This window comes from Flavobacterium nitrogenifigens (assembly GCF_003254565.1).
Lineage (GTDB): Bacteria > Bacteroidota > Bacteroidia > Flavobacteriales > Flavobacteriaceae > Flavobacterium > Flavobacterium nitrogenifigens.
The window spans coordinates 1-57,671 of record NZ_QJRI01000174.1; the positions used below are offsets into that span (position 1 = coordinate 1).

The 57,671-nt window shown below is 34.7% G+C and carries 41 protein-coding genes and 1 pseudogene (1 of these 42 running past the window's edge); 12 read left to right on the plus strand and 30 right to left on the minus strand.

Features of this window, described 5'->3' with window-relative positions; all coding sequences use genetic code 11:
* The 3 genes from DM397_RS11100 to DM397_RS11110 form a co-directional block, all read right to left on the minus strand.
* Window positions 1–1,704, minus strand: a 1,704-nt coding sequence (locus DM397_RS11100) for a glycine-rich domain-containing protein (protein ID WP_111377605.1), incomplete at its 3' end; no start/stop codon positions are given.
* 431 nt (window positions 1,705–2,135) lie between these two features.
* Window positions 2,136–5,987, minus strand: coding sequence for a T9SS sorting signal type C domain-containing protein (locus DM397_RS11105; RefSeq protein WP_111377606.1), 3,852 nt, complete (start codon window positions 5,985–5,987; stop codon window positions 2,136–2,138).
* A gap of 158 nt (window positions 5,988–6,145) precedes the next feature.
* Window positions 6,146–11,014 (minus strand): T9SS sorting signal type C domain-containing protein, encoded by a 4,869-nt coding sequence (locus DM397_RS11110; protein ID WP_162615482.1) that lies wholly within the window; start codon window positions 11,012–11,014, stop codon window positions 6,146–6,148.
* 283 nt (window positions 11,015–11,297) lie between these two features.
* On the opposite strand from DM397_RS11110, the gene DM397_RS11115 reads away from it, so the two are divergent.
* Together DM397_RS11115 and DM397_RS11120 are read left to right on the plus strand one after the other, a co-directional pair.
* Window positions 11,298–11,780 carry a regulatory protein RecX gene (locus DM397_RS11115; RefSeq protein WP_111377608.1) on the plus strand — a complete coding sequence of 161 codons (483 nt, stop codon included), beginning with the start codon at window positions 11,298–11,300 and terminating at the stop codon, window positions 11,778–11,780.
* Window positions 11,781–12,190: 410 nt separating this feature from the next.
* Entirely contained in the window at window positions 12,191–16,465 is a 4,275-nt protein-coding gene (locus tag DM397_RS11120) for an Ig-like domain-containing protein (RefSeq protein WP_111377609.1), read from the plus strand.
* 148 nt (window positions 16,466–16,613) lie between these two features.
* Here the strand turns inward: DM397_RS11120 and DM397_RS11125 are convergent, their stop codons facing one another.
* The 10 genes from DM397_RS11125 to DM397_RS11170 all read right to left on the minus strand — a co-directional run bounded on the left by DM397_RS11125 (window position 16,614) and on the right by DM397_RS11170 (window position 30,395).
* The gene (locus DM397_RS11125; protein ID WP_111377610.1) at window positions 16,614–17,750 is read right to left on the minus strand and encodes an aminotransferase class I/II-fold pyridoxal phosphate-dependent enzyme; all 1,137 of its coding nucleotides are present in this window, start codon (window positions 17,748–17,750) and stop codon (window positions 16,614–16,616) included.
* A gap of 72 nt (window positions 17,751–17,822) precedes the next feature.
* Entirely contained in the window at window positions 17,823–18,461 is a 639-nt protein-coding gene (locus DM397_RS11130; RefSeq protein ID WP_111377611.1) for an NAD(P)-dependent oxidoreductase, read from the minus strand.
* 169 nt (window positions 18,462–18,630) lie between these two features.
* Entirely contained in the window at window positions 18,631–19,161 is a 531-nt protein-coding gene (locus tag DM397_RS11135; protein ID WP_111377612.1) for a hypothetical protein, read from the minus strand.
* Window positions 19,162–19,224: 63 nt separating this feature from the next.
* Window positions 19,225–19,506, minus strand: coding sequence for a FoF1 ATP synthase subunit delta/epsilon (locus tag DM397_RS11140; RefSeq protein WP_111368086.1), 282 nt, complete (start codon window positions 19,504–19,506; stop codon window positions 19,225–19,227).
* 96 nt (window positions 19,507–19,602) lie between these two features.
* A complete protein-coding gene (gene atpD / locus DM397_RS11145; RefSeq protein WP_111377613.1) occupies window positions 19,603–21,114 on the minus strand; it encodes a F0F1 ATP synthase subunit beta in 1,512 nt (503 codons plus the stop codon).
* 241 nt (window positions 21,115–21,355) lie between these two features.
* A complete protein-coding gene (locus DM397_RS11150) occupies window positions 21,356–22,834 on the minus strand; it encodes an SGNH/GDSL hydrolase family protein (protein WP_111377614.1) in 1,479 nt (492 codons plus the stop codon).
* An 83-nt stretch (window positions 22,835–22,917) separates the two neighbouring features.
* Window positions 22,918–25,746 carry a TonB-dependent receptor domain-containing protein gene (locus DM397_RS11155; RefSeq protein ID WP_111377615.1) on the minus strand — a complete coding sequence of 943 codons (2,829 nt, stop codon included), beginning with the start codon at window positions 25,744–25,746 and terminating at the stop codon, window positions 22,918–22,920.
* A 308-nt stretch (window positions 25,747–26,054) separates the two neighbouring features.
* Window positions 26,055–27,905, minus strand: coding sequence for a glutamine--fructose-6-phosphate transaminase (isomerizing) (gene glmS, locus DM397_RS11160; protein ID WP_111377616.1), 1,851 nt, complete (start codon window positions 27,903–27,905; stop codon window positions 26,055–26,057).
* A 9-nt stretch (window positions 27,906–27,914) separates the two neighbouring features.
* Complete coding sequence (locus DM397_RS11165; RefSeq protein ID WP_111377617.1) at window positions 27,915–29,567, minus strand: DUF4270 domain-containing protein; 1,653 nt, start codon at window positions 29,565–29,567, stop codon at window positions 27,915–27,917.
* Between the two features lie 21 nt (window positions 29,568–29,588).
* Complete coding sequence (locus DM397_RS11170) at window positions 29,589–30,395, minus strand: glycogen/starch synthase (protein WP_111377618.1); 807 nt, start codon at window positions 30,393–30,395, stop codon at window positions 29,589–29,591.
* 106 nt (window positions 30,396–30,501) lie between these two features.
* On the opposite strand from DM397_RS11170, the gene panC reads away from it, so the two are divergent.
* From panC to DM397_RS11195, 5 genes are all read left to right on the plus strand, one after another.
* Entirely contained in the window at window positions 30,502–31,350 is an 849-nt protein-coding gene (gene panC / locus DM397_RS11175) for a pantoate--beta-alanine ligase (protein ID WP_111377619.1), read from the plus strand.
* Window positions 31,351–31,364: 14 nt separating this feature from the next.
* Window positions 31,365–31,715 carry an aspartate 1-decarboxylase gene (panD, locus tag DM397_RS11180; RefSeq protein WP_008465481.1) on the plus strand — a complete coding sequence of 117 codons (351 nt, stop codon included), beginning with the start codon at window positions 31,365–31,367 and terminating at the stop codon, window positions 31,713–31,715.
* Between the two features lie 203 nt (window positions 31,716–31,918).
* A complete protein-coding gene (locus DM397_RS11185; RefSeq protein WP_111377620.1) occupies window positions 31,919–33,073 on the plus strand; it encodes an alpha/beta hydrolase in 1,155 nt (384 codons plus the stop codon).
* Entirely contained in the window at window positions 33,073–34,434 is a 1,362-nt protein-coding gene (radA, locus tag DM397_RS11190) for a DNA repair protein RadA (protein WP_111377621.1), read from the plus strand. Before DM397_RS11185 ends, radA begins: the two co-directional genes overlap by 1 nt.
* 165 nt (window positions 34,435–34,599) lie before the next feature.
* Window positions 34,600–36,564 carry a transglycosylase domain-containing protein gene (locus DM397_RS11195; protein ID WP_111377622.1) on the plus strand — a complete coding sequence of 655 codons (1,965 nt, stop codon included), beginning with the start codon at window positions 34,600–34,602 and terminating at the stop codon, window positions 36,562–36,564.
* Between the two features lie 288 nt (window positions 36,565–36,852).
* Here DM397_RS11195 and DM397_RS11200 read toward each other — a convergent pair whose 3' ends face one another.
* The 3 genes from DM397_RS11200 to DM397_RS11210 all read right to left on the minus strand — a co-directional run bounded on the left by DM397_RS11200 (window position 36,853) and on the right by DM397_RS11210 (window position 39,965).
* A complete protein-coding gene (locus DM397_RS11200; RefSeq protein WP_111377623.1) occupies window positions 36,853–37,890 on the minus strand; it encodes an aldo/keto reductase in 1,038 nt (345 codons plus the stop codon).
* A 258-nt stretch (window positions 37,891–38,148) separates the two neighbouring features.
* Window positions 38,149–39,093 (minus strand): OmpA family protein, encoded by a 945-nt coding sequence (locus tag DM397_RS11205; RefSeq protein WP_111377624.1) that lies wholly within the window; start codon window positions 39,091–39,093, stop codon window positions 38,149–38,151.
* A 110-nt stretch (window positions 39,094–39,203) separates the two neighbouring features.
* Window positions 39,204–39,965, minus strand: a complete 762-nt coding sequence (locus tag DM397_RS11210) for an exodeoxyribonuclease III (protein WP_008465497.1) — start codon at window positions 39,963–39,965, stop codon at window positions 39,204–39,206.
* Window positions 39,966–40,083: 118 nt separating this feature from the next.
* Between DM397_RS11210 and DM397_RS11215 the strand changes: the two genes are divergently transcribed.
* Window positions 40,084–41,886, plus strand: a complete 1,803-nt coding sequence (locus DM397_RS11215) for a GNAT family N-acyltransferase (protein WP_111377625.1) — start codon at window positions 40,084–40,086, stop codon at window positions 41,884–41,886.
* A gap of 72 nt (window positions 41,887–41,958) precedes the next feature.
* On the opposite strand, the gene DM397_RS11220 is transcribed toward DM397_RS11215, so the two are convergent.
* The 4 genes from DM397_RS11220 to DM397_RS11235 form a co-directional block, all read right to left on the minus strand.
* Window positions 41,959–42,231: a TM2 domain-containing protein gene (locus DM397_RS11220; RefSeq protein WP_111377626.1), complete on the minus strand. Its 273-nt coding sequence runs from the start codon at window positions 42,229–42,231 to the stop codon at window positions 41,959–41,961.
* A 79-nt stretch (window positions 42,232–42,310) separates the two neighbouring features.
* Window positions 42,311–42,775 carry a DUF2752 domain-containing protein gene (locus DM397_RS11225; RefSeq protein WP_111377627.1) on the minus strand — a complete coding sequence of 155 codons (465 nt, stop codon included), beginning with the start codon at window positions 42,773–42,775 and terminating at the stop codon, window positions 42,311–42,313.
* Entirely contained in the window at window positions 42,750–43,127 is a 378-nt protein-coding gene (locus tag DM397_RS11230) for a DUF4234 domain-containing protein (protein WP_111377628.1), read from the minus strand. Before DM397_RS11230 ends, DM397_RS11225 begins: the two co-directional genes overlap by 26 nt.
* 191 nt (window positions 43,128–43,318) lie before the next feature.
* A complete protein-coding gene (locus DM397_RS11235) occupies window positions 43,319–44,269 on the minus strand; it encodes a 2-hydroxyacid dehydrogenase (RefSeq protein WP_111377629.1) in 951 nt (316 codons plus the stop codon).
* Between the two features lie 209 nt (window positions 44,270–44,478).
* On the opposite strand from DM397_RS11235, the gene nhaA reads away from it, so the two are divergent.
* The gene (nhaA, locus tag DM397_RS11240; RefSeq protein WP_111377630.1) at window positions 44,479–45,621 is read left to right on the plus strand and encodes a Na+/H+ antiporter NhaA; all 1,143 of its coding nucleotides are present in this window, start codon (window positions 44,479–44,481) and stop codon (window positions 45,619–45,621) included.
* A gap of 262 nt (window positions 45,622–45,883) precedes the next feature.
* A pseudogene (locus tag DM397_RS24025) lies at window positions 45,884–46,141 on the plus strand (c-type cytochrome); the annotation flags it as partial.
* 78 nt (window positions 46,142–46,219) lie between these two features.
* Here DM397_RS24025 and proC read toward each other — a convergent pair.
* From proC to DM397_RS11290, 9 genes are all read right to left on the minus strand, one after another.
* On the minus strand, window positions 46,220–46,996 hold the full coding sequence (gene proC, locus DM397_RS11250; protein WP_111377631.1) for a pyrroline-5-carboxylate reductase: 777 nt from the start codon (window positions 46,994–46,996) through the stop codon (window positions 46,220–46,222).
* Between the two features lie 111 nt (window positions 46,997–47,107).
* Window positions 47,108–48,457 (minus strand): magnesium transporter, encoded by a 1,350-nt coding sequence (mgtE, locus tag DM397_RS11255; protein ID WP_111377632.1) that lies wholly within the window; start codon window positions 48,455–48,457, stop codon window positions 47,108–47,110.
* Window positions 48,441–49,226, minus strand: a complete 786-nt coding sequence (gene rsmA / locus DM397_RS11260; protein ID WP_111377753.1) for a 16S rRNA (adenine(1518)-N(6)/adenine(1519)-N(6))-dimethyltransferase RsmA — start codon at window positions 49,224–49,226, stop codon at window positions 48,441–48,443. The genes mgtE and rsmA overlap by 17 nt, the downstream gene beginning before the upstream one ends.
* A gap of 133 nt (window positions 49,227–49,359) precedes the next feature.
* Window positions 49,360–49,671, minus strand: a complete 312-nt coding sequence (locus DM397_RS11265) for a DUF4286 family protein (protein WP_111377633.1) — start codon at window positions 49,669–49,671, stop codon at window positions 49,360–49,362.
* A 130-nt stretch (window positions 49,672–49,801) separates the two neighbouring features.
* A complete protein-coding gene (locus DM397_RS11270; protein ID WP_111377634.1) occupies window positions 49,802–51,583 on the minus strand; it encodes a tetratricopeptide repeat protein in 1,782 nt (593 codons plus the stop codon).
* A gap of 112 nt (window positions 51,584–51,695) precedes the next feature.
* Entirely contained in the window at window positions 51,696–52,529 is an 834-nt protein-coding gene (lgt, locus tag DM397_RS11275) for a prolipoprotein diacylglyceryl transferase (protein WP_111377635.1), read from the minus strand.
* Window positions 52,530–52,614: 85 nt separating this feature from the next.
* Window positions 52,615–53,886 carry a serine--tRNA ligase gene (serS, locus tag DM397_RS11280; protein ID WP_008465517.1) on the minus strand — a complete coding sequence of 424 codons (1,272 nt, stop codon included), beginning with the start codon at window positions 53,884–53,886 and terminating at the stop codon, window positions 52,615–52,617.
* 160 nt (window positions 53,887–54,046) lie between these two features.
* On the minus strand, window positions 54,047–54,970 hold the full coding sequence (locus DM397_RS11285) for a hypothetical protein (protein WP_111377636.1): 924 nt from the start codon (window positions 54,968–54,970) through the stop codon (window positions 54,047–54,049).
* Window positions 54,971–55,045: 75 nt separating this feature from the next.
* Window positions 55,046–55,585, minus strand: a complete 540-nt coding sequence (locus DM397_RS11290) for a DMP19 family protein (RefSeq protein WP_111377637.1) — start codon at window positions 55,583–55,585, stop codon at window positions 55,046–55,048.
* 318 nt (window positions 55,586–55,903) lie between these two features.
* Between DM397_RS11290 and DM397_RS11295 the strand changes: the two genes are divergently transcribed.
* Window positions 55,904–56,353, plus strand: coding sequence for a protease complex subunit PrcB family protein (locus DM397_RS11295; protein WP_111377638.1), 450 nt, complete (start codon window positions 55,904–55,906; stop codon window positions 56,351–56,353).
* Window positions 56,354–56,633: 280 nt separating this feature from the next.
* Window positions 56,634–57,536, plus strand: coding sequence for a PhzF family phenazine biosynthesis protein (locus DM397_RS11300; RefSeq protein ID WP_111377639.1), 903 nt, complete (start codon window positions 56,634–56,636; stop codon window positions 57,534–57,536).
* Window positions 57,537–57,576: 40 nt separating this feature from the next.
* On the opposite strand, the gene DM397_RS11305 is transcribed toward DM397_RS11300, so the two are convergent.
* Window positions 57,577–57,671 carry the 3' portion of a DinB family protein gene (locus tag DM397_RS11305; protein WP_111377640.1) on the minus strand. It continues 1,045 nt past the right edge of the window, so 95 of the gene's 1,140 nt are visible here — the last part of the coding sequence; the start codon falls outside the window, past its right edge; its stop codon occupies window positions 57,577–57,579.

Genomic DNA, 57,671 nt, shown 5'->3' on the forward strand with positions numbered 1-57,671 from the left:
CGGCAAAGGATTCACGGCTACTGTAAAATTGGTCGGTGCCGAAATGCACCCATTTGCATTTTTTACGGTTAGAGTTCCTGTATATGTGCCCACAGCTGTTCCCGCTGGAACTGCAATATTGATTGAGTTAGCAGGTAAGCTTGCATCTGTAATTGCTACAAAATTATTAATGGGACTAGCGCTCCAAGCAATACTATAAGTCGTTGGTACATTGGTTGGAGCTGTATAAGGTAATGTCACATTTTGCAGATTTGCACTTGCACACACTCCAGCAATACTGCCTAACGTAATTGCAGGTAGTGAATTTACAGTAACTGTAAAACTATATACTGAAGATACACATCCCGCCGTATTCGCTACTGTTAAATTTCCAGTATAAGTACCTGCTTGAGTATTAGCAGGTATTTGAATATTAATTGGACTCGCCGTTAAACCTGCATTTGTAACTGGCAAAAAACTATTTGCTGGACTTGCATTCCAAGTGATGCTATAAGTAGAAGGTGTATTGGTTGCATTGCTATACGGCAGTGTCGTGCTCTGTAAACTAGAATTTGCACATACAGCTGTCGTGGCGCCCAGTGTTAATGTTGGCTGTGCACCTACTACAATGTCCACAGAATTATTTGTAGATATTGTAGAAGTACAGTCTACAGAAGTCAAAGAAGTAACTGTAATTGTACTAGTTCCTAAAACATTTAATCCAACAGCTGTAAAATTTCCTACGCCATTGGATCCTACCGTCATCGTTGCTGTTAAACCTGTAAATGCTGGACTGCTTCTATTATAAGTCACTGTATATGTGCCAGCAGGCAATGTTGTTGATGTGCCTGTAAGCACCACTAGTGAAGTTGTACCTGTTGCTGTGCAAACATTTGGTGCTGATATTGAACTAAAACTATACGTTTTGCAAGTATAAGTAATGTTAACCTGACCTCTTGCGCCAGTTCCTCCATTTTGTAAAGTAGAAGCACTTATAGCTCCTCCTCCTCCTCCTCCGAATATACTTCCTGCACTTCCTGCATCTGTCGCTAATATTAAAGTGCTTCTTGCCGCTCCTCCCCCTCCTCCAAGTCCAGGACCAAAGTTACCAGCATTTCCTCCAGCACCAGAAGTAAGAAGTAAACCTACTGCCGCACTTCCACCAGGATCCCCATTTGAACCATTAGCAGTAGAAAGATTCCCAGTAGCTCCAGTACCTCCTGCTCCTCCAGTTGGGTTAGAATTCGTTGCAACATTTGCATTACCCCCTAGACCTCCTGGCGCATAGACAGAACCACCAGGCACTGTTACACCCGATGCTCCACCTGCGGCTCCATTACCTGTTCCTCCTGTATTAGTTGGTCCTACAACAACATTCAAATTAGATAATCCTGTTGTGGCAATTGTTCCTTTTGCATAAGCTCCACCGCCGCCGCCGCCGCCGCTCCTTCCAACTAATAATGTCACATTTGCAGCGCCTCCGGCACCTCCAGCACCCCAAGCTTCTACAGTAACAACGTCCATACCTGCAGGGAGAGGAAAAGATGAATTACTCGTTGAAATCGAATGTACTAAAGTTTGTGCTTTGGAAGTAGTATAAAAAATTGAGAAGAATAAAATTAATAGAAATCTTAATCTCCAATTGAAATTTAATGGTTTCCCAATGCAAGTTAATAAAGTTGAAAAACTGAAGAAATTCAGCGCAGTAAGTAAATCTTTTTTCATCTTGTGCTATTTTAGTAATTGAAAAATGAATTCAAACTCAAAACAAGATTAATTGCAAAATCAAGCAATATCAGGAGTAAAAGAAGCACTCTAATTTTACAATCAATGTAAGGCAGATAATTGATAGTTATTAAAACTATCCGTTTTGAAGAAAAAATTTAACCGTTAAGGCTTACAAAAACATTTAATCGATTTATTATGCTTTTAATCGATTGAAACACACTACAAGGTACGATTTTATTTACATTAAAATTAAAATTGTAATGCTAAGCCTCAATTTTAACATGTTTGCAAACAAAAACGTGAAGAATAGGAAAAAACTGTTAAAATGACATCAATACACTATAAATCAATACATTACAATATATGTCAAATAAAAAATCCTTTTGCAAAAAATTACAAAAGGATTACGGACTCATTTTATTCTATTTTTAAAAAATCACTTTTTTGGAAGTTGATTTGCCATTTTCAAAAATGACCTTTACCAGTAAAACCTGATGAGAAGAGAATAGATTCTCGATAAATATCTTTTTGGAATTAAACTTATCTTTTTTATATAGTTTATTTCCAGAAAGATCAAATATTATGACCTCTCTAATGTTTTCATTAAAAGACTCAATATTTATTATTTGATTTTTAACGTATACTAAAGTACTTTTAGAACTCCCATCAAAAACCTCATTCCCTAAAGCTTTATAAGCATAAACTATTGAAAAACGATTGCTAAAAGTTCCCACTTCTGAGTTAAAATGATATGAACTTTCAGAAAGATTATGATATTTGTTCAAAGCTTTATCTACCAAAAAAATATTGATTTCGCTAAACAAGTCATCCTGATGATCAATTTCTAGAGTTAAATTAGTTTTCATATCCGATCTATATCCCAACTTAATCGAATCATCCTCTGAAAAAGGTAGAGCCCTCCCCTGAATTATCAGTTTTTTACTTTCCAAAACGCTATAGAGATCAACTGCTTGACCCGAACCGAAGGATTCTGCATCATAACCATCTAAAGCATTAGAAGCTTCTTTAGCATAACCCAATAAAATCTGCTTAAACGCTCCATCGTTATTATAAAGATTTAGCCAGAATCGAAGTCTTTCCATTTCTGCTTTAACCTCAGAGTTTGCAGGCTTAAAGAAAATGTTATTACGAGCTTTAACTCTCATACTGTTATTAAACTCTATGGAGCCTTCGGAACTACTTTTTATAAAAAAACCTTGTCCTGAAGCTATAATTCCATCTGGTGAAGTAATATAGTTAGTCGAATTTAGAGTAGAAGTTATTCCAACACCTCCTAAAAGATTATATACAACATAATCATTTGCCGAGTATTTGCCATTTACAGGTGGTGTACCATGCGTCCAAAAATAAAGTGCTCCTTGTATTTTTGAGGAATTGGCTTTTATAAAAAGATCAGCATTTATAGCAGATGGATATGGATTTCCAATTAAATAATAGCGATCCTTCATTTTTAGTTCAGCATTAATCTTTCCGTTATTTGGAATTCCCTTAAAAACTCCTTCAAAAATCGCTCTATCTGTAATTGAATAATTCTGTGGTGCCCTAATACTATAACCCTGTCCAGGAATCATAGTCATCGTTCCGTTATAGTTTATAACCCAATGAGAAATGGGATCGTACCAATAGTATTTATCTCCAAGGGTATTGGGCGAAAAATCACTCATTTTTTGATTACCAACGGCCGAAGACCAATAGGTGATATCGTAGCGAATCACTGGACTTGTTCTTCGCGTTAAATGGATAACACCCGTATTTACCATATCATCGTCTGACTGATATAAACTTGCCGTATCTTCTAAGACCAAAGTTCCGGAACCAGTATATGCAAACTCTATTGCGAGAGTATTATTTTCTAACAAGGTAACAGTCTTACCCTCATCAATATTGCAACCACAAACGGCAGTAGTGCTTAATTGGGGAAAATTTTCTTTAAAATATACATCTTTTCCTGCTGAAGGCGGACCATTTGACCATGAAATTCCATTCCAAACCGTCGTATTCACGCAGAGTTTTAAACGGACAATTCTATGCTTTGAAATACCAGAAACCAAATTAAAATTACCTCCAATAAGCAATTTATAATCCTCCGTAAATTTCATATCAAAAAGAGTATTATTTAGAGGCGCAGTAAAAGAATTATCAATAGCACCAGAAGGCATCAATCTAATAAGTCTGGAAGCTGTGGTATTTTTATATGTACCTGAAAAGGCGCCCCCAACCAAAATTCGGTCATCTGGCTGAACTAAAATGGAGCGTACATCCCCTTTACTAAATCCTGTCCCAGATTCAAATGTTGCATCAAGACTTCCATCTGTGTTCAGTCTAATTATTCTTTTTTGGGAAATCCCATCAAAGGTTAAAAATGAACCGCCAACAATAATCTTTTGATCTGACTGAAGTGCGATTGCATAAACATATTTATCAAAACCAGTTCTGATATTAAAACTAGAATCAATACTCCCATCAGCATTTAAGCGAACCAACCCCGAAAAAGACTGCCCGTTAAACGTTTTAAAATGGCCTCCAAGAAGAATTTTTCCGTCTGGTTGCAGTACTATACTTTCAACAACCCCATCAGCACCAGAACCCGTATTAAAATCGTTATCTTTTGTTCCATCTGGAAGCAGTCTTGCAATTCTGTTGGCATTCAAAGTTGATCCATTATATTTTGCGAATGCCCCTGCAGCAATTATCTTTCGATCTGACTGAACCACAATTGTGTAAACCTGTCCATTAAATCCATCACCGCTATTAAATAATGTATCAATCTCTCCATTGGATAAAATCCTAACAATCCTATTGTTGGGTATATTATTGTATTTTGTAAAATTACCGCCAATAATTATTTTTCCATCTTCTTGCTGCACTGCTGTTTTTACAAAGTTATTTACACCAGAATTTCCATCATTAAAAGATTCGTCGGTAGAACCGTCCTCCAAAAGGCAAGTTAGCTTTGATATTGACTTTCCATTAAATTTATTAAACTTTCCGCCAATAATAGTTTTCTGATTTCGAAGAGGCAAAATGCTTAAAACAGAATTATCGAAGCCAATACCCGAAGATAAATACCCGATATCATGTTCGCCATCACCACTAATTTTAGCTAATTTCCCCTGATTTTGTCCATTAAAAACAGAAAACGAACCTCCAATAAACCAAGAACCATCTTCGTCAAATTCTAAACTTAGGACAGCCGCTGAAGCTGGCCCAGAACCAATATCAAAATCAGTTTTCAAGGTTCCGTCTGAATTAAGAAAAACTAGCCGATTCACATCATTATTACAATACGAACCCGTAAAAGATCCTCCGACCATTACATCTCCATTCGAATCAATTTTGATAGTCTGAACTCCTTCTTTGCTAAAACCTGAGCCTGTTTGAAAACTTTCATCTTTTGTTCCGTCAACATTCAAACGAATAAGCCGATTGGCCATCACATCATTAAATTCAGTAAAATTTCCACCTATAATCATTTTCCCATCAGGTTGCAGTCCAATCGCATTAACATCATCATTGAATCCAGTACCGCTATTAAATGTAGAATCTAAACTTCCGTTACTATTTAAACGTACAATTCTATTTGCTGAAGTTCCATTGAATGTGATAAAAGTTCCAGTAAGAATTATTTTTTCATCAGTTGTAATCCTAGCATGTGTTATGTTTAATGCCGAACCAGAACCAGTCAAAAAAGAAGAATCAAGCATTCCATTTGAAAATAAACGCGCCACTCGGTTTACTGTAGTATTTGCATATTTTGTAAAACTTCCAACAATTATAATTTTACCATCAGACTGCATTGCAATGTCGTAAACAATTCCAGCCGTCGCTCCTATCGTAGTATTAAAGGTATCATCATAAGATCCGTCAGGGTTTAAACGAATCAGTCTTCCTGCATTAATACCGTTGTAGATTGTAAAACTTCCACCCAAAATAATTTTCCCATCTGGCTGCAAATATGACGCATAAATTTTGCCATTAAAACCAGTTCCCGTATCAAAGCTTTCATCTATTGAGCCGTTTGGATTTAAACGAGTAAGATAAGAAACGGGAGATCCATTTAAACTTAGGAAATCTCCACCAACAATTAAGTTTCCATCTTTTTGTAAAAGAAGAGTTCGTACTGCCCAATCAAAGCCGTCTCCATACCGTCCGTCATCAAATACATTAAATGTTTGGTCAACTTTTCCCTGCTGTGCTAAAAGTATTGAATCTGGCAAATGTAAAAACAGGAATACACAATAGAATAAATTTCTAATCAAAACAATGCAATTTAAATTAATATTGTAAGAATTAAGCTAAAATTACAAAGTTGTAAAATGGTGCACAATACCAAGATTTAGGGATATTGGTGTGCATAAAAAAGAGGCTGTCTCAAAAGTTTTCGAGACAGCCTCATATATTATTCTACTTTATATTTCTACAAATTAGAAAAAATAATTTTCTTGGTGAATGCATGTCCGTTCTCTAAAGTTATATTTACCAATAGCACTTGATCACTAGAATGCAAGTTTTTAATTTGTAGTTCCGAAGCATTCACTTTGGTATTACTATATAATAACTCCGCACCAATGTTATAAACACTTATTTCTTTAATTGTTTCTTTAGAAGAGATAACATTTATTATTTTGTCTTTAACTGAAACTAAAATGTTATTTTCAAGATTTTCAAAATCATCATTCCCTAAAGCTTTATTGGTATAGCGAAGAGCAAAACGATTTGAGTAAGTTCCTGTTCCACTTGTAAAAGTATAATTCTCTTTACGCAAATCTGTTATAATTCCTAATGCTTTATCTTCTAAATAAACTTCCTGAGTTGCAAAGAAACCATCTGCATGGTCAATAGAAATTGTAAAATTACGATCTCCAGTAGCATCGACACCACATTTGAATCCTAAAGGAATTACTTCTGTATTATCAAAAGGAAGTGCACGACCTTGGATCGTTAATCTTTTAGTATTGTTAATGCTATATAAATCAACATAAGAGTTGCTTCCCATTGTAATCGCATCATAGCTTATATCAATATCATTTGTGGCTCCTTCCATGTAACCAATCAGCATTTGTTTAAAAGCTCCTTGCGAATTCGTAGCATTTAGCCAAAGACGATTTTTTTCAATTTTCTTAGTTTTAGCTGTTTTATAAAATTGTGTGTTTTCTGAGCTTCCTTTACGAAGATCGTTATTAAACTTTATTTGAGACACTGTTGGCATTGCAAAGAAACCCTGTCCTGCCGCAATATTACCTTTAAATTCGTTTGTTGGACCAGAAGGGTTATTTACTCGTATAGATCCTACTCCATTATAAACAATATAATCTGAACTTATATATCTATAAGTATTGGTTCCTGAAATAATTTGAGGAGCTTGACTATGCGTCCAGAAATACAATGCACCTAATACATCTTTATTAGTGTCTAAAATTAAATCGCTAGCATCTACCGCAGAAGGATATGGATTACCCAAGAAATTCCACTTGTTTGGCTCTACCGCAACATTGATATCTCCATTGTTTGGCACTCCTGTGAATACTCCTGTAAATATAGATGGACTTGTTATACTGTGGTCCTGTGGAGCTCTAATGTTATAACCTTCTCCAACTCTCATAGGCTCCTTCCCGTTTATATCATATACCCATTTACCATTAAGTTCATCCCAGTAAAAATATTTATCATATAGCGTATTTGGAGAAAAATCGTGCATAGTAAAACCTGCTTTTGTAACAGGCATTGACCAATATACTACATCATAACGGCTAAGGCTAACCGCTCTTTTGTATACAATATCACCCGTATTTACTGCATCCTTACCTTGCAATAAACTCGAACCGCTTTCAAACACCAATTTGCCATTACTATTTATTGCATTTGTAACTGTTAATGTTACTCCTGATGGAATAATTACATCAGATCCGGCAGTAATAATTAAAGAACAAGCATCTATGTTTGTTTGAGCAAGAGCACTAAACGGCTGAACTGATCCAATACTAGAAATCGTAACCCTCTTGTTTCCATCTGGTGAACCGTTTGTCCATCCCGAACCGTCCCACTCTGTATCAACAGTGGTGTCATTTATCTTAACAGTTGCTATACCTGAAGTACAACCTGTCGTACTATTTGTTACAGTAAAGTAATGCGTTCCTGCTGTCAAATCTTGGATAGAAAAATTGGAAGATGTGCCATTAAATGGTCTAGCCCCCATATCACCAGTTTGGTTGATTGTCCAGTTTCCTGATAAACCAGTTATTGTTATACTTCCTAAACTGCTACAAGATGCATCGTTGTTTTTTGTGATTGATGGGGTTGCAGGTGCTGGATTAACTGTTATTGTTCCTGCAGCGAAAACATTTCCGCATCCGCCATTCAATGTTACTGTATAATTAAATGGGCTTCCTGAACTTGCTGTCGGAGTTCCACTTATCGTCACAACATTTCCGGACCAGTCTCCTATAACCCCTGCAGGAAGTCCTGTAACAGTGGCTCCTGTTGCTCCAGTTGTAGCATAACTAATATTAGTAATCGCAGTATTCTCACATACTGTCTGCGCATTAGTGCCTATAGCTGAAGTTAATGAAACCGTATTGGTTGGATTAATTATCAACGATTTCGTAACAGTATTTGAGCATGAACCATTTGTAATAGTATAGCCAACCGTCACCGTTCCTGAAGCTACGCCTGTAACAACGCCCCCTGTAGTAATACTTGCGTCACCTGTAACATTCGTTATCGACCACGTTCCTCCGCTAGTACTATTTGTAAAAGCAGGAGTTGAAGCGCCAATACAAACAGAGTTAGCACCACCTCCTATTGCTGCAACTGTAGGCAATGCTGCTGTTGTAACTGAAATCACATTAGATGCAACGGCGTACACTCCACAAGAATAAATAGGGTGAATTCTATAATAATATGTTACATTCGGCAAAAGATTTGTTACTGTAAAGGAAGAAATGTCTCCAACATCTTTACCATTAAAACCAGGAACAAAAGGACTGAAAGTATTTGAGGTTGAAACATCTAACAAATAAGTAGTTGCACCTGGTACCTTATTCCAATTGGCAGTAAAACCATTACATACTGGTAGAGTAGCTGCTGTAGCAGTCACTTTCCCTGTTATTATAGATCCTATCGATGAATAGGCAATAGAACAACCTCCACTTTTTACTACTGCTCGATAATAAGTTGTAACGCTAACATTAGAAACGGATAAGTTAGTCATTGTATTTGCAATTATTATACCAGGAGTATTAAAGTTATCAGTTGATGATTCCCATTGTACCACATTACCTACATTCCCTGTTAATGTAAAAGTTGTACCGTTTGAAGCAGTACATCCTACAATACTTCCTGATAATGTACCGCCAATACTTGTCGGATTTACTGTTATTATTGCTGACCCTGTGAGAGTTTGGGTGCAAGCAGGAACAGCCTGATATGCTACGCTAACTAGATTGTAAGTAAATACTCCAGAAACTGCGGTTGGCGCGGAAATATTTGCTGTCGAACTTGCCGCTACATTTATAGTAGAACTTGATCCTCCGTTAATATTATATGTAATAGTAACTGGTAAAGATTGAGGATTTGTAAAAATTACGTTTGGTGATGTAGCATTTTGACAAACTGCTATATTTCCGCTAATTGATGCTGTAGGAGAAACTGTTGTAGCTGAAATTGTCGTAGAATTGGTAGTAGGCATACTACCACTACATTTATTATATGCCCTTAGTCTATAATAGTAGGTTGTATTGGGATTTAATCCAGTAACATTGTATGAAGTTACCAGTCTCACATCTAAACTATTATATCCAGCAACAAATGATGAAAAAGCACTATTAGCAGAGACATCTAAATAATAACCAGAAGCTGTACCTAGGATAGCCCAATTAGCAGTAAACTGACTACAAAGTATATTAGTTGCTGCTAAAGAATTTGGTGTACCAGCATTTACATTTTTACTTGTTATTACGGCAATTGATTCTGAACTATAAATGCAAGATGATGCATTTGTTGCTGCTCCTATCACGTTTCGCCTATAATAAACCATGGTTGTTGCATTGGGGTTAGTTGAAACCGTGTAATTCTCTCCTGTTGCACCATTAATATCTGTCCAAGTCGCGTTATCCGGGGATGATTGCCACTGAAACTTAATGGATGGATTAGTATTTGATCCTTGATAAGTAATGGTTGAACCATCCAAAACTGAATTACTTCCTGCACAACGATAAACAGGGCCTGCAGTATTTATTGCATTCACAGAATTTATCGTGTCGTCGGCAGGATAAATAGTAAAATCCGTCACATTAGCTTCATCATAATCATAATAATCCAATACCAATTGACTATTTCCATTCAGATAAACTAATACATTAGTATATTCTGTTGGACCTTGTAGCATCCATGCATCAAAAACCTTAACACCATCTATAGTAAGTTTAACTCCATCATCTCCCTTTACTTTCACAAAATAGCAACCAGCTGGTAAAGTAGATCGCATTCTGTAACGTACGGCGAATGTCTCTCCATAAAAGTTCTGAGAAGAAATTCCCGTTGTGGTAAAAGGTACAGTAGGAGTTAGTGCTCCTCCATACCCTTGACTAAATGAAGTCGTAGTTCCAGTAACAGTATTTGCTTGTGTGAAATATCCCAAATAGCTAGAATTAGTAAAGGCATTTGCTTCTGTGATAGGATCTGGGTCAACCGAACTGGAGAAATCATAAACGTGAGCAATCCATGAATCATTTCCTTCTCTATTTTGTTGATCGACACTATTACTCCCTCCTGTGTATCTCACTGTAATGGTTGAATTACTCCCGGTTGAACTACATCCTGAGTTATTGTTAATTTTCACAAATAAAGTTCCCGTAAACGTTGCTAACCAATCTGTATAGGTAGCTCCCGCGTTCCCATTGTTAGGCTCGACTGCTGTTCCAACATTGTTAGAGGTATTACTTGAGTTAAAAAGTGTAATTCGTTCTCTAAAAGATGATGGGCTTGATACAGCATTAATTGTGTATGTTAATCCCTGAATAACATTCACTGCCACATATCTCCCCACAGGTACGCCTGTAAAAGTTACAGTACCAATATCTGTTCCTGAAACCGATTCTCTGTTATAAATTATGGACTTGGTAGAACCAGATTGTTGTGAACCTGTAAAATTACATTGTCCATAATTACTTGAAACCACAAAAAACATCCCAACACAAAGCAACCCTAAACTTGGCGTAAATGATCTTTTGGAAAAAGATTTAGAAGAAATGAAAAATAAAAACGAGTAAAGTAATTTTCTCATCATATAAGAGCAGGTATTTGTTTTAAATTTGTTTTTGGTTTGCTTAAAAGCAAAAAAGCCAATTCCTTTCAAAAAACTAATGTTTCTTTTTGGTAATTGACTGAACCCTAAAATGTTAAATTCCGGCATTTTAAGCTGGAATTTCAAAATGTTAAAATTCCGTACAAAAATATTTAAATTAGCCTAATACACAAGGTTATAATTTATTTCTTTTTATAAAATCTTAACAAATTTTAGAATTAATTTATAACTAAATAAGCAAAGCAGAATCTAAACGTTAAAACGAATGAAAAAGCCGACAAAAACTACTTTCACCATCAAAGAAGCTTTACAAAAGTTAGAGCATTTTTGTGCTTATCAAGAACGCTGTCATGACGAAGTAGTGGCCAAATTATACAGCCTAAAAATGACTGGTGATGAGATTGACAGTATTGTCGTACAGCTTATTGAGGGAAATTTTCTTAACGAAACGCGTTTTGCTTGTAGCTTCGCTAGAGGAAAACACAGAATTAAACATTGGGGCAAAATCAGAATTACAAATGAGCTTAAAGCAAGAAACATCTCTACAACAAATATTACCCTAGCATTAAAAGAAATTTCTGCTGAAGAATATTATGAAACATTTGAAAATCTAGCTGAAAGATGTTGGAATAGTATTTCGGAAACTAATATTCTTAAAAAGCGCAAAAAGTTCTGCGACTATTTGCTGCGAAGAGGCTATGAAAGTAATTTGGTTTACGAAAAAGCAAAAGAATTAGAAGAGGAATAAATTTTATTCTTAATCTCAAAAAAAATGTCTTTTTTCATCGAGTTTAAGTCCTAGCATTTCCATTCAAAATCGTCTTCGACCACTTACAAAAAGAAAACAATTTTAGGTTGTAAAATATTCCTTTTTTTTACAATTTATAGCTGATCAGACGTTTTTTAATCTAAATCCCTAAAAATCAGCCTTTAAAAATTTAATTTATCACAATTATTCTTACAATAAAAACAGGTTTTTTATAAGAAAAATTGTATGATATTAAAATTTTTAATGTACCACATCGAGTATTTTTTTTGTTCATCGATTATATCGGTGTTCTCAAAACCGCGCCAAGTTTCGGCTCGTAAATGTATATACCTTTGTTTATACACAGAAGTCCTTCACCAGTATAACAAATTGATAAAAAAACATTTAACATGAAAAAAACTCTACTTTTATTCTTATTATTGCCTTTTTTTGGATTTGCACAAACTGATTTAGTAAAATGGGATGCGACAAATTCTGGCAATAGATTTGCTCCTGTTCCTATAGGAACAATTAACGCTTCTGATTTATCAGCAACGGTAACTAATATCTATAACTCTACCAATGCTGCTAATACTTTTTTTGAGAGTAGTGGTTGGCCAACATCTACAAGCAAGGGTGGCCAATATGATCCGACAAAGTATTTGCAATTTGTCCTGTGGCCTAAAACAGGAAACAAAGTAAATTTAAACACATTCTCTTTTGAATGTAAATCTCCAGGTTCTCAAAAATATACAATTAAATATTCCAAACAATCTGATTTCTCATCTGGTGTTTTTAATCTTCTAACAGCAACAGCAGTTACGAGTAATTGGATACAATACACATTGAATTTTTCTGAAGAAATAAACCCTGTTTTACCTACTGAAAAAGTCTATGTTAGAATTTATGCCTATTACACTAATAACGAATTCCAAATTAGAACGGGAAGCGGAAATATTGTACCTACAATCAATGGTGAAGTCTTAAGCTTTGACTCCACCAAAATATTAGCCATCAACGATTACGTTACCACTACAAAAGATGTAGCAGTTAATATAAATCCGTTAAGCAATGACGTAAACAAAGCCAACGTAAACACTTTGGTTATTTCTATACCTCCGTCTGCAGCTGAAGGAACTGCGATAATTAATCCTGATAAGACTATAACTTTTAATCCTGCTTCGGGTTTTATTGGCACTTCTGTTTTCAACTACACCATCTCAAATGCAACAGAAACATCTACAGGAACCATAAAAGTAACCGTAAATCAAGACACAACTGATTTTTTATCGCTTTGGAATGGAGCCGATGACACTTTTAATCCCGTAACCAAACAATATGTAGACCCGAACTCTCCAATTACAAAGGCGGGCACTAACATAAGTTTAGATTATACATTTCAAAACCAAAATAATGCCTTTTTTCAAACGAGCGGCTGGCCTGCTTCTCCTAGTAATCCTAATGTTGTAGATAAAGCAGATGAAACGAAATACATTCAATTTAAAATCGCACCCGATTCTAAACACAAATTAAATCTTAAACAATTTAATTTTACTTACCGAGGAAAGAATCAAAAATTTCTTGTAAAGTATTCTAAGAATCCAGATTTTACCAGTGGTGCGCAGATTTTAATTCCAGACAGTAATACTCCCTCGTCATGGACATCATTAACCAATAATATTGCGCCAGGCTTAAACACCTTATTGCCTGGAGAAACATTGTACATTAGATTTTATGTTTATGCAAACAATACTCCTAATAGTTCTTTTGATATAAAAAATGGAAACGGAAGTCCCGAAGGTCCAGTAATCACAGGAACCATCGACGATGTTTTTACTTTAACGGCAAAGAATGATTTTATTTCGACACCATCAAATCAGGCTGTAACAGTCCCTATTCTAGACAATGATGTTATTGGCGGCTATCCTTTAGAATCCATAACGGTAACACAACCGAGTAATGGCACTGTAACTGTAAACGGTCTTAACAATATCACCTTTACACCTGCAGCAAATTTTACTGGATCTGCAACATTTACATACACTCTTAAAAACACTAATTCTAATTATTCTTCTGCTACTGTAACTGTTAATGCTACAGCACCTGTTTGTAATCCAGGTGACCAAATTAAATACGGAGATAATAAATGGATCGGATATGTGTATAAATCAACAACTTTACCACCATCTGCAGACCCAAATCCTGCAACGCCTACTACCATTCCGATTTCAAACATGACCTATATCGGACAAGTTGAAGAAAACAAACTATTTAATCGCGATGTTATACAAGGAACTGTTACCGGCGTAAATCCGCAGTTATGTGAATCTCCTTCGGACTATTTTTTTGTTCGTTATAAAATGAAAACAAAAGTTGATGTAACAGGGACTTACAATATTACCGTTGGAGGCGATGATTATTATCGTTTGTATTTAACTACTGCCTCTGGAACAACGAAAATAATCGATCAATGGTCTGGTGTAAATTACTCTCAAAAGGCCATAAATATGGAATTAACAGCTGGCGTAGAATATACTTTTGACTTAGAATACTACGAAAAAACAACCGATTCTAGAATACAATTTTCAATGGGCCTAATAGCTGGAAGCAATACAGTACCTTATCCATTTGGCGATAATTTGTGGAAAGTGTACGGATTCACTACTGCGGATAATGGAAATAATTTTACCATTCCCCAAGGAAGTTATGCCGGGTATTATAGCGTAAATCCAGTAAATATTAATACAACAGATTCATTTGCTCTTGCAGAATCACCTTCTTTTAATCCTGCTGCATCTGGATGGCAAGGAGCTCCCGTGCCTCAAGATTACTTTACTTTGGTTTATAAAAGACAAGGATTTCCTTGCGGAACATACCAGATACAAATTACAAACTGCGATGACCAAGTACAAATTTTCATTGATGACGAAAATGCTACTTCTCCAGTTTATACATCACCAGGAAACATTAACGACAATGCTCCTGCAAACAATATATTAACCACCCCGAGAGTTCTAGGCAAAAATTCTAAAGTTGAAATTCGCTTAAAAGATTACAAACTAAGCGCAAGACTAAATTTGAATTTTATTAAAATTATAACAACCTACAACGGCACAGGAACTATTCCGAATGGCAGCTCTGTAGTAATAAATGCAAATACAGAATTAAATTCAGATCTTGCTGTTTGTTCGTGTACAATTAATGATGGCGTGACCTTAACCGTTAAAAAAGATGTTACGCTAACTGTTGACGAAAATATAAATGTTTTTGGACAAGGAAAGCTGCTAATTTTAGATGGAGGATCATTGCTTCAAACTTCTACAAGCAAAGACATGTTTACAGGAAGCTCACAAGCCTTTGAAGCTCAAAGAACAATCAATGTGGCACGTTATGATGTTACATTTTGGTCGGTGCCTGTAAACAATACGAGCTATACAATGAACAGTCTTTCTCCGCAGACTTTATATGACAAATATTACACTTGGAATGCTTCGCTCGGAAAATGGGAAGTTAGCCCTAATGGAATATTACCCATGGAACCTGGCAAAGGATATAGTATCAGAGCGCCCCAAACATATGATATAAACATTCCGGCAGATTTTACGGCAAAATTTACGGGAACTCCAAATAATGGAGATATTCCAGTACCGCTTGTTGCTGACAAATGGAATTTAGTAGGTAACCCTTATCCTTCTTCTATCGATGCCGAAGAATTTATTACTCAAAATGGTGATGTTGGGGCATTGTATTTTTGGTCGCATAATACTCCTCCTAAATTAATCGAGGGAACCACTACCTACAGATATAGTGGCTCAGATTATGCTGTTTTTTCTTTGATGGGAGAAACCAGACCATCTCCAAAAGGAACAGTACCTAGTGGCTACATTGGCACTGGACAAGGTTTTTTTATCCAGCCAAAAGTAAGCTCTATAGTTTTTTCAAACAGTCAAAGAGTCAATGCACAGAACACATCATTCTTTAAAGCGACTTCAAAAACGAACAAAATAGAAAAAAATCGTTTATGGCTGAATTTGTCAAATAATGACTATGCATTCAAACAAATGTTAATTGGATATGCAACTGGAGCAACTAACAGTATAGATCCTAATTTTGATGCTATCACATTGGCAAGCAACTCTTATATAGACTTTTTTAGTATTAACGAAACTAAAAAACTGACTATTCAAGGTCGCGCTTTACCTTTTGATGATGCAGATATTGTTCAGCTGGGTTACAAAAGCACTTTTGTAGGCGATCTTACTATTTCAATAGATCATGCAGACGGATTTTTTACTACTCAGCCTGTTTATCTAGAAGACAAAGTTACTGGCACAATAACAGACTTGCGCAAAGAAAATTATACTTTTTCGAGTGGAACAGGAACTTACTCAAATCGTTTCGTTCTTCGCTACACAAATAAAACGTTAAACACAGATGATTTTGAGAATGTAAAAGATGGAATTTTAGTTGCTGTAAAATCAAAAGTAATCAACGTGACCAGCGGAGTTGAAAACATTAAAGAAGTTCAAATCTATACGATTGGCGGACAATTGCTTTACAGCAAAAACAAAATTGAAGCAAAAGAATTAGAGGTTGCTAACTTACATTCTAGCAATCAGGTTTTATTGGTAAAAACAATTCTTGAAAATGATCACGCAGTTACAAGGAAAATCTTATTTAATTAATAATAAAAGAAGCTGTATCAAAAGCAAAATCAAGTTGTAGAAATAGCATAAATAGAAAATTTCTCCAATAGCTACCGAATAAATAAGAGGCTGTCTCGAAAAGTCGAGACAGCCTCTCATTGTTTTTATTCTTTTCTAATAATTATAATCAAAACACAAAATCTCTAACTAATTCCAAAATTTGACTAATTTCTTCTTGCGAATTATAACTATGAATACAAAAACGTAGTCGCTCCTGACCTTCTGGAACAATCGGAGAAAGAATAGACTGCACATCGAATCCTTTTTCTTGAAGTCGCTCTGACAATTCTTTTACTCTTTTGTTTCCTGGAACAATGGCAGAATGTATAGGAGATTTACTATGGACAAACATGGGTTTTAATCCTAACAAATTTTTCTGTTGATTGAAAAATATAATATTCTGACGAAGCTTTTCAATAGCCTGTTTTTCGATTTCTAACTGCTGATAAGCCATAAAAATTGTCGCAACAGCATGGGGAGACAAAGCAGTAGTGTAGATAAAACTTCGAGCAAAATTAATTAGATAATCTTTAAGCTCAATACTTCCTAAAACTGCCGCCCCTTGGCAACCTAGAGCTTTTCCAAAAGTTACAATTCGCGCAAAGATTTTGTCATGCAATTGTAAATACTGAGTCAGTCCTTCTCCTTTTTCTCCAAAAACACCCAAAGCATGAGCTTCATCGACAACCAAATAACAATTGTACTTTTCGGAAAGTTGCACTAATTCTTCTAAATTTGAACTATCACCATCCATAGAAAAGACAGTCTCTGTTACAATGTAAATTGTTGCATTTGGAAATTCAAGAATATACTTTGCCAAATCTTCAAAATCATTATGAATGAAGGAATAGGATTTTGCTTTAGACATTGCGATTCCATCTTTTATAGAAGCATGACATAATTCATCATACAAAACAACATCATTTTCTTGCGGTATAGCGCTAAAAAATCCTAGATTGGCATTGTAGCCCGAATTAAATATTAAAGCCGATTCTGCCTCATGAAATTGTGCTATAAAACTTTCCGCTATTTGATATAGCGAATGGTTTCCTGTACTCAATCTAGAACCTGTGGCTCCATTTTGAAAAATCTCATTTTCTAATAAATAAGCGTGAGTGTGCTTGTAAATAGTTTCTGATTGAGAAAATCCGATGTAATCATTAGAGGAGAAATCGATCAGATTATTAAATACAGGCAATTTTCTAAACAGATTTCCCTGCTTACAGCTTTCTATTTTACGTTTAATATTTTCAGGCAGATCCATAAGACAAAGTTAGGCATTTCCTATAGAATAAAATAAACGGCGGATTATATGCAACCCACCGTTTTTCTAAAATTAAACTGCGCTAATAAATGGTGATTGTCTAACATAATTTGATTCCACCATCTCTTTTACAAGAAATTTCGAGATATCCAATGCAGTAATTTTATCACCCAAACAATCTTCAAGACTTACAGAAATTTCATCACTACCATCAGAAAAAACAATTAAGGGAACACGAACCTGCGTCCAGTCAACCTTACTATCCTTTAGAAGATCATAAGTGAATTGTCGGTCTTTCTGGATTTCAGGAAAATTAGTTTTCATCCAATCGGTTGCCATCACTGTTTTTACACTTTTTTTATCAAATGGAGTATCTATATTCAATCCCGCAAGAAGAACATACCTTTTAATTCCATATGCATCCATAGCATTTAAAACATTCTTTGTTGCTTGACTCGCAACCATGGGCTCACCTAGTCTTTGACCAATAGTACAGATCACAGCCTGACAATCTCTGACTAATAAATTTATGGAATCACTATTGACTGCATCGCCTTTGATGATTTCTATTTTTGAATCCTTAATGGTAAAATTGTCCGGATTTCTTAGTAAAAGTTTTATACTAAATCCGCTTTCTAGTAATTGGTTTACTAAATATTTTCCTGTTCTTCCGCCACCGCCAAGAACAGCAACTTTTGATATATTTTTCATATATATTCTTTATAAAATTTGACATAAAAAGTTATGTTCCATCATTCTAGATGAAACAAAGCGCAAAAGCTTACTGAGCTTTTACAATCGATCAAATATTTTATAAAGAGATTTTGATACTTCAAAAGTAATAAAATAAAAAAGTCAGACAAAATGCCTGACTTACAATTTATTGTATTTTTTCTTTCTCTACCCATTTAAAATTTCCTTTTTCAGTGGCATCAAGTAAATCAATATTGAGCTTATTCGAAAGGTTTAGAGAGAATTGAAATGCAGATTCTTTATCTTCAAAACTGTACATTTCATAGTGCCTATTTTTGACATACCAAAGTTTTGTTCCAAACTCACCATATCTATCTTCGAAAAAAGAAACATATTCAAATTCTGTTGCCTTCAATTTCACATCATATGAAAATGGCCCAACAATATACCTCGAAATTATAGTGTTGGTCTTCAAATTTACCAGCATATTTTTAGTTGCAGAAAATTTAAAACCGTAAACCAAGCAATATGTCCCACACAAAAGAAACACTACGAAAGCCCTAATCGCTATTTTAACCGATACTTCAATAAAAGCAAAATACACAAACAAAAGGATCATATAAATAAAAGCTCCAAAAAACACTGATGCCAGTAATAGTTCGTACCAAGCTCGTTTTCCTACAAAAATCGAAATTTCATTCTCTGTTTTTTCTTCCATGCCTCAAAAATAAAAAAAGCCAGACAATACTGTCTGGCTTTTTCAGCTTATTTTGAAATTGTCTTAGTCTACTAATACAATTATCTTATTGTTTTTCATTTCGATTGTTCCTGACTTAATCCCTAAAGTATAAGTTTGGTCATTAACTCTCGTAAATTTATCAGCAGCCTCTTTAGAAAAACTGAAGCTTGGAGCTGCAATTTTAATTGTTCCCTCTTCTAAGATTGAAACAATTGGGGCGTGATGATTTAAAATCTGAAAGCTTCCGTTAACTCCTGGTAAAGTAACCGATGTTACCTCTCCTGAAAATAATTTCGCTTCTGGTGATACTATTTCTAAAATCATAACTGTTTTTTAAAATTCCAAATTATAAAATTCCAAATCCCAATCTTGGAATTTGGAATTTTTATTTTTTTGATTTTATCAAGCTCTGCTTGATTATTATGCTTCAGCTAACATTTTCTCTCCAGCTTCGATTGCATCTTGAATAGAACCTTTCAAGTTGAAAGCTGCTTCTGGAAGGTGATCTAACTCACCATCGATGATCATGTTAAATCCTTTGATAGTATCTTTAATATCAACTAATACACCTGGGATACCTGTAAATTGCTCTGCAACGTGGAATGGCTGAGACAAGAAACGTTGTACACGACGTGCTCTTGCTACTGCAAGTTTATCTTCTTCAGATAACTCCTCCATACCAAGGATCGCGATGATATCTTGTAATTGTTTGTATTTTTGAAGAATTTCTTTTACTCTTTGTGCACAGTCGTAGTGCTCGTTTCCTAAAATTTGAGGAGTTAAGATTCTAGAAGTAGAATCTAACGGGTCAACCGCAGGATAGATACCTAACTCAGCAATTTTACGAGACAATACAGTTGTTGCATCTAAGTGCGCGAAAGTTGTAGCTGGCGCAGGGTCAGTTAAGTCATCCGCAGGAACGTAAACCGCTTGTACAGATGTAATAGATCCTTTGTTTGTAGATGTAATACGCTCTTGCATTGCACCCATCTCAGTTGCTAATGTTGGTTGGTAACCTACCGCAGATGGCATACGTCCTAAAAGTGCTGATACCTCAGAACCTGCTTGTGTAAAACGGAAGATATTATCAACGAAGAATAATACATCTTTACCTTGGTCTGATCCAGCTCCATCACGGAAGTACTCAGCGATAGATAATCCTGAAAGTGCCACACGTGCACGAGCTCCAGGTGGCTCATTCATTTGTCCGAAAACGAAAGTAGCTTTAGACTCTCTCATTCCTGGCATATCTACTTTAGATAAATCCCATCCTCCATTTTCCATAGAGTGCATGAAATCTTCACCGTATTTAATAATTCCTGACTCCAACATCTCACGAAGTAAGTCATTTCCTTCACGTGTTCTTTCACCTACTCCAGCGAATACTGAAAGTCCACCGTGACCTTTTGCAATATTGTTGATCAACTCCTGAATCAATACTGTTTTACCTACTCCAGCACCACCAAACAATCCAATTTTACCTCCTTTTGCGTAAGGCTCGATCAAATCGATTACTTTGATACCTGTAAATAAAACTTCAGATGAAGTTGATAAATCTTCAAATTTTGGTGCTGGTCTGTGGATTGGCAAACCATTCTCTCCAGATTTTGGCAAATCACCTAAACCGTCAATGGCATCTCCAACAACATTAAATAATCTTCCATATACATCTGGACCGATTGGCATTTGGATTGGGCTTCCAGTTCCAACTACTTCATATCCTCTGCTTAAACCGTCTGTTGAGTCCATAGAAATGGTACGAACAGTGTTTTCACCAATATGAGATTGTACTTCTAGAACTAAGATAGTTCCGTCTTTTTTAGTGACTTCTAGTGAATCATAAATTTTTGGAAGTTCAACATCTTTACCGTTGAAAACTACGTCTACTACTGGTCCAATGATTTGAGCAACTTTTCCTATTACTTTTGACATTACTTATGTATTTATTAAATAGCTATTTAGGTTTATCGAAAATACCTCTTTTTTCAGAGCGCAAAGATAATTTTTTAAAATATAAAATCAATTTTTTTTTCATAAAAAATAGCATGATTTTGTTTGATTCATAAAAGTTGGATTTCAAATAACTAAAAAAACAAATTTTAACATAATAAAAAAAGCCACCACATTTTTAAAACGAGCGACTTTTTTACTAAAAAAAATGGCTTTATTATAACTATAACACTTTAGGAAACATAACCGGATAGTTGCCTATATTTACTCCATTTAAATTTGATCCGTACTTAGCATTGATAGCTTCGATAAATTTATTAGCAATCAAAGCATACCCTCTTGGTGAGGGATGAACCCCATCTAAAGAAAACGCACCTCCTGTAACAAATGTAGATTTCACTGTAAAGCCATTAACCGTAATTCCAGCACCTGCAATTTGCTTCATTAAAGCTTCTGTATCTAAAATAGCTAAGTTTTTAGCCGTAGCTACTTCCACAATAGTTTCATTGTAAGATTTGGTAGCTCTAGCCACTTCTGCAATTTCATCTTTAGTCAGTACCCATTTGTCCGCCAAAGGCACTGAGACTCCATTAACTTTTGATGGATCTTCTCCAACAAGTGTCCCTATGAAATTCATCGCTGTTAAAACCACTAAATCGTCTTTTGTCGCTTGTCTGTACGAAGGAAGCCCATAAGCTGAAAGATTAGTTAAATAACTATCGTCAATCACCACAGGATTACTTCCCACTACAAAGTTTATTGTTCTTTTCGCAACTTCATCAGCATTTATCAATCCTAAAGCCTTCAATTGTTGCAAACCTCCATTATAAGCTGCATATCCAGCATTTAATTGAGCTGCTTTCTCTGCTGTTAACCCTACAGGATTATACGGAACAGTTGTAAAATAAGGCAACGACGTAATATTTGGCAAGTTTGCTATTACACCTTTTGCCCCTTTAGCCGTTAACCCATTTATTATATTGGAATAAACCATTTTAAAAACTGTAGGATCTGTAATATCGCTTCCTGAATAAGTAGACGGATCCATATTGCCTGTTTGATCTTTCCCTGTACCTCCTGATGTAGCATATCCTAAAACATCATTTCCTCCAATCCATAAAGAAAAGAAAGTAGGAGATTGCGCAATTGCGTCGGCCAAAACTGTTGTATTCGGAGAACTTGCAAATCTTGCAAAATACGGATTAGCTTTTCCTGTTGCTACTCCAGCCACGTTACCATAACCAGGAGCTACTAAGTGATAACTTCTTGCACCAGGAACTCCTAAATTATTAAAAGCACCCGAAAGATGTGCGGTAACTTCTGTAGTTGGCACTCCATCTACAGGAACAGGAACTTTCCCATTAAAATACAAACGTGGCCCACTAATAATATTACCACCTAATAATAACCCACCTATATTATCACTAGTTAATGGAGTACTAAAAGTCGCATTAGTTATTAAAGCAAATTGCTGAGCAATTATATTAGTATACGCCCCTTGCTGCCCTTTAATAAACAAAGCATTATCACTAAAGCCAGCAGCAAAAGAATCCCCCAAAGCAACATATTTCGAAAAATCAGCACTTCCCGAAGTCAAAGGCTTACCATCTGTCGACTCTGTTACGGGAGCCACATCATCATCACTATTACAAGCCATAAAGGTTAACGAAACCAATAAAAGCCATTTGAAATTTTTTATCATAATTTATAATTTTTATAATTATCCGCTTCCGAACTAAACATTCAGAAACATAAACAATGAATTTAACTTAGGGTTACAATCGATTATGGGTTAATAGTCCAAGAAGCAAAATACTGTTGACCAATTAATCCAGCACCAATTACTTGATAGTATTCTTTACCGCCAATGTTAGCCGCACCTAATTTTACTACCGATTTCAATTTTGGAATTCCATAATTTATCTGAGCATCAATTACTGTAGCAGATTTAATCATACCATCAGCAAAACCAGCCTGCCATAAATATTCACTATTCCATCTTCCGCTAACATTAAATCCAAAATTCTTAAACAGCTTGTCATTTCCAATTGACATTTTAATTCTATGTTTTGGCGTATTAAATCCAGCCTCAAAACTTGGATCTTTTGCTTGATCAAAATCAAACTGAGCATAGTTGTAATTTACCCCTAATTCGTAATCAGCAATTATTTTTCTAGAAAGCCCAACTCCAAATCCTAATGAATGTATTTCTACATCTGAATTTGTATACAACTGATACGCTCTATATTCTCCGTTTTGAAGCGCTCTAATTGACTGAACACCTGGATCAGAAGTTCCTGCAGCAATATTAGGATTATCCTGAGCAGTTCCATAGAAAGGAGAAACTACATTTAAATTACCAATAAAGTTGTTATATATATTATAGTAACCGTTAAGATCTATCGATGTACCTTCAAAAACAGAACGATACCCAAGCTCAAAAGCTTTTACCTCTTCTGGTTTCACATAATTAGCTCTTGATTTTTTCAACAACGCAGCTGCAGCAACAGGATCTGTTCCTGCCATTGCAGAAAACGCACTTACCGAACTTGCTATATAAGAGTTCCCATAAGCATCATTTCCATTCATGACTTTTGTAGGGCTTCCCGTATACGCCTGACCTTCTGCACTAAGATTAAAAGTCTCATTAAACCTTGTTAAGTTATCGGGAGCAGAACCAAGCAATACTGCATTTCCGATATTAAAACCTATATACTGATCTTGCGTTGTTGGGTTTCTAAAACCAGTTTGAAAAGACCCTCTAAAATTATGATTTCTTTTTTCTCCTGCAGAGTACACAAGAGACAAACGTGGAGAGTAATTTCCATCGAAGTTTTTAGACTTATCATAACGAAGAGATCCTGTAAATTTCAATCTGTCATCTAAAAACTTCTTCATCAATTGCGCATATGCCCCATATTCGTTATAATTTATCTGACCATCAGCATCTGTATAGATTCTTCCATGAGAATTTAACTCATAAGCTCTAAAGGAACCGCCAACTTGAATTTCGGCAAACTTAATTATATCTCTAAAATTGTAGTTTGCATCTGAATGATACATTTTTGAATTATCGACTAATCTTGATCCAGTTAAAACATCTGGATCATTTACAACCTGATTAAACGCATTTTTAAACTCTGTTGTACCCGGTAAAAAACGACCTGTATCAGCCGTAGATCTTGCAGCCGCATGAGCTTGATCTGGTGTCATCCCCGCTAAAGTTCCTTGAATAAATGCTCCTGCGTACTGACCAAACCAAGTATTATCGTCTTTCCATTTTCTATTTACGTTAATTCCTGTAAAAATCATATCATAAGAGTGACCTCCGTCCTCACCAGTCATATATCCTCTCAAAAAGAAATTTTTACCTTTAAATTCTAATTTATGCTGTTGCATAAAAAAATCATTCAAATAATATCTATTTGCCCCTTGATAAACAGCGTTTCCTGTACCAAATTTACTCTGCCAGATAATCTCCAATCTTTCATCCCCAAAAGGCCTTCCGTGCAAAGAGAAATCAACCTTCTTATTTGCTGCTTTATTATCTGTTAAATCAATTTCATTATATCCCGTTCTGCTAACCATAGAATTTGGCAAAAGGTTAGATGCTCCCGCAGGAATGAGTCCCATTGCCTCTAACTTTTGACCAACACCTTTAATATTTGTTGCAGCTTCATCACCATAAACATTGATTCCATCATAACTAGGATTTGTTCTATCAATTCCTGCCCTTGTTTTATCATCATAATTTGTAGCATACCAATCCGTAGCCTGCATGTAGGTAAAGTTTGCTTTAACAGCAAAATATTTATTAAAAGCATGAGCTAATCGAATACCAAAATCATAAAAACTATTTGTGCCAGCCGCCTCTTGTGAAGTTGCACCATACTTAAAATAAGTCGAAATCCCTTGATTTGTAAATGGACTTTTACTAGTCATAAACAAAATCCCATTAAAAGCATTGGCTCCATATAAAGCAGAGGATGCTCCAGGAAGCAACTCCACACTTTGAACATCAATTTCTGACACTCCAATCATGTTTCCTAAGACAAAGTTCAACAACGGAGACGCATTATCCATTCCATCTACTAACTGCATGAAACGAGTATTTGCAACCGTAGCAAATCCTCTCGTGTTAATTGACTTAAACGACATACTACTCGTATTCATCTGAACCTCTTTCATATTTTCTAAACCATCGTAAAACGAAGGAGAAGCCGTTTTCTTAATTTCCTGAATCCCCATTCTTTCAATGGTCACAGGAGATTCCAAAACTCTTTCTGGCGTTCTTGATGCCGAAACTACAATTTCATCTAATTTTGTTTCTTCACCTTTTAAAACCACATTTACTTTTTGATTTGCCGTCGTTATGCTTATCGTTTTAGACTCAAATCCTACTGCAGAAACCTTTACAGAAAAAGGCAGTTTAGCATTAGTAGTCAATTTAAACGATCCGTCAAAATCTGTAGAAGCACCAGTGTTTTCTCCTACCACAACAATATTGGCACCAGGAATAGATTGCTTGTTACTGTCTGTAACCGAACCTGTAATTGTATTCTGCGCAAAAGATACTCCGCTGAATAACAACATAATTAGCAAGTAGACTCTCATTAGGGTTAGTTTTTTTGTTAGTATATCTAGCCAAAATACACAAATATTTTAATATGTATAAAAAAACGTTAAATAAAATTGATATTTATCATGATTTTATACAATATTTTAACTATTTCCTAATTCATTTTATTAAAATAAAAACAAAGAAAACCTAAAGAAAAATCAGTTTACTATGCATACATATAAATTTTTATTAAAAAACTGAAAAATTCATAAAAATACATACATCCAAAAAAATTTTTGACAATAAAAAAAAGCGAGACCTAAATCTCGCTTTTTTAACATATTTTATACTTAAATAAAATCTATTCCACTGTAACCGACTTCGCTAAGTTACGAGGTTGGTCAACATTACAACCTCTCATAACTGCAATGTAGTAGGAAAGTAATTGTAACGGAATTGTTGTAACTAATGGAGACAATGCATCTGAAGTTTCTGGAATTTCGATTACATAATCTGCCAATTCACGAACTTGAGTATCTCCTTTTGTAACTACAGCAATAATTTTACCGCTTCTTGATTTAATTTCCTGAATATTACTTACAATCTTATCGTAATGCCCTTGTTTTGGAGCAATAACAATAACTGGCATTAATTCGTCAATTAAAGCAATTGGACCGTGCTTCATTTCTGCTGCTGGATAACCTTCTGCGTGGATATATGAAATCTCTTTTAATTTCAATGCTCCTTCTAAAGCAACTGGGAAATTATATCCTCTACCTAAATAAAGACAGTTTGGCGAATCTTTAAAAGCGGCGGCAATTTCTTTTGCTTTATCATTTGTTTCTAAAGCTTCAGATACTTTCTCAGGAATAATCTCTAATTCCTGAAGATACGTATGGAAATCTGTATTTGATAATGTTCCTTTCGCTTTTCCTAAACGCAAAGCAATCATCGTTAAAACCGTAATTTGAGTAGTAAATGCTTTTGTAGAAGCTACTCCGATTTCTGGTCCTGCGTGTGTATAAGCACCCGCATGGCTTTCTCTAGAGATAGACGAACCTACTACATTACAAACTCCAAATACAAATGCTCCGTTTTCTTTAGCCAATTTAATAGCAGCCATAGTATCTGCAGTTTCACCCGATTGTGAAATTGCAATAACTACATCATCTTTATTGATAATTGGGTTTCTGTATCTAAATTCAGAAGCATATTCTACTTCAACAGGAATACGTGTAAATTCCTCGAAGATGTATTCTGCCACTAAACCTGCATGCCAAGAAGTTCCGCACGCTACGATAAGGATACGTTTTGCATTTAAGAATTTCTCCAAGTTATCTTCAACACCAGCCATCTGAACAATTCCTTCATTTGCATGAAGTCTTCCTCTGTAAGTATCTTTAATAACACTTGGCTGCTCGTAGATTTCTTTTAGCATGAAATGATCATACCCTCCTTTTTCAATCTGCTCCAAGTTCATTTGAAGTTCTTGAATATAAGGATCTACTAACGAGTCATCTTGGATTTTTCTAATTTTAATTGGCTTATGCAATCTGATATTTGCCATTTCACCATCTTCCAAATAAACCGCATTTGAAGTATATTCAATAAATGGTGAAGCATCAGAAGCTACAAAATATTCTCCTTCTCCAACTCCAATTGCCAACGGACTTCCTAATCTCGCCGCCACAAGTTCGTTTGGATTTTTTTTATCAAAAACAGCAATTGCATATGCACCAACAACTTGGTTTAATGCAATCTGAACCGCTTTACCTAATTTAATATTTTCTTTCTTTTGAACTTCTTCTATTAAATTAACTAAAACCTCAGTATCTGTATCCGATTTAAAAGTATAACCTCTTTTGATAAGCTCCTCTTTTAAAGGCGCATAATTCTCTATAATTCCGTTATGAATGATCACTAAATCTCCAGAATTAGAAAGATGAGGATGCGAGTTCACGTCATTAGGAACTCCGTGAGTTGCCCAACGTGTGTGTCCAATTCCAATAGTTCCGTTTACTGTAAAACCCTCGTTGGCTTTAGCCTCAAGATCAGAAACTTTACCTTTTGTTTTACAAACTTTAATACCTGCCTCTTCGTCATACAACATAACGCCGGCACTATCATATCCTCTGTACTCAAGACGCTTTAATCCTTTTATTACAATAGGATAGGCCTCTCGGTGACCGATATATCCAACAATTCCACACATATATATTTATTAATTTGGTTTCGTGTAGTATACTTCGAGTTTCAGTCTTTTCTTTTCTTGTTCTGAATCAGGTGAACCACCTTTTTTTCCTCCAAATAAGACTGTACCCAAAGGATTCATAACTGATGTTCTTGGAGCCACAGAAAAATATTCAATTGGATCATCATTAATTTGAATTTTGTTCTCCAACGCATTAAATGTAAGTGTTGTAGCACTTTGTGAAACAACCAGTCCTAAATCAACATTTTTAGCCGTTGCATCCTTAATTAAATTACGGAAATGGCTTGTGATTCTAATTTTATAACTCTTGCCTCTTTTATCTGAACCTACCGTAATCAAACCTCCATAAGCAGAAGAAGGATCACTAGAATAATCTGCCAAAACAGTATTGTCTGTAAAATTATACAAATACACTCTATTTGGCTCTTCTGTACCTGTCATTTTAGTGGCATCAATATAGAATACTAAGTTAGCTTCGTTAACTTTCCAGTTTTTGTTAGCCACATTATATCTAATTTCATCTAATTCATCAGGAACCTTATTTGACGCATTTACTACATTACCTTTTTCATCATACCCCATTACATCTGTCTGATTAAAAAGCTTTATAATAGCTAAAGATCCTTGACCGCCTTTTAGATAAAGTTTTTCATCTCCAACAATTTTATTAACGTTAGTAGTTATAGCACTTTCGTACTCAGGATTTCGTGCATCAGCCAGAAAATTAGCTGTATTTGATGTTGCCGCCGAAGCACCTTTTAAATTCAATACGATTTTCTTACTCTCTACATCTGATGTAGCCTCTGTTTTGGCTTTGTAAAAAATTGTAATTTTACCTTCGCTAAAATTTATTAGAGCCATGTTGCTTGGACTAGAACCCGATTTTTCAACATTAAAATATAGACCTCTAAAATACTCTTGAAAAACATCTTCTGCCGAAAGTTTAGAAGCATCTGCTTTTAAAATTTTATCTTGAAAAAATTCTTTTTTAAGATGTAGTGTCATCTGAGGTTTTTTTCTTTCTGTCGTTACAGTTTTATCAGCATTAGTCGTTTTTATTACAACTTCTTTTGCATTAAAATAAAACTCATCATTCTCTAAAGCGCCACCATTATTTAATCTTTCCCCCTCTTTTTCGTTGAAAAATTCAGTGTTTTGATTTGTATAATAAAACTGAGGCAGCTGAGAACCATTATTAAAATAACTACTCCTCATCTGAATTCCGGACTCATAAACACTTAGTTTTAGTTTTCCGTTTTTATCACCGTAAATAGAATCTAACTCATACGTATTGTTCCCATCTTTATCAGTAGCAGTAACATGGCTGAAATAAGGAATCTCTATTTTAACACTATCAATAACTGGAGTTAATCCAATAGTTGGAGGATATGACTCTAACCCAACCTGAGTTACAAAATTTGCAGTTGTAGTCCCAAAAAGCGGATTATCAAAAATACCTAACGCATTTGGTGTCATATTATTTGACTGAACAGAGGTAACTTCTTGATTAAAAGCTATAACATCATATTTTTCAGACTCAAGTCCAAAGTGATCATCACCAACTAAACCATCACCAATCGCATTGAAATCTTTGTCACAAGAATATAAAAATACAGCCAATACAGCTAAAAGAGATTTCTTAAAAAAAGAAGTTTTATACATGTCTAATAATAAAATTAAAATTTAAAGTCCAAATGTTCTGTAGAAATTTGTATAAGCATCAGCAAACGCATCTTTCGTGGCGAAAGGTAAAAAAGGTTTTCCTGAAGATTCTATAAATTTTGTTAAACTTGGAGAAACATTTTCTGACGCAATAATTACTCCATCTGAATGTAAGATGCTAGCTTTTAAAACATTCTCGTAATTTGGAGTTTCTAAATCTGACACAGCCTCATGAGGAACACCGTCAAATTTAACTTTATTGATCATCTCTAAATCTAGATTTTCATCAAACGATTGTCCGTAAACAGAAGTAATAATTTTAGTTTCAGAAAACAATGCTTCATGTTTATAATAATGCTTCATATAAATTGGAAGCATAGCTGCAAGCCAGCCATGAACATGAATAATATCTGGAACCCAGTTTAGTTTTTTTACAGTCTCAACAACACCTTTTGCAAAGAAAATGGCTCTTTCGTCATTATCAGGATATAAAGCGCCCTCTTCATCTGTAAAAGTTGCTTTACGTTTGAAGTATTCATCATTATCGATAAAATAAACCTGGATTCTTTCTTTCGGAATAGATGCTACTTTAATAATCAATGGCATGTCTAAGTCATTCACTACCAAATTCATCCCTGAAAGTCTAATCACTTCATGCAATTGGTGTCTTCTCTCATTGATATTCCCATATCTTGGCATGAAAATTCTTATCTGACCGCCTTGGTCATTAATCATTTTCGGAACGTCATAAGACATTAAAGAAACCTCATTTTCAGCCAAATAAGGCACGACTTCAGATGATACGTATAATATCCTCTTATCTTTCATAATAGTATTTTACTTAATTTTGGTAATAAAAACGTCGCAAAATTACAAAATTTTATGCAGTTTATAACTAATATATTATGTTTGCATAAATTTTAATAATACCTCAATGCATATTTTCTACAGTAAAGCAGCGTTGATAGCCTATCTTAAAACTATCAAAACCGCAAATTCAACTATCGGATTTGTACCTACAATGGGCGCTTTACACCAAGGACATTTGGCTTTAATGCAGCGTTCTCTAAAAGAAAACGACGACACAGTAGTGAGCATTTTTGTTAATCCAACACAATTTAACAACCCAGAAGATTTAGCAAAATATCCTAGGACACTAGAAGAAGATGTTAAGAAAATGCGTACATTAAGTGATAAAATTATTTTATACGCTCCTTCAGTTGAAGATATTTATGAAGGAAATACTGTTTCGCAAGCTTTTGATTTCGACGGATTAGAAAACCAGATGGAAGGAAAATTCCGCCCTGGCCATTTTAATGGCGTTGGAACAATCGTTAAAAGGCTATTCGAAATCGTAACTCCAACAAATGCTTATTTTGGAGAAAAAGATTTTCAGCAGCTTCAAATTGTCAAAAAATTAGTTGAAAAAACAGAATTACCTGTAAACATTGTAGGATGCCCAATTTTTAGGGAAGAAAATCAGCTGGCAATGAGTTCACGAAATGAACGTTTGACGGCAGAGGAAAGAAAGGACGCTTCAATTATTTACAAAACCTTAACTGAGGCAAAAGAGATTTTCCAAAATCATAGTCCGCAAGAAACAATCGAATTTGTAGAAAATTCTTTCAAAGACAACAAAGAGTTCGAACTCGAGTATTTTGTTATTGCTGACGAATCTACACTTTTATCTATCGATCAGAAAGAGAATGACAAAAAATACCGAGCATTTATAGCAGTATTTGTTAATTCTATAAGACTGATAGACACCATTTCATTAAATTAATCTAACTTTGCATCATGCAAATTCAAGTTATAAAATCAAAAATTCATCGTGTTAAAGTAACCGGTGCCGATTTAAATTATATTGGCAGCATTACTATTGATGAAACTTTACTAGAAGCTTCAAACATTATTGAAGGCGAAAAAGTATCTATTGTGAACATTAATAATGGCGAACGTTTTGAAACTTACGCTATTAAAGGCGAAAAAAATTCAGGTGAAATTACTTTGAATGGTCCAGCTGCAAGAAAAGTTCAGAAAGATGACATCATCATCATCATTTCTTATGCAACTTTGGATTTTGAAGAAGCGAAAACTTTCAAACCTTGGATTATTTTCCCTAACGAAAATGATAATTCGCTAACCTAATCAATTCTTTCTTTTTTAAGAATTTACTTTCTTTGTCAAAAGCCATTTTTGAACAAAGAATCCTTCTTTTGTCTCAATCCAAAATGATTTTGACGCTAAAACATTGCGCTTCAATTTTTTCCCCATTTAAGAACGAAGCAAATAAAATAGTATATTGCTACACTATTTTCAATACTTTTTAATTTACTGAAATGCCACAAATCATGAAAAAAGTTTACCTACTGACACTTTTGATTTCGTTCTCGTCGTTTGCCCAAAAAACGTTCGATAATATTAAATCAGAAAAACTGGGAGAAGAGCGCAGAATTACAATCGGACTTCCTGCTTCTTATGAAGCAAACAAAGACAAAAAATACCCTGTTCTTTATTTATTGGATGGAGATTACTTATTTGATCCGTTTTCTGGAGCTGTAAGTTATGGAACTTATTGGGATGATATTCCAGAAATGATTATCATCGGAATTCATCAAAACAAAGATGAAGAACGCTACGATGATACAACAATTGATCAAAACGAAGGTCTTCCTTTTGAAAAAGGAGCAAAATTTTTCGAATTTATCGGAGCAGAATTAATTCCTTATATCGAAAAAAAATATCGCACCTCGCCTTTCAGACTTATTGCAGGTCATGATGTAACAGCAAGTTTTGCTAATTTTTATTTGTATAAAGAAATTCCGCTTTTTAATGCATATATCTGCTTAAGCCCAGAGCTTGCTCCAAAAATGGAAGTGCGTATTGCTGAAAAGTTTGCCAAAATAAAAAGTCCAATATTCTATTACCTTTCTGCAGGAGAAGGCGATATTAAAAAAATTAAAGAGCCAATAGATAAATTAAACAGCAATATTAAAATTGCTAATAATCCGTTAGTGAATTATAAATATGATGTTTTCAAAGGTGCAACACATTACACAGAAGTATTGCATTCTATTCCAAGTGCATTGTACCAGATTTTTGAAATATACCGTCCTATCAATTCTGCCGAATACAACGACAAAATTGCGGTTCTTCAAGAAGGTTATGCAGAATATTTAGAAAAAAAATATGCTACAATGTCTGAAGCTTTAGGAGTTCAAATTCCTGTTCGAATGAGCGATTTTAAAGTAGTAGAAAATCTTATTTTAAAAAGAAATGCCTATAGCGAACTAGGAAAAATGGCTGAAATAGGAAATGTAAATTACCCAAAAGCCATGTTGGGAGAATATGAATTAGGATTAATGTATGAAAAACAAGGTGATCCTAAACACGCTTCGAAAAAATACCAAAACGCTTCGCAAATGGAGCCAATTGGCGATTTGAACAAAGACTTGATGTATGAGAAAATTGACGAAATGAATACACTTGCTAAAAAAAGTAAATAATGTCAAAAGTTAAAACTTCCTTTTTCTGCCAAAACTGCGGAACCCAATATGCCAAATGGCAAGGGCAATGCAACGCATGCAAAGAATGGAATACGATTGCCGAAGAAATTATCCAGAAACAGGATAAAGTGGCTTGGAAAAGCGAACCTACTCCAACAAGCAAAGCACCAAAACCTTTAAAAATTAACGAGATCGATTCTACCCAGGAGGTCCGAATGGACACTACCGATGGCGAATTGAATCGTGTTTTGGGTGGCGGACTTGTCCCTGGATCTTTAACGCTTTTAGGCGGTGAACCCGGCATCGGAAAAAGTACACTTTTACTTCAAGTTTCTCTAAAACTACCTTATAAAACTTTATATGTTTCTGGAGAAGAAAGTCAGAAACAGATCAAAATGCGTGCGGAAAGAATTACGCCAAATAGCGATAACTGCTATATTCTTACCGAAACCAAAACGCAAAATATTTTTAAACAGATTGAAACCATTCAGCCTGAAGTAGTCATAATTGACTCCATTCAGACTTTGCATACTGATTATATCGAATCGACCGCAGGAAGTATTTCCCAAATTCGTGAGACCACTGCAGAATTGATCAAATTTGCCAAAGAAAGCAATATCCCGGTAATATTAATTGGGCACATTACCAAAGACGGAAATATCGCAGGACCAAAAATTTTGGAACATATGGTTGACACCGTTCTTCAGTTTGAAGGCGACAGAAATCATATTTATAGAATTTTACGTTCACTAAAAAACCGTTTTGGTTCTACTTCTGAACTTGGTATTTACGAAATGCTCGGAAGCGGATTACGAGAAGTGAGTAATCCTTCTGAAATTCTGATTTCACATAAAGACGAAGAATTATCTGGAACTGCAATTGCCACAACTTTAGAAGGCATGCGTCCGTTGATGATCGAAATACAATCTTTGGTCAGCACGGCCGTTTACGGAACGCCACAGCGAAGCACAACAGGTTATAACGCCAAAAGGCTAAATATGATTCTAGCTGTTTTAGAAAAAAGAGCTGGATTTCGTTTAGGCGCAAAAGACGTTTTCTTGAATGTCACGGGAGGAATTTCTGTTGATGATCCAGCAATTGACTTGGCTGTTGTTGCCGCGATTTTATCTTCTAACGAAGATATTCCAGTTGGAAAAGGATTCTGTTTTGCTGGCGAAGTTGGACTTTCTGGCGAAATTCGTCCTGTTAATCGAGTGGATCAGCGTATTCAAGAGGCTGAAAAACTAGGTTTCGATACCATTTTTGTTTCCAAATACAACAAAATTGCTTTAAAGAATACAGGAATTAAGATTGAACTTGTTGCAAAAATTGAAGATGTTGCAAGTATACTTTTTGGTTAATTTTTTCTTTTGCCACGAATTACACAAATTAAACACGAATTTTATTTTAATTTTAAAATCTGAATTTATACGTTTTAGTTTATCTAAAATTAATTCGCGTAATTCGTGGCAAAAAAAACAATACTACGTTTCAAAAATTTCTAAATTCTTTTGAAAACCAACTTTATGAATTTTCCAAAACAAAAAATATACAAGGCATTAAAAATACTAGGAATAGTAATTTTAGTGCTTTGCATCGGACTGTATTATTTTCGTAATTCACTTTTAAAACAGGCCATTGCAAAAGTTACCCATAAAATGGCTGTTCAGTACAACAGTAATTTTTCTGTTGAATCGGCTTCATTTGATGGTTTATCGACTATAAAATTGACAGATGTTGTTTTAGCTCCAATAAATGCTGACACACTTGTCAAAATAAAGAATGTAGAAACCAGCATCAGTTTAAGTAATTTACTTATTGGAGATGTTCAGCTTGGAACTTTAAAAGTTGATAACGGCTACATTCAATTAGTCAAAAAAGGTAAAAAACGAAATTTTGATGCCTTTTTAAAAAGAGACAAAGAAGAAACAGAATCGAACGAAAAACGTAAATATGCTTCATTTGCTTACAGAATCATTTCAAAAGTCCTGAATTTGGTTCCAACCGATATGGATTTGAAAAACTTCAAATTCAAAATCGACGACAACGGAAAACAAACCAATATCGCGGTAGATAAATTAGTTTTAAGCAACAAACAGCTCGAGACCAATCTTCATGTCCAAGCCAAAGATTTTGATCAGCGCTGGAACATCAAAGGATTTGCTGATCCGAGAAATAAAAAAGCAGATATTCGTTTTTTCAATTTAGATACTGGCGCGATTCGCGTTCCGTATTTAGATGAGCGTTATAACTTAAAAGCAAGTTTTGATTCCATTCGATTGAATGTTCAAAACATTGATAAAAGTGGAAGCGAACTACATATTGACGGTTATACTTCTATCACAAATCTTAAAATCAATCACCCAAAAATCGCGAGCAAAGATGTGGTTATAAAAAATGCTCGTTTTGATTATCGATTCTTATTGGGCGATAGTTTCATTTCTATTGACAGCAGTTCGACAATGCAGTTGAATAAAATCAAAGTTCGCCCTTATATTTCTTATGACACCGAAAAAGATACAGTTTATACTTTGAAAGTTGATATTCCGAAAATGAAAGCGCAGGATTTTATCGTTTCGCTTCCTGATGGATTATTTACGCATTTTCAAGGAATGCAGGCAACTGGAAATTTTGATTATAAACTAGATTTCAAATTCAATAAAAACAAACCAAATACACTTGTTTTTGACAGTAAGCTGAATAAAGAAGATTTACGAATTACCAAATACGGAGAAGCCGATTTAAATAAACTAAACGGCGAATTTGTGTATCGCGCCATTATTCAGAATGTATTGCAAAGACCAGTTTTGGTTGGAAATGCAAACCCGAATTACACACCTTTAGATCAAATTTCTCCTTATTTGAGAAAATGCGTTCTAACGACCGAAGATCCATCTTTCTTCTCTCATCACGGATTCATCAATGAAGCTTTCAAACAATCGATTCTAAAGAATATCAGAACGAAAAAATTCTCGCGCGGTGCTAGTACAATTAGTATGCAACTAATTAAAAACGTTTTCTTGACTAGAGAAAAAACGCTTTCGCGAAAGCTGGAAGAAATTCTACTAGTTTACATTTTAGAAAACAACCGAATTGTAAGCAAAGAAAGAATGCTTGAAGTCTATTTCAATATTATTGAATGGGGACCAAATGTTTATGGAATTGGAGAAGCAAGCCATTTTTACTTCCAAAAAAGCCCTTCAGCTTTAAATGTTGATGAATGTTTGTACTTGGCAACGATTATCCCGAAACCAAGAAAATTCATGTATCAATTTAATGATGAAGGCAATTTGAAAGATTACGCCATCAAGAACCAGAAATTCTTGAAGAATCTAATGTTTAGAAGAGGTCTTTTAGTTCCTGAAGATACGATCGGAATATTACCAGTTTACATTTCAGGAAATGCGCGTTCTTTAATCAAAATTAAAGTTCCAGATTCTACAGCAGTCAAAACTGATTCTTTGGCTGTTGATGACGAATTTGATTTATAGTTGTTTTTGCCACGCTAAGACACGAAGTTTTTTTGTTTTTAATCTCGCAAAGACGCAGAGTCGCAAAGTTTAATACTTTTAAATTCAATAGCATCCAGCTTTAGCTGGATGAAAATATAAACCCAGATCAAAGGGCTTTAGCCAAACTTTACTAGTTTGGCTAAAGCCCTTTTCTATTTCAATCATATTCCCCTAGCTTAAGCTGGGGGCTATTCAAAAAACTTTGCGACTCTGCGTCTTTGCGAGATTAAAAAACTTCGTGCCTTAGCGCCTTCGTGGCAAAAAAACTTAAGGAGCAGGATCTGGAATTATAGCCTGAACCGCATCAATTTCTGCTAAGATCTGTTTAGAAAGAACCACATCAATTGTGTCGATATTTTCTTTTAATTGTTCCAAAGTCGTTGCTCCGATAATAGAGCTTGTCAAAAATGGCTGTTGCAATACAAATCCCATTGCCAATTGCGTTAGCGTTAAACCATGTTTTTTGGCGATTTCCTGATACAATTTTGTTGCTTCGGTACATTGATCGCTATTGTAACGTTTATATTGCGGGAAAAGATTAATTCTCGCTTTCGGGTGACTTTCTCCAGTTAAGAATTTTCCAGTCAAAACTCCAAAAGCTAAAGGCGAATATCCTAATAAACCAACATTTTCATATTTTGAAACTTCTGCAGAATTTACTTCAAACAAACGGTTCAACAAAGAATACGGATTTTGAACGGTTTTGATTCTTGGCAGATTATTGTATTTACTTTCTTCCAAAAGACGCATCATCCCCCAAGCATTTTCATTTGAGACCCCAATATGTTTGATTTTACCTTCTTTGATTAATCCGTCGAAAGTTTCTAATATTTCTCTGAAATTATCTTCCCAAACATCATCATGTCCGTGAAAAGCACGTGTTCCAAAATTATTGGTTTTCCTTTCTGGCCAGTGCATTTGATACAAATCAATATAATCTGTCTGAAGTCTTTTTAAACTATTTTCAACCGCATATTTAATACTTGTTGGAGAAAAATCCAATTTCTCACGCATATAACCAAAATTTGGGTTTGGACCTGCAATTTTAGAAGCCAAAATCACTTTATCACGGTTTCCAGATTTCTTAAACCAAGTCCCTATAATTTTTTCTGTGCTTCCGTAAGTCGCTTCACTTGCTGGAACTGAATACATTTCGGCTGTATCAAAGAAATTTACGCCTCTTTCAAGAGCATAATCCATTTGAGCATGGCCTTCTGCTTCTGTATTCTGCTGCCCAAAAGTCATCGTTCCAAGGCATATTTTACTAACTTTTATATCGGTGTTGGGTAATGTTGTGTATTTCATTCTTTTGAGATTCTAAGGTTCTAAGTGGCTAAGATTCTAAGTTTTTTTTCTTTTTAAATATAAGTTTCAAAGATACAAACGGATTTCTCAAATCTAAAAACGAGAAAGGTTAAAAAAAGTACAAGATTTATTTTGAGATGCTAAGATCCTAAGGGACTAAGATGCTAACTTTAGATTCCAATTAATAAAAAAGGCTCAAAGTAAAACTTTGAACCTTTTTAAAACCTTAGTACCTTAGTATCTCAGAACCTTAGCATCTTAATTAATACTATTAAGCATCTCCGCAATCTCATCTAATCTTGGAGTCAAGATAATTTCGATTCTACGGTTTTTTGCTTTTCCTTCTGGAGTTGCGTTGCTAGCTAGCGGAGAAAATTCGCTTCTTCCTGCTGCCGTTAATTTTTGTTTATTGATTTTTGGGTTTTCGCTTAAAATCGCTACGATTGCTGTTGCTCTTTTTGTCGATAAATCCCAGTTGTTTGCAATTGGCCCAGAACCCGCATACGGATCGTCGTCTGTATGTCCTTCAATTAAAACTGAAAGATCTGGATTATCGCCTAAAACTTTTCCAAGTTCTACAACCGCTTTTCTACCTTCTGTTCCAACAGCCCAGCTTCCTGAATTGAAAAGCAATTTATTTTCCATAGAAACATATACTTTTCCGTTTTTCTGTTCCACCGTTAAACCTTTACCTTCAAAACCATTTAAGGCTTTTGATAACGTTTCTTTCAGTTTACGCATTGATTCCTCTTTGGCCGCAATCATGTCTTCCAATTCTTTCAAACGATTTGCTGTTTTATCCAAACGAGCTTGTTCGTCTGCAAGAGCTTTACCTTTTGCTTCTAATTGCGCTAACAGTTCACGGTTCTTAGCCATGTTTTTCTCTAACGCATCATTGCTGTTTTTCTCCAATGCATTATAAGAATCCTGAAGCACTTTATATTTCTTTTGTTCCGCAGCAAGATCAGCTTTTTGTTTTGCCAAATCATCATTAGCATTTGCTAAATCTTTAGTCAATTTATCACGATCGGTTTCCAACTGATTCTTCGCTTTCTTTAAACTTTCGTTTTCATCAGCGATAGAACGGTTTTCTTTTTTTAAATCTGAATACTTTGTTTCCAGATCATTATAAATTTTCTTAGAAACACATGACGTTGTGGACAAGGCTAATGCCAGCAATCCGATGGAGGCTTGTTTAATCATCTTACTTTAATTGTTTTTTATTTTAGGCGTTTAAAATCTCACAATTTCAAAATTCAAAATCAATTTTTGAATTTAAACCACCTTTCTCTCAACAAGAACAATACCAAAAATTAGTCAATTTCTACTAAAATCGGGCAATGATCTGAATGCATAGCATCTGGAAGTATAACAGCTCTTTTTAATCTGTCTTCTAACACATTACTAACCAAATTATAATCGATACGCCAACCTTTGTTATTTCCTCTTGCTCCCGCGCGGTAACTCCACCAAGAATAATGGTGCGGTTCTTTATTAAAATGACGGAAACTGTCAATAAAACCAGATTTCATAAATGCATCCAACCAAGCGCGTTCTGCAGGAAGAAATCCAGAAACGGTTTTATTACGAACTGGATCGTGAATATCAATCGCTTCGTGACAGATATTATAATCTCCGCAGATAATCAGATTCGGAACCGTAAGTTTCAATTCATTAATATAATTCTGAAAATCATCCATGAACATGAATTTGTGATCCAGCCTTTCAATATTTGTTCCAGACGGAAGATATAAACTCATTACCGAAACATCATCAAAATCTGCACGAAGATTTCTTCCTTCAAAATCCATATGATGAATTCCTGTTCCGTAAACAATATTGTTTGGCTTTGTTTTAGAAAGAATCGCCACTCCGCTGTATCCTTTTTTGGTTGCTGGATAGTAATATTGAAACGGATAACCAGCTGCTGTAATATCATCTACTGGAATTTGATCTTGTGTCGCTTTTATTTCCTGAAGGCATATTACATCAGGATTTGCTTGCTGTAGCCACTCGATAAACCCTTTGTTTATTGCCGCTCTAATTCCGTTTACATTATAAGAAATAATTTTCATCAGTGATTTTTTTAGGATTCCAAATGTAATAAAAAAGTGCAAAGTTTGTCTTGGAAACAGCGAAAAGTAGACTTTTTTGTTATCTTTGTTCGCTGTTCTAATAATTTAAAAGTAGTAGATGGGTTTAGTTACCGCGAAAGAAGTTGCAAAGGCAATAAATGTTGAAAAGTACGGAGTTTTCGGTACCTTTTCTGGCTGGATTCTTATGAAGGTTCTTAAGATCTCGACCCTTAATAAAATTTACGATCGTAATAAACATTTGGAAGACCTTGACTTTTTGAATGGAATTTTGGACGAAATGGAAATTAAGTTCGAAATCCCTGAAGAAGATTTAAAACGTCTGCCAAAAGATGGTGCGTATATAACCATTTCTAATCATCCGCTTGGTGGAATTGATGGAATTTTGCTTTTGAAATTGATGCTTGAAAGAGAGCCAAATTTCAAAATCATTGCCAATTTCTTGTTACATAGAATTGTTCCGATGAAAAAATACATTATGCCGGTTAATCCTTTTGAAAACCATAAGGATGCAAAATCGAGCGTAATTGGAATTAAAGAAACGTTGCGCCATTTAAGCGACGGAAAACCGTTGGGTATTTTCCCTGCTGGTGAAGTTTCGACTTATAAAGATGGCAAATTAGTAGTAGATAAGCCATGGGAAGAAGGCGCTCTTAAACTAATCAGAAAAGCTAAAGTTCCTGTAGTTCCTATTTATTTTCATGCTAAAAACAGTAAGTTATTTTACTGGCTTTCTAAGATTGACGATACCTTAAGAACTGCAAAATTACCTTCTGAGCTTTTAACGCAGAAAGACCGTGTAATTAAAGTTCGTATTGGAAAACCAATCTCTGTAAGTGAACAAAATGAAATTGAATCTTTTGAAGAATACTCAGAGTTCTTAAGAAAGAAAACCTATATGCTGGCTAATCCGTTTGAAAAAGACACCAAACTGATTGACACAGCAAGCCTTAAAATACCTAAAGCGCCTAAAAAAATTGTAACGCCTGCTAGCGAATCAAAATTGATTGATGAAGTGCAAGCATTACGTGATAGCGACAGCAGGTTTTTACAAAGCAAAAACTATGAGGTTTTCTTTGCAAGCGCAAAAGAAATCCCGAACATTTTACATGAAATAGGCCGTTTACGCGAGATTACTTTTCGTGAAGTTGGTGAAGGAACAAACGAATCTATTGACATAGACGAATACGACCAATATTATCACCATATGTTTTTATGGGATGATGAAACCAAAAAAATCGCAGGTGCATATCGTATGGGATTAGGTTCTGAAATCTATCCGAAATACGGAATAGAAGGTTTTTACCTGACTGATCTTTTCAGATTCGAGCCAGAATTGCACGATATGATGCATAAGTCGATCGAAATGGGACGTGCGTTTATCGTGAAAGAATATCAGCAAAAACCAATGCCTTTATTCTTATTGTGGAAAGGTATTATTCATACCACTTTACGTCATCCTGAACACAAATATTTAGTTGGCGGTGTAAGTATCAGCAATCAGTTTTCAGACTTCTCTAAATCGTTGATGATTGAGTTTATGAAGTCTAACTATTACGATCCGTATATTGCTCAATATATTCACCCGAAGAAAGCGTATAAAGTAAAACTGAAAGACGCCGACAAAGATTTTATCTTTGACGAAGCTGAATCTGATTTGAATAAGTTTGACAAAATCATTGACGAATTGGAACCAGGAAACTTACGTTTGCCCGTTTTAATTAAGAAATATATCAAACAAAATGCACGCGTAGTGGCTTTCAACGTTGACCCTTTATTCAACAACGCAATTGATGGTTTAATGTACATTAGAATTGCAGATATTCCTGAAAGCACAATGAAACCTGTTATAGAAGAGTTTCAAATTGAATTGGAAAAGAAATTATCTGAAAAAGAAGATTAAGTTTTCTTTTGATATATAAAAACAAAAAATCCCATTTGCTCAATTCAAGTAACTGGGATTTTTTGTTTTCTTTTAAAACCAGCCTTTATAGCCAATTTGGTACGTCTGATAAAACTCTTCATCATCTCTGGTCAAATATATGATTCCTTCAATAAGCCCAATTATACCACCAATTCCAAAGGCCAAACCTAGAAGAAGCTGAATTATTCCTTCTTTAGTATAACCTAAATAAAACTTATGAATTCCTAGATATCCTAATAAAATAGCTAGAATTCCTGCTAACACTCTTTTATTTTCCTGCCCATAACGTGGATTATTCCAATCTTCTCTCTTTGTATTTTCCATGATCTTAATTTTTTACTATTCTTAAAACTGTATTTAAACAAAAAAATCTGATTGCTACAAAATCAGATTACTAGATTTATTAAAACCAAATTGACTGATGCAAGATATCGTCAAAAGAGTTGTTTCTCACAAATAAAACCAATCTTATAAAATGATAAACACCCAGAAAAACAGCTAGTCCATAAGCCAATTTCCTGTTATATAAAAATGCCGTAAAGTATTCTTTCTTGGTAATTAATTCTGTAACCAAAACAACAATCGTTACGGCGCAAAAAGCAATAACAAAAGGACCTAAGATGTGATAAGAAATTGATTTGTATAAATCTCCTTGATAAAAATAAACTAGAGACTTTGTAATTCCGCATCCTGGACACGGAAAACCTGTCAGCATTTTAAATGGGCATAATGACTGATCTGTCTCCAGATGATCATTATGATTATGAAGCATTAAAAAAAACGGAACTATCAGTGTAATTGCTGCACCGATAATTCCGTAAATTTTACGTCTTGTTTGCGTATTATTTATATAATCTGTTGATATCACCTTGTACAATCATTGCCGCAGCAATAGGGAAAAAAAGTCCTAAAAAAATTAATAACGTAGATTGGTCTTTTTGAAGCTCACCAGTTTTCTCATATACTTTTGGCAATGCATCTTTACCTGCTAAGTAGTAAAAGTAAATATTAACTGGCATACAACAACCTGCAAAAATTGCAATTGGTTGCGAAATAACTTCTTTTTTTGCTACAGCATTAAAAACCTCAGCTACTTTAATATTCCAATAAATTAAATACAATCCGCAAGTTAAAAATCCAAATAGCAAAACCATAATAGGATCTACTTTAAATACTGGGATTTGTTCTTCAAAATTATTCGATGTTTCTTGTAATTCCATCTTCGTTTAAAAAATTTATTAATTCCTACTCTTCGGATTTTCGGCTTTCTCCAAACTTCAAAAAACGAGTCTATTTAGACTCATTCTTTTAAAATTCGGAAACAATATTATTAAAAATTAACAAATAAAACTAATCTCACTAAATAAAATTTACAAGAAAAAACTCGTTATTAATATCTAAAGGCTGTAGGCTAGTTTTTACCGTACACCACTTTGATTTTGTCAACAATCACCTGCGCTAGACGTTCATGACTTTCAAAAGTCCAACCCGCAATATGAGGCGTCAGCAAGACATTTTTTGCTTCCATAAGGTATTGAAGTGCTTCGGGCGTATTATTCTCTTGGAATAAGGTTTCAAAAGAAAGTTTTTCATATTCCAAAACATCCAAACCTGCACCTAGAACTTTTTTCTCTTTCATAGCTTCAACCAAATCGGCTGTAACGATATTTTTACCACGTGAAGTGTTTATAATCCAAAATGGCTTTTTAAACGCATTTATAAAGGCACTGTTGACCATTTTGTCCGTTTCTGGTGTCCAAGGAAGGTGAAGACTTAAAACATCTGCTTTTTCGCGCAATTCTTCCAATGAAACTTGTTTGGCATTTTCGTCGCCAACATTATCCAAAATATCATAGCATAAAACCTCAGAATCAAAGCCTCTTAATTTTTTAGCGAAAGCTTTTCCCATGTTTCCGTAACCGATAATCCCAACTGTTTTTAAATCCAGTTCATGGCCTCGATTGCTTTCACGATTCCAGTGACCCGCTTTTACTTCTGCATCGGCTTGATTTAAATTATTAAATAATGACAAAATCATTCCTAGCGAATGTTCTGCAACAGCATTGCGATTTCCTTCTGGCGCAGCAATAAGATGAATTCCTTTTGAAGAAGCATACTCACAATCAATGCTCTCCAGGCCTGCACCAACTCTTGCAATAAATTGCAACTTTGTTGCAGCATCCAAAAATATCTTATCAATCTTGAATCGGCTACGAATTACGATTCCGTTATAGTCTTGAATTTTTGCTTCAATTTCTTCTTTTGAAGATTTGAAATCGGCGTGATTTTCAAAACCCGCTTCTTCCAATTGATTCCAAAGAATTGGATTATTACTGTCGATATGAAGAATTTTTATACTCATTTTGTGTTGAATTTATAAAAAACAAAAATACGGTTAATTTAATCTCGCAAAGTCACAAAGCCGCAAAGTTTTTCCTATTGCAATAAATTTTGAACCTTTGAATCTTTACGCCTTCACTCCTAAACTTTTTATTGCTGGGATTTTTTTTTAACTTTGAAAGAATAAGGATTTCACAATCCATCATATAAATCTTCAGAAAATCTTCCCTAATGAAACTTACCAAGACTTTTAAAGCCTTTTTTGAAAACGAAAAATCGGGAGGAATTATCCTGCTCTTTGTCACGCTTTTATCTCTATATCTTGCCAACTCTTCCATTCAAGTTCCATATGTTGCTTTTTGGGAAAAAGAAGTTGCGGGTCATTCTATAACACATTGGATCAATGACGGACTGATGACTATTTTCTTCCTTTTGATCGGATTGGAGCTAGAACGCGAGATTTATCATGGTGAATTATCTAATATTAAAAATGCTTCTCTGCCAATTATGGCCGCTTTTGGCGGAATGCTGGTTCCTGCCGCAATCTTTCTGGCTTTAAATTATGGAACAACCACACAGAACGGAGCCGGAATTCCAATGGCTACCGATATTGCTTTCGCAATCGGAATTTTATCGCTTCTAGGAAATAGAGTTCCTGCTTCATTAAAAGTCTTTTTAACTGCTTTGGCGGTTATAGACGATTTGGGCGCCATAATTGTTATTGCTGTTTTTTATACTACATCTATTTCTTTTTTGAATCTAGGAATCGCACTTGGAATTTGGGGCTTATTATTTATCTTAAACCGAATGAAGATCCATAATCTGATTCCGTATTTAATTGGTGGAGCCATAATGTGGTATTTTATGCTTAATTCAGGTGTTCATGCAACCATTACGGGAGTTATTTTAGCATTTGTAATTCCGTTTGGAGATGGCGGAGAAAAAACCTCATCGTATAGATTACAGCATTTTTTACATCAGCCCGTTGCTTTTTTTATTCTTCCCTTATTTGCGATAGCCAATACCGCTTTAACAATTAATGAGAATTGGCACGAAGGCCTTAATCATGTTAACACATACGGAATCATTCTCGGACTTGTATTAGGTAAACCGCTTGGTATTTTACTTTTCTCTTCTGTTGGTGTAACGTCTGGTTTGTGCATGTTGCCAAAAAACTTAAAATGGGCACATATTTTTGGCGCAGGAATGCTAGGCGGAATTGGTTTTACAATGTCAATATTCATTACGGTACTTGCTTTCAAAGATCCTGAGGTTATTGTTTTTTCTAAAATAGCCATTCTTATTGCTTCCTTCATAGCAGGTCTAGCAGGTTTCTTATATCTAAAATATATTCTGAACAAAAAAACGACCTGAATATGACAAACTATTAAGAATTGAAATTGTCTATTTTATTAATCTGGCTAAAACAAATTCCGAAAAGTAAAAATTCCAAATTCCAATTGTGCTCACTTCAATAATGAAAAGAATCAGGCAAATACTTTCGATATCATTATCACTTATAATATTACTTATTGGTATTATCTTTTATCAAATAAAATACAATCCTTCACGCCCTGACTTACGTCCTCAAATCCCCGTTTCGTTTTGCGGAACCCAAGCTTTTGAATTAACAGGAGATGCTTACAAAGGAAAAGAGATTTTTAACTCCAATTGTGCCGCTTGCCATAAACTAGACTCCGAAAGTACAGGGCCTGCACTTAGAAATTTAGACTCATTGGTTTTCGTCAAATGGATGCTAAGGAAAAACCATAAAATCGACAGTACTAAAATTGAGAATTTAGGAATTGATTATCACAGAGCAACATTTAAAGATGTTCTCAATGAAGAAAATCTTTTAGACTTAATTGATTATTGTTCACGAGTAAGATATTGAACCTCAAAACAAAAAATTCCAAACTCCAGTTTTAAAATTGGAATTTGGAATTTTAAAATATTGGAATTTCTTTAAAATCTAACCTTTAATTTGTTTCAATGAAGTCTTGATTCCTTTAATTAATGATGAACTGAAACCATTATGCTCCATTTCATTTAAACCGACAATTGTACAGCCTTGCGGTGTTGTTACACGGTCAATTAATTGTTCTGGGTGCACACGTTCTTCCAGAAGCATTTTAGCCGCTCCTTTTACCGTTTGAGCTGCAATTGCAAGAGCAGTATTAGAATCAAATCCGATTTCGATTCCTGCCTGCATAGAAGCGCGAATATAACGTAATGCGTATGCCGTTCCGCACGCGCCTAAAACAGTTGCTGCATCCATTAATTTTTCATCAATTACAGGAGCAGTTCCTAAATCTTGAAATAAGTCAACAACTGGCGAAGCGTTTGCTGCATATTTTTCTGGAAAAGAAATACAGGTTGCCGATTCCCCAAACTGTGCCGCAATATTGGGCATAATGCGAACAACTGGATATTCAAAATTTGTTTTAGTCTGAAGCATATCCAAAGACAATCCGCTAACTGCTGAAGCAATGGTTTTGTTTTGAATAACTGGCAGAATTTCGGCTAAAACAGTATCAACCTGATACGGCTTTATAGTTAAAATTACAACATCAGCTTCCTGGATATTGTGTTTATTATCGTTAGAAACAGTAATTCCATATTCTGATAGATATTGGATACTTGCAATGTTTCTTCTAGTAACAGTAACTTGGTTGTTTTTCGAGAATTTAGCAATTCCCAAGGCAATAGAAACCCCAAGGTTTCCTCCTCCAATAATGTGTACTTTCATTTTGGTTTGGCTTTAATTTATTTCTGATTGGTAAACAGCATTTTCCGCCTGCAAATTACGCAGATTTTAGAGATTTTAAATCACTGTAAAAAGGTAATTTGTGGCAAAAATCTAGAATCCGAGAATCAAATTTGCTACTCCAAAGTATAACATGATTCCGAATACGTCATTGGTCGTTGTGATAAACGGACCAGTCGCAATTGCGGGGTCAATTTTGTTTTTGTTCAAGAAAAGTGGCACTAAAGTCCCTAAAGTTGCAGCAAAAAGAATTACAACAATCATCGAAATTGAAATAGCAAACCCCACTAAATACTGCTGATACATGATAGAATGATAACACAATAAAAGAAATGAGATGATACTTCCAGAAATCATCGAAACGGTAATTTCTTTGGTAAAATAACCGCGGCTAAAATCTTTCAGTGTTCCATTTGCCAAACCTTGTACAACGATTGCCGAAGCCTGAACGCCAATATTTCCTGCAGTTGCAGAAAGTAACGGCACAAATATGATTAATGTAGAATATTTTTGGAAAGTTGCTTCGTTGCCTTTCAAAACAAAAGATGCTACAATTTCGATTACCATTCCGATCAAAAGCCAAGGCAAACGTGCTTTTGTCAATTCATAAACGCTGTCATTCGATTCAACGTCTTGGGTAATACCGGCAGCTAACTGGTAATCCTTATCGGCTTCTTCCTTAATTACGTCTACAATGTCATCGATGGTAATTCTTCCGACTAATCGTCCTAATTCATCAACAACCGGAATAGCCTCTAAGTCGTATTTCTGCATGATACGAGCGACTTCAACATCTTCCGTATCTACTTTTACAAAATTTAACTTTCGGATATAAACATCGCCAATTTGAGTTTTGGTCGAAGAAGTCAATAAATCTTTAAGGGAAAGTCTTCCTTTTAGTCGGTTTTCATCATCAACTACGTAAATAGAATGTACTCTAGAAACATTCTCTGCCTGAATTCGCATTTCTTTAACGCAGGTCAAAACGTTCCAATTTTCATTTACCTTTACAAGCTCCTTACCCATCAAACCACCAGCCGTGTTTTCGTCATAACGCAAAAGATCAACAATGTCTTTGGCGTGTTCAACGTCAACTAACTCTGAGATTACTTCCGCTTTAATTTCTTGCGAAAGTTCGGCGATAATATCGGCAGCGTCATTAGTTTCAAGCTCATCAAGCTCTTCTGCAATTTCCTTTGGTGAAAGTCGGCTTAAGATATTTTCACGCAGATCTTCTTCCAATTCAAGAAGAATTTCGGCTGTTTTATCACTATCTAAAACCTTAAAGATATAGGTTGCCTCGTCGAAATCTAATTCGTCTAAAATTTCGGCAATATCAGCATGGTGCAAATCATTAAGTAAAACTTCTAATTCGTTGTCGTTTTTCTTGTTGATCAGCTCTTCTAGCTGGTGTATAAATTCTTTACTAACTTTGAACTCCATCGGTTTCTATTTTTAGAGTTAGTTCAATAAATTCATCGACGCTAAGCTGCTCCGGACGTTTATCAAAGATAGTGTCTTCTCGCAAATTGTCTGATAAATTTAATGTTTTCAAACTGTTACGTAATGTTTTTCGTCTCTGCTGAAAAGCGGTTTTTACAACTGTAAAAAATAACTTTTCGCTGCAAGGAAGACTGTAATCTTCCTTTCGGGTCATTCTCATCACACCCGATTTCACCTTGGGCGGAGGAATAAAAACGTTTTCATTAACCGTAAACAGGTACTCTGTATCATAGAAAGCCTGAGCTAAAACTGATAATATTCCGTATGTTTTTGAGCCTTTCTTTTCGCAGATGCGCTCGGCTACTTCTTTTTGGAACATTCCAGAAAATTCCGGAATCTGGTCTCTAAGTTCTAATGTCCTAAAAACAATCTGAGAAGAAATATTATACGGAAAGTTGCCTATTATAGCAAACTGTTTGTCTTGGTAAACTTCATTTATATTATACTTCAGGAAATCCTGAGAGATAATCTTGTCTTTTAATTTTGGATAATGCGCATCCAAATACGCTACCGATTCGGTATCGATCTCAATAACGTGTGTAGTAATTGGCTTTTCAAGTAAATATTTAGTAAGCACACCCATTCCTGGCCCTATTTCCAGAACCTCCTCATATCCTTTAAGAGTCAAAGTATCCGCAATAGCTTTTGCGACGCTTTCGTCTTTAAGAAAGTGCTGTCCTAAATGTTTTTTTGCTTTTACTTTTTCCATTTCATTTCTTGTTTGCCACCAGGCTGCAAAAGTATTCTTTTTTTGCCACAATCCCGATAGCTATCGGGACAAAGACACAAAGATTTAATTTCTTTTGACTGAATACTAATTACTGAAAACTGAACACTAAATATTAATGCTCCGAAATAACCTCCAATTCTGTTCTGAAAGAAAGCATTTTATCAGCAAATAAACCCAAAGCTTCTCTGTGAAATTCAGGCTCGTCTTCGACATAAAACTTCTCCAGAGTTTCTTTACTGTCTGTTATATATTGTACAGAATATGTAATTCCGCCCATTTCTTCTTCAACTAGAACTTTTACTATTCGTGCTGAAGAAAATTTATTAGTAGCCAGAATTTCTGGTATGTGTTTTTCCTGCATCCATTTTAACCATTGGTCATGAACGCTTTCGTGTATATTTGTGGTAACGTTGTAAATAATCATTCTTTCTAAGGTTCTGAGATGCTATCCCGATAGCTATCGGGACTAAGGTTCTGAGGTTTCTCTCGAAACTCAAAACAATCTCATTATTAATTCTTTTCTCTTTGGAATTTGGAATTTAAAATATTGGAATTTATAAATTCTTATCCCCTCTTAACTCTCGATATTTTTTTCTGGCATCAACAAAGTAAATACTGTCTTGATGATTAAAAATCACCTTCTCATATAAAGGCTTTGCCTTTTCCGTATCTTTTAGTTCATCGTTGTAAATCTCTGCTGAGAAAAATAGTGCTTCATCAACATAAATTCCGTCGCTGTGATTGTCAATGATTTGCTGGTATTGGCTTAAAGCCGAAGCAAAATCCTTCTGACTTTCGTAAACTTTTCCTAAACGAAGCAAAGTTACCGCTTCAATTTCCTGACCTTTATAGGTCTTTAAAATATTCTGAAACTGAGTTATCGCTTCTTGTTTTTTATTCTGATAAATCAAAAAATCGCCTTTTGCAAATGCTTTTAAAGCCACTTGAGTCGAGTCTGCAGCGGTGTTATCATTAATCAAAAGAAAATATTCTAAAGCATCATTGGCGATTAACTGCGTATTTGCCGCTTTTAATTCTTTAAATTGTTTATTTGCCCATTCAAAATCGCCTTTGTAATAACTTGTTTTGGCTGCTTTTAAACTTGCTTCGTGCGCCATTACATCATTCTTTAAATCCAATTGAATTTGCGAATAATAAATAAGCGCCTGATTGTACTTTTCTTCTAAAAGCAAAATATCTGCCAGTTCCATTTTGGCGTCGGCTTTTTGATATTCGTTTAGATTTAATTCTAAAGCCTTTTTGATTACTGCCTTTCCTTCTTCTGTCTTTTTCAAATTAAAAGCCAAAAAATGCGCTTGAATGATTTGCAAAGATAAGGTAAAAGGACTGATTTCGTAAGTAGCCAGCAATTGCTTCAATTCCTGATCGATTAACGGATAGTCTTTTTCCTGTGCATTATCGATCTTTATTTGCATTAAATAAGCATTAGACTGAATCAGCAAGCCTACATCTTTGGTGTTTTGAAGAATGAAATTCAGGATTTCAACAGCTGTTTGGTCATCGTTTTCATTCATTGCAAACTGACTCAAATTGACAATACTCATTAACGATTCTGGTTCGCGTTTGTAAATGGCTTTTTCCTGAATAAAGGCTTTTCCAAATTCTTTCTGCTGTACATAAAACCAGCTTAAATAGTGGTTCCAGAAAACATCTTGATCTTTTTGAGTCCTTAAGATTAAGGCTTTTCGCATTGCATCTTTAAAAGCCGTATTATCGGTTTCACCATTCATGAATCTTGACAATTGTGTCTGAATCAGATTCGTGTTTTGCGGATTTGTGAAAGATTCCGTCAATAATAAATCAATCATTAAATCGGTTTTCCCCAACTGTCCATACAGCATTCCGATTTGAAAATTGAAATTAAAATTGGGCTGAACCTGCATTGCCGTTTGATATGCTTTTAAAGCATATTCCAAGAGAACTTTTTTCTCGAAAGAACTTGCAATTCCGTAAACATCATTCGGATTGACCTTTATTTTTTCGATTGCCTGTTCGTAATAATTTTTAGCTTTCGAATCGTTTTTCTGCAACTGAAAATTATATCCTAATTCAACCAAGAAAACGCCTTGTTTATATCGGTTGTAACGATCTTGAATTGCTTTTTCTGCATTGGCAAACTGCTGCAGTTGCTGATAGCAATCAACCGTTCTTAAAAAATACTGTGTATTGGATGGCGCACCTCTCAAAAGCTCTTCATAACTGATTTTAGCTTTATCAAAGTCTCCTTTATCGTAATAATATTGTGCAAGCTGCTCGTTTTGTGCAAACGCAAAACCAGAACACAACAAAACAATACAAATCAATATGTTTCTCATATTTTTTAAGTTTTCAGTCGCAGTCGCAGTTTTCAGTCAATACCTGAAATTGCAAACTGGAAAATTTTTAGTCTTCAGCAACTGTAAACTGTCACTGTATACTGAGACTTTTTTAGTTACTGTAAACTGGGACTTTTCTAGTTTTCCAAAAAATCAGAGCTAAACCAATTAAAATAAACGGAACACTTAAAATCTGTCCCATATTAATCAGCATACTGTTTTCAAAAGCTTCTTGATTTTCTTTAAAAAATTCAATTATAAAACGAGCTGTAAATAATAAAGTTAAGAAAGTTCCGAAGATTAATCCTTGTGCACTTCTAATTTTTTCTGATTTGTACATATAAAACAGTATTCCGAAAATCAGTAAATAAGCAAATGCTTCATACAATTGTGTTGGATGTCGCGGAATCAAATCATCTCTTTCAAAAACTACTCCCCAATTTCCGTTGGTTGGTTTTCCATAGATTTCAGAATTCATAAAATTTCCCAATCTAATAAATGTACCCGTTACAGGAACTGCAACAGCCATTTTATCTAAAAGCCCTAAAAATTGCACTTTGTATTTTCGGCAGTACAAAATCATTGCCGTAAGAACTCCAATAGAACCTCCGTGACTTGCCAAACCTTGATAACCCACAAATTGATAAACTCCTTTTATTTTCTGAATCGGTAAAAGGATTTCTATCGGATGTTTTAAGAAATACTCTGGTTCATAAAAGAAACAATGTCCAAGTCTAGCACCTAAAACGGTTCCGACAATTACATAAATCAGTAACGTATCGAGATTATCTAGCGAAAGATTTTCTTTTTTATAAATATTTCTAACAATATAAAAGCCCAAAAGAAGTCCGCAGGCAAAAAGAGCTCCGTAATATTTTAAAGGAAAACTATCTGTAATCCAGAAAATAACAGGATCTACGTTCCAGTTTAAAATTCCATTCATCATACTCCGTTTTTTAATTTCTATAAATTAAGAAAACCTAACAGGTTTTAAAAGCCTGTTAGGTTTATATCTTAAAAACTATATTTTTTTAGTTTATAATATCAAATCCACAGTAAGGACGTAAAACTTCTGGTATTACGATTCCTTCTGGAGTTTGGTAATTTTCAATAATTCCGGCCAAAACACGTGGAAGCGCTAATGAACTTCCGTTAAGTGTATGTGCCAGCTGGTTTTTTCCATCTTTATCTTTAAAACGTAATTTCAAGCGATTTGCCTGAAAAGTTTCAAAGTTAGAAACAGAACTGATTTCTAACCAACGATCTTGTGCTGTAGAAAACACCTCAAAATCATAAGTCAAAGCAGATGTGAATCCCATGTCGCCACCGCAAAGACGCAACACTCTGTAAGGTAATTTTAATTCTTTCAAAATACCTTTTACATGTTCCACCATTCCGTCTAGCGCGGCATAAGAATTGTCTGGATGCTCGATACGAACAATTTCTACTTTATCAAATTGGTGCAAACGGTTTAATCCGCGAACATGTGCTCCGTAAGAACCTGCTTCACGACGGAAACATGGCGTATACGCTGTCTGTAAAACCGGCAATTCGCTTTCGTTCAAGATTACATCGCGGAATAAATTGGTTACCGGAACCTCAGCCGTTGGAATCAAATATAAATCGTCAATTCCAGCGTGGTACATTTGTCCTTCTTTGTCTGGCAATTGTCCAGTTCCGTAACCTGAAGCTTCATTTACCAAATGCGGCACTTGAACTTCATTGTATCCTGCAGCGGTATTTTTGTCTAAAAAGTAGTTGATCAAAGCACGTTGAAGCTTTGCTCCTTTTCCTTTATAAACAGGAAATCCTGCACCAGTAATTTTTACACCCAATTCAAAATCAATGATATCGTATTTCTTAACCAATTCCCAGTGAGGCTGTGCACCTTCATGCAAAGCTGGAATATCTCCTTCTTGGAAAACATTCAAATTATCATCTGGGGTTTTTCCTTCAGGAACAATATCTGCCGGAAGGTTTGGTAATGTGTATAATTTATTGGTTAACTCAACAGCCAAAGCTTCAGCTTTTTCGCTCAGTTCTTTGCTTTTTTCTTTTAGTGAAACGGTTTTTTCTTTTAAGATTGCGGCTTTGGCTTTCTCTCCAGCTTTCATCAATTCACCAATATCTTTGGACAATTTATTAGATTCTGATAAAGTATTGTCTAATTCCACCTGTGCAGCACGACGATTTTCGTCTAATTGAACCACCTCTTCAACAACGCTTTTAGCATCGATATTTCGTTTTGCTAAAGCTTTGATTACTTTCTCTTGATTTTCTCTAATAAATGCAATTTGTAACATAGCTTGATTTTTATAACTATTGTATTTTTTATAACGGAAGCAAATTTAAGGAAATGTTTGTTAACATTAGGTCAAAGTTTTGCAGTAAAACCGAAATCTCCTATAAACAGCAAAAGCACTGTAAAAGTGCCTTTGATTGTTATTTAGAAATTGAGGAAATTTACTCAAGAAAACGATGCTTGTCGTCTCTATGAAAAGCGTATTCTCTCCCGTTATACTTGATTTTTTCTAATTCTTTTTTAATTTTCAAGTCACTTTTTTCTTCACTACCATTTACTACATCACTTTCTATAGCTTCTTCGTAATAAAAGTTTTTAGATATGATCAAATCAAAATAACCATTGGTTTTATGATCTGAAAGACTCATTCCGGTTTCTAATGTTTCTATCTCAAAAGTTCCACTTCCGTTAGAATCGCCATTGGTCAATCGAATTGGGTATTCGTATAAAACCTTTTTTATCTCATTATCAACCAAAGTTATTAACGTAAATTTTTTCTCCGAATATAAAACAATTCGGCTGCTCGCGTTGGCTTCGGTATAAAAAGCAATTGCTGGAGTAGTTTCGTTTAGAAAAACCAGATCTTTCAAGATATGCGATTTCGAAAACTGAATCGCTTCATTATCATAATAACCTAAATTATCATCAAACTCTTCAGCAATTATGCTTCCGTCTTCACGATTTACAAACAAATATTTACGTTGAAAATAATTCCCCAACTCTTCATCATCATCACTGGTTCTAAATGCTTTTTTTTCGTGTGAAACAGTTGTGAGCACAAAAAAAACAGTTTGCTCATCGTAATTGATAGAGCTTGTTTCTTTCATTTTAATATCTGAATATTTGATTTTTAAATTTGATGCCACTTTTGAGAGCAGATTCAAATTCATTTCTTTAGAATCTTCAATCTCATCCAGATTTTTAAAAATGAGTTTTCTTAGCGGCTTTTTATTATGACCAAGATGAGCTTGTGTTTCTGAAAGCAGTTCCTCATACTGAGTTTCGGCATCGTTTTTAACTTTTTCATTTTTCCCGCAGGAAAATAAAAACATCAAAACGGTACTTATAAGAATCGTTTTTTTCATAGGCTTTGATTTGTTAGAAATTAGGGCATTCCAAATATATAATTTTCTTACAAACCTCAGCAAAAAAACAAAAATTTAATCTCTCTTAATTTCGTGACCAACAAACTCTTCCAGTGTTTTAAACATTTCTTCAACCGAAAGTACTTCTGTATCAGGATGCGATTTTAAAAATGCGGCATTCAATTCCGCCAGATTTTCGTCCAATTCAAAATAAGCATTGTTATTTAGCACGTCTTTGAAAGTGTTTGGTGCATCATATTTTTCTTTTAGAAATTTCCCTAATTTGATGTTGCTCTGCAAGCGTAATTTACGGCATTGTTCTTTAAACAATTCCAAATGCTTTTCGGCACCAATTAAAGCCAAACCTTCTTCTATTAGTTCATTAAGTTCTTTATTCCAACCTGAATCATGAACAAACTTCGAAAAATTTCCTTCGGCATATTTAGAAGCATAAAAATCTAAATAATAACTCATTAAAGCATCTTCGTGAATTAAATCGTCGTCTATTTTTTCTTCGCGCATTAAATTGATTACCGAAATATTTGAATTTACAATATCCTGAGGATTTTCGCTATTTGCCGCCGTTTCTGAAATAATGATTTTACCGAATTCCATTTGAGTTTTTATTTAAAAGATTGTTCTGCAAAGTTGCGGGAAATAATTGAATGTTCCTTTTCAAACTTGTTTAATTTGCGTTATTTTTTCTTGTTTTAATATCCAAAAACACCAATACAATACTCTTTATTAGACGAAACACAATTTTTCTGCTTTTTCTACGTTTGACCTTACAATCTTTAACAAAAATCAACGTTATCAATTTAAATTAAAAAGTTGGTCAAAAATTGACTACCTTTAAGCAACCATTTATAAAAAGGCATATCTGTTTAAGAAATAAGACTTTACACCGAAGTTCTCCTAGCTAAAACCAAAAACATGAAACAGATCTTACTACTATTTAGCATCCTGCTTTTGCTGGCCAGCTGCGACAATGATGAATTGCCACAGTCTGATGTGCCTTTTGCGTCTGTGGGTAAAGGAGATTCTTTTTCTAATGGTCAAAGCATTGCTCAAAGACATTTGGTAATTAAAGACGCTAAAACCTGGAATAACTTTAAGAAAGAAATGAACATCACTAGCGATGTAGCAAAAGATTTTAAAGAAACAACTATTGATTTTAGCCAGTATCAAGTTATCGCCGTAATTGATAAAACACAACCCAACGACGGACATTCGATTGATATTGTAGAAATGACCGAAAACCGCAATACTATAATTGTAAAAGTCGAAAAGCTGAAAAACGGAAATCTTACTAAAAAATCTTCAAGACCGTACGACATTGTGAAAACAGCAAAAACAGACAAAAAAGTGATCTTTGAGCAGTAATCTTCAATTAATTTCACAGTAAATAATACAGTCATTACATTTCTTTTTTACTGCTATTCAATATTAAATAATCCTCAAAATAAAGTAAAAAGTACAGCTAGAATAATAGTAAAACTTTTTATTATCTGCTTTTATTGCTATCAAACATAGCATACTATGATATATTGCACTCACAAAATATCTGTTTTGGTTATTGAAAAGTAAAGCTTATATCTAAAATACAATAATAAACATTAATTTTATTGCATTCAGAATCGACTAAGCTTCAAAATCAGAAAATATGATCCAAAGAAAAGTATTAGAATATTACGTTTTAGATGTATTCTCAAATGAGAGTTATAAAGGAAATCCCCTTTCGGTAGTTTTTACAGATGGGAATTTAAAACTAGAAACGTATCAAGATATTTCTCGGGAATTTCGCTATTCTGAAACTTCTTTTGTGTATTATTCCGCTAGAGAAAAATCGCTGATGGTTCGTTCCTTTACCCCAACCGGAATCGAAATTGACGGTGCTGGCCATAATTTATTGGGCGCAGTCTGTGGCGCACTTTTAAAGGGAATTCCAATTTTTGATGAACAAAATGAAAGCGAACCTTTTGTAATTATGAACCATTCGGCAATTCCGCTGTCAGTAAGTTTTGATCCTGAGACTCTTTCTCCAATTGTTCAAATGCATCAAAAATCTGCAGTAATCAAACAAGAAATTCCAACGTATAAAATTGCAGTAGCTTTAGGTCTAAAAATTGAAGATTTGGATGTAAATGCTTTTGTGCCAACAATAGTTAAAACAGAAGTCACGCATACAATGGTTCCTATAAAAAACAGTCAAATCCTTAACAGTTTTACTCCCGACAACCAGCTTTTAATTGAAATCTCAAAAGAGTATGATTTTGAAGGTTTTTATTGTTTCACTCCAGCCGAAGAAGGTCTAGATCATATAGTCGAAACAAGGTTTTTTAATCCTATAATAGGAATTAACGAAGACCCAGCAACAGGAACCGCAGCGGGCCCCTTAATTGGTTTTTTAACACAAAAAAAATTCACTAAATCGGATAAGGAATATAAAATTCTTCAGGGTGTAAAATTAAAACAGCCGTCAATGATTGAAGTTGTGAATCGAGAAGAAGATATTCTGGTGGGCGGTTCTTCGATTATTACTATGAAGGGAGAACTTTATATATAAAATAAAGAAGCCACATTTTGATGAAGATGTGGCTTCTTTATTATTTCTTAATTTCCTGTGGCAAGATTTTCTTCTGCTCTTTCTGTTCTGGCGGAATTCGTTTTTTCAAAAACAATATCTGACCTAAATGACTCG

Coding starts and splice junctions, on each gene's coding strand:
- DM397_RS11150 (WP_111377614.1), bottom strand. CDS start 22,834: ATGATAAAAAATTTCAAATGGCTTTTATTGGTTTCGTTAACCTTTATG.
- serS (WP_008465517.1), bottom strand. CDS start 53,886: ATGTTACAAATTGCATTTATTAGAGAAAATCAAGAGAAAGTAATCAAA.
- DM397_RS11220 (WP_111377626.1), bottom strand. CDS start 42,231: ATGGAAAATACAAAGAGAGAAGATTGGAATAATCCACGTTATGGGCAG.
- DM397_RS11295 (WP_111377638.1), top strand. CDS start 55,904: ATGAAACAGATCTTACTACTATTTAGCATCCTGCTTTTGCTGGCCAGC.
- DM397_RS11135 (WP_111377612.1), bottom strand. CDS start 19,161: ATGGAAGAAAAAACAGAGAATGAAATTTCGATTTTTGTAGGAAAACGA.
- panC (WP_111377619.1), top strand. CDS start 30,502: ATGCATATTTTCTACAGTAAAGCAGCGTTGATAGCCTATCTTAAAACT.
- DM397_RS11155 (WP_111377615.1), bottom strand. CDS start 25,746: ATGAGAGTCTACTTGCTAATTATGTTGTTATTCAGCGGAGTATCTTTT.
- DM397_RS11125 (WP_111377610.1), bottom strand. CDS start 17,750: ATGGATCTGCCTGAAAATATTAAACGTAAAATAGAAAGCTGTAAGCAG.
- DM397_RS11265 (WP_111377633.1), bottom strand. CDS start 49,671: ATGATTATTTACAACGTTACCACAAATATACACGAAAGCGTTCATGAC.
- atpD (WP_111377613.1), bottom strand. CDS start 21,114: ATGTCAAAAGTAATAGGAAAAGTTGCTCAAATCATTGGACCAGTAGTA.
- lgt (WP_111377635.1), bottom strand. CDS start 52,529: ATGATGAATGGAATTTTAAACTGGAACGTAGATCCTGTTATTTTCTGG.
- DM397_RS11200 (WP_111377623.1), bottom strand. CDS start 37,890: ATGAAATACACAACATTACCCAACACCGATATAAAAGTTAGTAAAATA.
- DM397_RS11140 (WP_111368086.1), bottom strand. CDS start 19,506: ATGATTTTAGAAATAGTATCACCAGAAGCGAAATTATTTTCAGGAGAG.
- DM397_RS11110 (WP_162615482.1), bottom strand. CDS start 11,014: ATGATGAGAAAATTACTTTACTCGTTTTTATTTTTCATTTCTTCTAAA.
- DM397_RS11170 (WP_111377618.1), bottom strand. CDS start 30,395: ATGAAAGATAAGAGGATATTATACGTATCATCTGAAGTCGTGCCTTAT.
- DM397_RS11205 (WP_111377624.1), bottom strand. CDS start 39,093: ATGATTAAACAAGCCTCCATCGGATTGCTGGCATTAGCCTTGTCCACA.
- proC (WP_111377631.1), bottom strand. CDS start 46,996: ATGAAAGTACACATTATTGGAGGAGGAAACCTTGGGGTTTCTATTGCC.
- panD (WP_008465481.1), top strand. CDS start 31,365: ATGCAAATTCAAGTTATAAAATCAAAAATTCATCGTGTTAAAGTAACC.
- mgtE (WP_111377632.1), bottom strand. CDS start 48,457: ATGGAGTTCAAAGTTAGTAAAGAATTTATACACCAGCTAGAAGAGCTG.
- nhaA (WP_111377630.1), top strand. CDS start 44,479: ATGAAACTTACCAAGACTTTTAAAGCCTTTTTTGAAAACGAAAAATCG.
- radA (WP_111377621.1), top strand. CDS start 33,073: ATGTCAAAAGTTAAAACTTCCTTTTTCTGCCAAAACTGCGGAACCCAA.
- DM397_RS11300 (WP_111377639.1), top strand. CDS start 56,634: ATGATCCAAAGAAAAGTATTAGAATATTACGTTTTAGATGTATTCTCA.
- glmS (WP_111377616.1), bottom strand. CDS start 27,905: ATGTGTGGAATTGTTGGATATATCGGTCACCGAGAGGCCTATCCTATT.
- DM397_RS11130 (WP_111377611.1), bottom strand. CDS start 18,461: ATGAAAAATATATCAAAAGTTGCTGTTCTTGGCGGTGGCGGAAGAACA.
- DM397_RS11185 (WP_111377620.1), top strand. CDS start 31,919: ATGAAAAAAGTTTACCTACTGACACTTTTGATTTCGTTCTCGTCGTTT.
- DM397_RS11270 (WP_111377634.1), bottom strand. CDS start 51,583: ATGAGAAACATATTGATTTGTATTGTTTTGTTGTGTTCTGGTTTTGCG.
- DM397_RS11120 (WP_111377609.1), top strand. CDS start 12,191: ATGAAAAAAACTCTACTTTTATTCTTATTATTGCCTTTTTTTGGATTT.
- DM397_RS11210 (WP_008465497.1), bottom strand. CDS start 39,965: ATGAAAATTATTTCTTATAATGTAAACGGAATTAGAGCGGCAATAAAC.
- DM397_RS11215 (WP_111377625.1), top strand. CDS start 40,084: ATGGGTTTAGTTACCGCGAAAGAAGTTGCAAAGGCAATAAATGTTGAA.
- DM397_RS11235 (WP_111377629.1), bottom strand. CDS start 44,269: ATGAGTATAAAAATTCTTCATATCGACAGTAATAATCCAATTCTTTGG.
- DM397_RS11285 (WP_111377636.1), bottom strand. CDS start 54,970: ATGAAAAAAACGATTCTTATAAGTACCGTTTTGATGTTTTTATTTTCC.
- DM397_RS11230 (WP_111377628.1), bottom strand. CDS start 43,127: ATGGAATTACAAGAAACATCGAATAATTTTGAAGAACAAATCCCAGTA.
- DM397_RS11290 (WP_111377637.1), bottom strand. CDS start 55,585: ATGGAATTCGGTAAAATCATTATTTCAGAAACGGCGGCAAATAGCGAA.
- rsmA (WP_111377753.1), bottom strand. CDS start 49,226: ATGGAAAAAGTAAAAGCAAAAAAACATTTAGGACAGCACTTTCTTAAA.
- DM397_RS11195 (WP_111377622.1), top strand. CDS start 34,600: ATGAATTTTCCAAAACAAAAAATATACAAGGCATTAAAAATACTAGGA.
- DM397_RS11115 (WP_111377608.1), top strand. CDS start 11,298: ATGAAAAAGCCGACAAAAACTACTTTCACCATCAAAGAAGCTTTACAA.
- DM397_RS11165 (WP_111377617.1), bottom strand. CDS start 29,567: ATGTATAAAACTTCTTTTTTTAAGAAATCTCTTTTAGCTGTATTGGCT.